Here is a 56,243-nt window from a genome sequence, read left to right on the forward strand (position 1 = left end):
GCGTCCCCCGGCCACGTTGAAGGAGAACCGGCCGACACCGAAACCGCGTGACCGGGCCTGGTCCGTGGCCGCGAACTCCTTGCGTACGACGTCGAAGAGGCCGGTGTAGGTGGCCAGGTTGGAGCGCGGGGTGCGGCCGATCGGCCGCTGGTCGACGCGGACGAGCCGTCCCACGCCCGCGGACTCCTCGGTGATCTCCCCGATGAGCGTGGACTTCCCGGACCCGGAGACGCCCGTCACCGCCGTGAAGGCGCCCAGCGGGAACTCCGCCGTCACCCCGCGCAGGTTGTGCCGGGTGACCGGGCCGACCTTCAACTGCCCGCTCGGAGAGCGCACTTGACGTACGGGCGCGGGGGAGCGGCCGAAGAGGAACCGCGCCGTCTCCGACCCGTCGACCGCGGCCAGTTCCGCCACGGGACCGCTGTGCAGCACCTCGCCGCCGTGCTCACCGGCGCCCGGACCCACGTCCACCAGCCAGTCCGCACCGCGCACCACGTCGAGGTGGTGCTCCACCACGAACACCGAGTTGCCGGCCGCCTTCAGCCGCGCCAGCACCGTCAGCAGTGCCTCGGTGTCCGCCGGGTGCAGTCCGGCGGAGGGCTCGTCGAGGACGTACACCACTCCGAACAGGCCGGAGCGCAGCTGGGTCGCCAGCCGTAGTCGTTGCAGCTCACCGGCGGAGAGGGTGGGGGTGGAGCGGTCGAGGGCGAGGTAGCCGAGACCGAGTTCGAGGACGGGTGCGATACGGGAGGCGAGGTCGTCGGTGAGGACGCGCGTGGTCTCGTCGACGGCGCGCAGATGCCCCATGAGCTCCGTCAGCGGCAGCGCCGCGAGCTCGGCGATCGTCCGTCCCGCGAAGGTCACCGCGAGCGCCTCCGGCCGTAGCCGGCTGCCGCCGCACGCGGGGCAGGGCGCGCTGCTGAGGAAGCGCTCCGCCTTTGTCCGCAGTGTCGGGCTCTTGGAGTCCGAGAAGGTCTTCATCACATAGCGCCGGGCGCTCATGTACGTGCCCTGGTACGGCCGTTGGATGCGGTCCGCGTCCCGCACCGGGTGCACCGTGACGACCGGCTGCTCGTCGGTGAACAGGATCCACTCCCGTGCCTCGGCGGGCAGCTCGCGCCACGCCCGGTCCACGTCGTATCCGAGCGCGTCCAGGATGTCCCGCAGGTTCTTCCCCTGCCAGGCGCCCGGCCACGCCGCGATCGCACCCTCCCGGATCGACAGCGACGGATCGGGGACCAGCAACTCCTCGGTCGTACGGTGCACTTGGCCCAGCCCATGGCACTCCGGGCACGCCCCCGCCGCCGTGTTGGGCGAGAAGGCGTCCGAGTCGAGCCGCTCGGCGCCCGGCGGGTGGTCACCGGCCCGGGAGAACAGCATCCGCAAGGAGTTCGAGAGGTTGGTGACCGTCCCGACGGACGAACGGGACGTCGGCGCCGCACGCCGCTGCTGCAGCGACACCGCGGGCGGCAGCCCGGTGATCTCCCCGACCTTCGGCGCCCCCACCTGATGGATCAGCCTGCGGGCGTACGGCGCGACCGACTCGAAGTACCGCCGCTGCGCCTCGGCATAGATCGTCCCGAACGCCAGCGACGACTTCCCGGACCCGGAGACCCCGGTGAACACGGCCAGCACGTCCCGCGGGATGTCGACGTCCACACCCTTGAGGTTGTGCTCTCGGGCGCCGCGGACTCGGACATACGGGTCGTGGGGGTGGTGCATGAGGGGGAACTCTAGTCGGAGACGATCGAGGCGAGCCGTCGGTAGGAGTCCAGCAGCGCGTCGCGGTCGTGGCTGCTGGTGGTGACGAGTACCTCCTGTGCGCCCGTCTCCTTCAGTACCGTCTCCAGTTCGTGCGCCACCTGGTCCTCGGTGCCGGCGATGTGGCCGGTGAGGCCGGACTCGTAGAGGTCGCGTTCCTTGGCGGTCATGGTGAGGGCCTCGACGCGCTCGGCGGCCGGCAGGGGCGGGAAGGTGCCGTGGGTGCGGGAGTGGGCCATGGACCAGGCCTCCGGGACCAGGAGGCGGCGGGCGTCGGCGGGGGTGGCGGCGACCGCGATCGTGCCGGAGATCACGACGTACGGTTCCGGTGCCCAGGGGGAGGGGCGGAAGTGGGCGCGGTAGTGGTCGATGCCGTGCTGCATCCGGTCGCGGCCGCGGAGGTCGCCGATGACCATGGGCAGGCCGGCGCGGGCCGCGATCGCGGCGCCCTCGCCCATCGCGAGGACGAAGGGCGGCACCGTCAGACCCTCCGCGGGGCGCGCGTGCACACCGGTCGGGGAGGTGCCGCGGAACCAGCCGAGCAGTTCGTCGAGCTGGCCGGCGAAGTCGTCGGCGTCGTCCTTGCCGCGGCCCAGTGCCTTGCGTACGCCGTCGGTGAAGCCGACCGAACGGCCCAGCCCCATGTCGATGCGGCCGGGGAAGAGGGACTCCAGGACGCCGAACTGTTCGGCCACGACCAGCGGCCGGTGGTTGGGCAGCATCACACCGCCCGTCCCCACCCGGATCGTCCGCGTCGCCGCGGCCACGGCGGCGGCCAGCACGGTCGGGGCGGAACCGGCGACGCCGGGTACCCCGTGGTGCTCCGAGACCCAGAACCGGTGGTATCCGAGCCCCTCCAGCTCCTGCGCGAACCGCACGGTGTCGCGCAGCGCCTCGGCGTTCGAGTGGCCCTCACGGGTGCGGGAACGGTCGAGGACGGAGAAGCGGGTGGCGGCGATCAGGGAGGTCACAAGGAGTTCAACGCCAAGGACGCCGTGACATTCCCGGCGTCGCCCGGTGTCAGGAGGCGGACACGGCGTGTTCCTGGGCGGATACGGCGTGCTCGTGCTCGCAGGTGTCGTCGATGCCGTATGTGTCCCAGGCCGGGAAGGGGTCGGTGTCGGGGACGCTCTCTCCCGGGGCCATGAGGCAGGCCGCGAGGGCGCTGTGGAGCTGCGCTGCCTGCAACTGCGTGCCGATGAGGACCAGCTCCTGTGCGTACGGCGCCTCGTCGTCGCGCGCCGCCGACGGCTCGAAGCGGGCCACCGACCCGGCCTGGGACCACAGGCCCGTGACGTGCGGGCGGGTGGACAGAGAAAAGAAGCCCTTCGAGCGGAGGACGCGGCCGTATGTCCCGCTGTCCAGGTCCTCCGTCACGAACGTCCACAACCGGGCGGGGTGGAAGGGGAGTTCGGAGCGGAAGACCGTGGAGGAGACGCCGTACTCCTCGGTCTCGGGGACGTGGTCGCCGTTGAGTTCCCGGACCCAGCCCGGCGCCTGCTGTGCGCGCTCCAGGTCGAACAGGCCGGTGCCCAGGACCTGTTGGAGGTCCACGCGGGCGTGGCGTGCGTCGACGATACGGGCGACGGGGTTCAGCCGGCGCAACGCCGCCCGCAGCCGGTCCGCGGCGTCCGTGTCCACCAGGTCGAGCTTGTTGAGGACGATGACGTCCGCGAACTCGATCTGGTCGACCAGCAGATCGCTGACCGTGCGCTCGTCGTCCTCGAAGGGGGCCAGCCCGCGCTCGGCCAGTTCGTCGCCGCTGTCCAGCTCGGGCAGGAAGTTGGCCGCGTCCACGACCGTGACCATGGTGTCCAGGCGGGCGACGTCCCCGAGCGTGGCCCCGTCGTCGCGGGCGAACGCGAAGGTGGCCGCGACAGGCATCGGTTCCGAGATGCCCGACGACTCGATGAGCAGGTGGTCGAAGCGGCCCTCGCGGGCCAGCCGGTCCACCTCCTCCAGCAGGTCGTCGCGGAGGGTGCAGCAGATGCAGCCGTTGGTCATCTCGACCAGGCGTTCCTCGGTCCGTGACAGCGCGGCCTCGCCGCCCCGCACCAGCGCGGCGTCGATGTTGACCTCGCTCATGTCGTTGACGATCACGGCGACGCGCAGGCCCTCGCGGTTGGCCAGGACATGGTTGAGCAGCGTGGTCTTGCCCGCCCCGAGGAACCCGGACAGGACGGTGACCGGCAGGCGGTCGTACGGCATCGGGGCTCAGCCCTCGGGACGCAGCAGGCCGCGTTCGTAGGCCTTCACGAGGTTCTGCGGTACGAGGTACCGCACGCCGTCGATGGTGACGGGCACCAGGGAGGGGGTGGCCGCCTTCCACTGTGCGCGGCGGTGGCGGGTGTTGCTGCGGGACATCTTCCGCTTGGGGACAGCCATGACAGGGACCTCCTCGGTGGGACAGCGAGCACCGAGGACGCTACATGAAAATGGATCCCATTAACAATTGGTCGTGTGAGGGCCTCCCGCCTCCGCCCGCGGGTTCTAGGGTGGGGCGCGTGACCGACAGCAGCAGACCGCCCCTCGCCGTGTTCGACCTGGACAACACCCTCGCGGACACCGCCCACCGGCAGCGCTTCCTGGAGCGCACGCCCCGCGACTGGGACGGCTTCTTCGCCGCCGCGCCCCAGGACCCGCCCCTGGCGGAGGGCATCGCCCTGGTCCTGGAGAGCGCCGAGGAGTGCGAGGTCGTCTATCTCACCGGCCGGCCCGAGCGCTGCCGACAGGACACGCTCGACTGGCTCGCCGCCCAGGGGCTGCCCGAGGGCCGTGTCCACATGCGGCGCGACAACGACCGCAGGCCCGCCCGGCGCACCAAGCTGGAGACCCTCCGCCGGCTCGCCCGCACCCGTGAGATCCGGGTGCTGGTGGACGACGACGAACTGGTCTGCGAGGACGCCGAACGGGCCGGGTTCACCGTCGTACGGGCGCGCTGGACCGCCCCCTCCGCCGCGCTGAGGACCGCGCAGGAGCGGGAGGGGCGGACCTGAGCCGGTGCCGCTACTCCGAGTCCGACTCGTCCAGGCGGAAGCCCACCTTCAGGCCCACCTGCCAGTGCGCGACCTGTCCTTCCTCGATCTGGCCACGCACCTGCGTCACCTCGAACCAGTCGAGGTTGCGGAGGGTCTGGGAGGCACGGCCGATGCCGTTGCGGATGGCCTGGTCGACGCCGTCGGGCGAGGTGCCGACGATCTCGGTCACCCGATAGGTGTGATTCGTCATGGCTCCACCGTGCCCCAAGTGGCGGCGGAGCGCGAGCCGTCCGTCACCGCACCGTGCTCAGCGACAGCGCGAACCGGCCCTGTTCGTCCGTCCACCAGTGGGCCAGTTCCAGGCCGGCGGCGGACAGTTCGGCCCGCACGCCCTCCTTCCGGAACTTCGCCGACACCTCGGTGTGCAGCTCCTCGCCCGCCGCGAAGTCGATGGCGAGATCCAGCGCCGGGATCTTCACCGTCTGCGCGGTGCGGGAGCGCAGCCGCATCTCGATCCACTCGTTCTCCGCGTCCCAGAGCGCCACATGGTCGAAGGCGCCGGGATCGAAGTCGGCACCCAGTTCGCGGTCGACGACGGTCAGGACGTTCTTGTTGAACGCCGCCGTCACCCCGGCCGCGTCGTCGTACGCCCTGACCAGCACGTTCTCGTCCTTGACGAGGTCCGTGCCGAGCAGCAGGGCGTCACCGGGGGAGAGCAGGGCACGGACCGAGGCGAAGAACTCCGCCCGCTCGGCCGGCAGCAGATTGCCGATCGTGCCGCCCAGGAACGCCACCAGCCGGGGGCCCGGCGTCCCGGGCAGGGCGAGCTCGGCCGTGAAGTCGGCGATCAGGGCGTGCACGTTCAGCCCCGGCCGCTCCGCGATCAGCGCGTGCCCGGCCTGTGTGAGGGCGCTCTCGCTGACGTCGACGGGCACGTACGTGTGCAGGTCGTTCAGCGCGTCGATGACGTACCGCGTCTTCTCCGAGGAGCCGGAGCCCAGCTCGACGAGGGTGCGGGCACCGGAGGCCGCCGCGATCTCGGCGGCCCGGGCGACGAGGATCTCCCGCTCGGCGCGGGTCGGGTAGTACTCGGGCAACTCCGTGATCCGGTCGAAGAGTTCGCTGCCGTGGGCGTCGTAGAACCACTTCGGCGGCAGGGTCTTCGGCGTGCGGGTCAGGCCGCGCAGGACGTCGGCGCGCAGTGCGGCCTCGGTGGCGTCCTCGGGCAGGGTGCGGGTGAGAAGGAACGGGCTCACGTACGGGGCTCCTTCGACGGTGCGATGGCCGAGGCGGCGTCACTCGGCTCCTTCAGTGGGGTGAGCAGCACGTCCGTGCGGCTCGCCGCGAGCAGGGTGTGGTCGGGGACCTCCTGCCAGCGCGGATCGTCGTCGTAGGGCTCGGAGGCGACGACCGTGCCGCGGGAGGACGTCAGGTACCACAGGGTGTCGCCCCAGGTGGTCGCGGCGATGGTCTCGCCGTTGGTGAGGAGGAGGTTGAGGCGCGAGCCGGGGGCGGCCTCGGCGACCTCCAGGACCGTGTCGGCCAGCGCCTGGCTCTCGTCGTCGCCGGCGCGGAGGCGGGCGAGGACCAGGGCCCAGACGAACGCCGAGTCGTTGCGGGCCTCCATCGCCAGCAGGTCGGCGGCGGGCAGGGTCGGGGTCAGCGGTGCCAGGGAGCGCGGCCAGCCCTTGACCGCGCCGTTGTGGCTGAACAGCCACGACCCGCTCGCGTACGGCGCCGCCGCGGCCTCGGCGTCCGCGCCCGCCAGCGTGGCGTCACGGACCGCGGCGAGCAGAGCCGAGGACCGCACGACCCGGGCCAGGTCCGCGAAGGACTGGTCCGCCCAGATGGGGCCGGCCCGGCGGTAGCGGGCCGGCACCGGGTCGTCCCCGGCGTACCAGCCGACCCCGAAACCATCGGCGTTGACGGTGCCGTGGCGCTGGTGCCGGGGTGCCCAGGACTGGCGGTACAGACTGTGCGAGGGCTCCGTGAGGAGCCGCCCGAGCGGCTCCTCGTGGCCCAGATACGCCAGGTGACGGCACATCAGACGCCCTCCGCGGAACGGGCGGTGCGGAAGCCGGAGAAGATCTGCCGCCGGATCGGGTAGTCCCAGTTGCGGAACGTGCCCCGGCAGGCCACCGCGTCGACGGCGAATGAACCGCCGCGCAGCACCTTGTGCTCGGGGCCGAAGAACACCTCCGAGTACTCCTTGTACGGGAACGCCTCGAAGCCCGGGTACGCCTGGAAGTCGCTCGCCGTCCACTCCCACACGTCGCCGATCAACTGCCGTACACCGAGCGGGGATTCGCCCTCCGGATAGCTGCCCGCCGGGGCCGGGCGCAGATGCCGCTGGCCGAGGTTGGCGTGCTCGGGCGCCGGGTCGGCGTCACCCCACGGGTAGCGCATCGAGCGGCCCGTGGTGGGGTCGTGGCGGGCGGCCTTCTCCCACTCGGCCTCGGTGGGCAGCCGCCGCCTGGCCCAGCGGGCGTACGCGTCGGCCTCGTACCAGCTCACGTGCACCACGGGCTCGTCGGGCGGCACGACCTCGGTGACGCCGAAGCGGCGGCGCAGCCACTGGTCGCCGTCCCGCCTCCAGAACAGCGGGGCGTCGATGTCGTGCTGCCGGATGTGGTCCCAGCCGGCCGGCGCCCACCATCGGTCGAGCCGGTAGCCGCCGTCCTCGATGAACTCCTGGTACGCCTCGTTGGTGACCGGCGCCGTGTCGATGTAGAACGGCGCCACCTCCCGCCGGTGCGCCGGGCGTTCGTTGTCCAGCGCCCACGGCTCGTCGGAGGTACCCATCATGAACGGGCCACCGGGCACCAGGACTTCGGCCGGACCGGTGTAGAGAGGCGCCGGTGCCGGGTCGGGGGCGGTCAGGGCCTGGGGGCCGGTGCGGAGCTGATGGGTGATCAGCATCGTCTCGTCGTGCTGCTGTTCGTGCTGCGCGATCATCCCGAAGGCGAACCCCGCCTCGGTGAGCCGCGTGCCGTGGAACGCGGTGGACTCGAGCAGGTCCAGGACCCGGCCACGCACCTCCCCGGCGTACCGGCGGGCCTCGTCGGGCGGGAGCAGCGGCAGCTTCGGCCGTTCCGCGCGCGGGTGCTCGAAGGCGTCGTACAGGCCGTCGATCTCGGGCCGCATCGCCTCCCGCCCCGCGACATTGCGCAGCAGCCAGAGTTCCTCCTGGTTGCCGATGTGCGCGAGGTCCCACACCAGCGGGGACATCAGCGGTGAGTGCTGGGCGGTGAGGTCGGGGTCCTCGACGCAGCTGGTCAGCAGCGTCGTGCGGTCGCGCGCCGTGGTGAGGGTGTGCAGCGCCCGGACGCGGAGCGTCTCGGCGTCGTCGGTCATGAGCGGAGGTCCTTCCCGTGCAACCGGTCCAGCAGATCGTCGGCGGGGCAGCGGCCCTGGCGTACGTACCGCTCCAGGTACGCCGCTACGGCGCCCGTCACCTCGGCGGTCGCGCCGAGCCGGGGCAGGGCGTCGAGGGCGGCCGTGAAGCACTGGACGGCCACGTCGTGCAGTTCCGGGTCGCCGAGGCCGGTGCGGGCCGCGTCGAGCCACAGCGGGTTGTGCGGGGCGGGCGGCCCCATTGCCCGCTCGGCCAGCGGCTTCACCGCGCGGTAGGCGGTCTCGGCGGCCTCGGGGTCGTCGAAGAGCGCCGTCGTCACGGCGAGCGGCACGATCCAGCCGTCGTCGCCGGGCTGGGCGTCGATCATGCGCAGCTCCAGGTGGCCGCGCGGTCTGATCGGCGGGAACAGCGTGGTGAGGTGGTAGTCGAGGTCCTCGCGGGTCGGCGGCCTCGGCGTCGCGGAGCGGGTCCAGTCGCGGAAGGTCATGGCGTCCGGAACGTCCCAGGCGCGGCCGTCCTGCCGGATGCACATCACCGGGGCGTCGAGCACGTGCCGCGCCCACGCCTCGCGCGGATCTCCGTCCAGCGGGGGAGCGCCCGCGCGGCCCGCGCCGATCTCCATCCACAGCAGCTGGCGGGTGGAGACCCAGCCGGTGGGCTCGCGGCCGGCCAGCGGGGAGTTGGCGAAGGCGGCGACCAGGACCGGGCCCAGCTGGTGGGCCAGCCACCAGCGCCGCCCGTGCCCGAGTGGCCCAGGCTCCTCGTAACCGGCGTCCAGGCACACCTGCACGGAGGCGGAGGTGCACATCATGGCGCGACCGGCCGGGCCGGTGCGGTCCAGGCACGCCTCCATGGCGTCGTAGCGGGGTTCGTGCAGATACCGGCGGGGTGAGTGCCAGGGATCGTGGCCGACGCCGACGAGGCCGAGACCGTGCCCGGCGAGCGTCGCGCGGACGGCGTCGAGATCGGCGGAGACGGTGTCGATGCACTCCGTCAGGGAGGCGGCGGGCAGGGAGCTCAGCTCCAGCTGGCCGCCGGGCTCGACGGTGAGTGCCGAGTTCAGCGGAACGGCCCGCAGTGCGGCGTAGGCCGCTTCGAGCCGTTCGGGTGTGACGGGGAGCTGCGGCAGGCGCAGCTCGTGGACGAGCCATTCCACCTCGACCCCGACGGTGCGGGGTGGTCCGGTCTTGAAGCAGATGCCCCGGACAAGGGCCTCCACCTCGGCGGCGGACAGAGCGGTGCGGGGCTCCGTACAGTCGCTACAGTCGGTAACCGAATCGGACATGTCGGGATCCTCCTGAGATTCCACCATGTCGCCGGCCCGGATGATGTTGGCCGGACCGGCATAACTCGTCCCACCCAAAACCCTCGAGGCGAATCGCACAAGAGTGCATATCGTCGTAATCAGGGCTGACGATCTCCGTTTTCTCTGCGTTCGCTGGGGGTTTCCAGGCCGGGAAACTCCGTTGCACCGGATGACCAGCATCGCCCACGATGCCTGCATGAGCACGACGGGGGAGCGCGCACGGCGCGCGTTCGCGGCGCCCACGGGGGTGGCGCCATGAGCGCGCGCCTGCGTGGCATCGCACAGCAGACGGAGCAGATCGTCGAGGCGGGCTTCTATCGCGCCTCCGACGGACGCGAGGTGTCCATCGCGGCGCCGACCGAGGCCGCACGGGCCGGTACGCGGATGTACGGGCCGGACCCCGTGCCCGTGCCGGAGCTCCCGCCCGGCGACACGTTCGTCGAGGTCACGGGCGAGAGCAGCCTGGAGGCCGCCCGTCGGCTCGGCGGTGTGCCGGCCGTCCTGAACTTCGCCTCGGCCCGCAACCCGGGCGGTGGCTATCTCAACGGCGCCCAGGCCCAGGAAGAGGCCCTGTGCCGCGCCAGCGCGCTGTACGTCTGCGTACGGGAGGCCAGGGACTTCTACGACCACCACCGCGCCCACCGCGACGCGTTCTACACGGACCGTGTCATCCACTCACCGGCCGTGCCCGTGTTCCGGGACGACCGCGGCCGTCTGCTGGACGAGCCGTACACCGCGGGCTTCCTGACCGCGGCCGCGCCGAACGCGGGCGTCGTACGGCGTACGGTGCCGCAGCGCACGGCCGAGCTGCCGCGCGCCCTGGCGGTGCGTGCCGAGCGAGTGCTGGAGGTGGCGGCGGCCGAGGGGTACCGGAGGCTGGTGCTGGGCGCGTGGGGTTGCGGGGTCTTCCAGAACGACCCCGCGCAGGTGGCGGGGGCGTTCCACGCACTGCTGGGGCCGGGCGGGCGGTTCGCGTCGGTGTTCGAGCACGTGGTGTTCGGGGTGCTGGACCGCACGCCCGGCCACGTAGTGCGGGGTGCTTTCGAGAAGACCTTTCAGGTCCAGCCGTAGCGCTCGTGCAACCGCTGCCTGACCAGGTTGAACCGCATCCGGTCCAGCGCACAGGCCTCCCGGCGCATACCGTCCTCGTGCAGGCGCAGGATGCGGTCGACGGCCACCCAGGAATCCCGGCCGGTGCGGTCCCAGGGCCCGCTGCCGATCGCCACCCACTCCCGGTCCCCGTCGTGGCGCTTGCTGGACAGCTGCACGGCGAGGAACGTCCCGGCCGCCTCCCGGGCGACCACGAGCACGGGACGGTCCTTGCCGCGTCCGTCGTTCTCCTCGTAAGGCACCCAGGTCCACACGATCTCGCCCGGGTCGGGGTCGCCGTCGTGCGCGGGTGAGTACTCGGTGCGCACCCGGCCCACCTCGCGGGGGTCGGCCTCGGTGGTGGCGGTGGCGCCGGAGCGGCCGGGGACGTTCTCATCGGTAAACGCAGTCACGGGGGCACCTTAGAGGCTGCCCCCGTGATCAGACGTGACGGGTCACTTGTCGTCCATCGGCACCTTCTGCGCCGACGGCGGCGTCGCGATCCCGTTGAGGGACGAAGTGCCCGCCGGTTCCTGGCCGTTCTGGTTCATGGAGGCCAGCAGCTGACGTGCCAGCCCCAGTCCGGTGCCGCCCATGGTGAGGGCCTTGGCGAGCATGTCCGCCATGCCGTCGGCCCCGTTGAGGACCACCATGTTGTCGACGCTGCCGAACGCGGACGCGCCCGCCCTGACGATCTCCGGCCAGTTCTCGGCGAGTTGCTGCGCGACCACCGCCTCCTGGTTCTCGGCGAGAGCGGCGGCCCGTGCCTTGATGGCCTCCGCCTCGGCGAGCCCCTTGGCCTTCGTCGCCTCGGCCTGTGCCAGACCCCTGGCCTGAGCCGCCGCGGCCTCCGCCTCACCGGTGGCCCGGGTCGACGCCGCCATGGCCGTACCCCGGGCCTTGGTCGCCTCGGCCTCGGCACCCGCGGCCGTCTTGACCCGGGTCGCCTCGGCCGCCGCGGCCAGCTCCGTCTCCTTCGCCTTGGCCTCGGCCGCGGAGATCCGCGCGTCACGCTCGGCCTCGGCCAGCGTGCGCTTCTCGTAGGCCTGGGCGTCCGCCGGCTTGCGGACGTCCGCCTGGAGCTGCTGCTCCCGCCGGTTCGCCTCGAGTTCGGCGATCCGGGTCTCCTGGACGACGACCTCCTGCCGGGCCGCGGCGTCCGCGAGCGGACCGGCCTGGCGCGCCTTAGCGCCCGCCTTGTCCCGCTCGGCCTGGTATCCGGCCTGGAGGATCTCGCTGTCCCGGGTGGCCTCCGCCATCCGCGCGAACGACTTCTGCTCGGCCTCCGTGGCCAGCCGGTTCGCCTCCGCCTGCGCGATGCGCGCGTCCCGCTGGACGGCCGCCGCGTGCGGCATCGCCAGGTTCTGGATGTACCCGGTCGGGTCCTCGATCTCATGGATCTGCAGGGAGTCGACGATGAGCCCCAGCTTCTCCATCTCCGTGCCGCAGGCGGCCCGGGTCTGCCCGGTGAGCTTCTCCCGGTCGCGGATCATCTCCTCGACGGTCAACCCGCCGACGATGGACCGCAGATGACCGGCGAACACGTTGTGCACCCGCTCCGACATCAGCTTCTGCTGGTCGAGGAAACGGCGCCCCGCGTTGGCGATCGACACGAAGTCGTCGCCCACCTTGAAGATGACCACGCCCCGTACCTTGAGCGGAATGCCCTGGTGGGTCACGCAGTCCACGTGCAGCTCGGTCTCGTTGAGGTCGAGCGACAGCTTGCGCACCGCCTGCACGCCGGGCAGCACCAGCGTGCCGCGCCCCGTGACGATGCGGAACCCCATACCTTCCTCGAGGCCCTCGGTCCTGTGCTTGGAGCCGGAGATGATGAGCGCCTCATTGGGCTCGGCCACGCGCCACATCATCTTGAACACACCGATCAACGCGAGGACGGCCACGACCGCGACCCCCGCAACGACGCCGATGACCATCGGCATTCGCCCCCTTTGGATGGTGCCCTTTCGGCACCGAACGAAGGGAGTGTGCGCCTCGGCGAGGCCGGAATACAGACCCTTGCCGATCCTTGTCACAACCTTGACGCACAACGCTCTCACCTGCGGTGGAGCATGCTCAACTGTCGTACGCCGCCTGGACGTAGACGGTCCTCGGCGCCTGGTACTCCACCACCATCACCACGGTGCCCCGCTCGATACGGTCCGTGCCGGTGGCCGCGTAGGCGAGAAAGTGCTCGGCACCGCCCCGCACGCGGACGATCACCTCGCCGACGAGCCCGGGACCCACCGTTCCGGTGACCCGACCCATGAGCCCGACCATCGACGCATCGTCCATGGTCACAGGGTAAGGGCCGAACGCCGTCACGCGGCCGGGGAATCCGTCGCGATCTCCCGCGCCGGCGGCCACGCCTCGTGCCAGCGCAGCTCCGCCTCCAGCTGCGCGGCCAGCGAGACCAGCAGCGGCTCGCTGTGCGCCGGACCGAGCAACTGCGCCCCGACGGGCAGCCCTTGGCCGACGAACCCGGCGGGGACGTTGACCCCGGGCCAGCCCAGCACGTTCCACGGCCAGGCGAAGGGACAGGCGGCGATCATGGCGCGGTCGGTGGCCAGTCCGCCCAGCTTCAGCATCGAGCCGATGCGCGGCGGGGGAGCGGCCGTGGTCGGCGCGAGGATCACGTCGTACGACGTGAGGAATCCGCCGATACGACGGTGCAGGACCGCCTCGGACCGCCGCGCCGCCCGCAGCGGTGCCCCGCCCAGCAGTCGGCCGAGGCGGGCGGCGTCCCGGGTGCGCCGGTCGAGGAGCGCGGGGAAGGGGGCCTCGCCGACCCGCTCGGCGAGACCGACCGTGGCGCGCGGGATGAAGGTGAGCCCGATCTGCCCGTACGGGGGGTCGGCCTCCTCGACGGTGTGCCCCAACGCGGCGAGTTTCTCGGCGAGTTCGACGACCTTGGCCCGTACCTCGGGCTGGAGCCGCGCCGGCAGCGCGGTGAACGGCGGCTTCAGGGCGAGCGCGATGCGCAGCCTGCCGGGGTCGCGTCCGACGGCGCCCGAGGCGTCGACGGCGGGCGGCCGGTGCGGGTCGAGGTCGTGGTTGCCGCTCGCCGCGTCCAGCAGAAGGGCGGCGTCGGCGACCGTGCGGGCCAGGGTGCCGTTGACGGTGATGCCCTGGAAGGACTCGCCGCGCGGCCAGGTGGAGATGCGGCCGCGCTGCGGCTTGATGCCGATGAGATGGGTCCAGGAGGCCGGGATGCGCACCGACCCGGCGCCGTCCGAACCGAGCGCGGCCGGTACGAGGCCGGCCGCGACGGCGGCGGCCGATCCGCCCGAGGAGCCGCCCGGGGTGTGCTCGGTGCTCCACGGATTGCGGGTGGCGCCGAAGGCGGGCCCCTCCGTGAAGGGCCACTGCCCGAACTCGCAGGTGTTGGTCTTGCCGACGACGACGGCTCCGGCCGCGCGCAACCGCCGTACGGCTTCGCCGTCCTGAGCCACGGCCGGGAACTCTCCCTGGCAGCCGAACGCGGTGGGCTCGCCCGCCACGTCCATGTCGTCCTTGACGGCGACGGGTACACCGAGCAGCGGCCCGCGCACTCCGGCGGCGAGTTCCCTGTCCGCCGCGTCCGCCTCGGCGAGCGCGGCCTCGGCCCGGACGACCCGGAAGGCGTTGAGGGACCCCTGGCTGGCGGCGATCCGCTCCAGGCTCTGCTCCACGAGGGCCCGGGAGGTCACCTCCCCGGCGGCCAGCGCGCGGGCCGACTCCGCCAGGCCTGTGGCACGGTCGAGCGCCATGTGAACCCCTCCACCTTCGGAGCGCGTTGTCTACCGAACGGTAACCTGTGGAAGCGCTGTCCCGGAACGCTCGTGATGGGGGCGGAAGTTCAGTGCACGGCACAGCCTTCCCGCAGGGCTCACCAGGTCGTGCGCAAACCATTGACGCGATTCAGCCTCGCCCCTACCTTCTGATCGACTTTCCGAACCTCGTTCGGCATGTCGGACACCAGAGCCGCGTTGTTTGTTTGTCCGAGGGAGAGCCGCCCGTGACCACACGACCCCCCGCCCCGTCCCGTCGCGCCCTGCTGCGTGCGATGGCGGCCCTGCCCGCCTCGGCCGTGCTGATGGGCGGCCTGCCCGGCGCGGCCTCCGCCGCCGCCCCGCCGAACGGCTCCGCGACCCGCTACACCATCGTGCCGTTCCTCAACAGCAACGACGGCACGGTCAACGTCTACCAGTCGGACGACGCGCTCGACTTCCGGCTGCTGCAGTCCTCGGCCTACACCCCGCCGAGCAACAGAATCCGCGACGCCAGCATCTTCAAGCACACCAACGGCTACTACTACATCACCTACACCACCCACACCTGGCAGGACGCCAGCACCACGATCGGCTTCGCCCGCAGCTCCGACCGGGTCAACTGGACCTTCCTGTACGACTACACGGTCCCGATCGCCAACCTGTCCCGGGCGTGGGCGCCGGAGTGGTTCGTCGACAGCGACGGCAGTGTGAACGTCATCGTGTCCTGCTCGGTCACCAGCGACGAGTGGATCTTCACGCCGTATCTGCTGAAGGCGACGAACTCCGCTCTCACCGCGTGGAGTTCACCGGTGGCCCTCTCCGGCATCGGCGCGAACCACATCGACACCTTCCTCGTGAAGATCGGCTCGACGTACCACGCGTTCACCAAGAACGAGACGACCAAGTACATCGAGTACGCGACGGCCTCCTCGCTGACCGGCCCCTACACGATCTCCAGGACCGGCGACTGGGCCGGCTGGGGCAGCTACCGCGAGGGCCCGGCGCTCGTCCAGCTCGACAACGGCGCCTGGCGGCTCTTCTTCGACGGCTACGGCGACGGCAACTACTACTACAGCGACAGCTACGACACGTTCGCGACCTGGTCCGCCCCGGCGGCCCTGCCCGTGGTCTCCGGTACGGCCCGGCACTTCACGGTGATCAAGGAGACGGTGACGGGCGGCCCGAGCCTGGCGAAGAACGTCACGCGCTCCTTCCGGTCGGCCAACTACTCCACCCGCTACTGGCAGACGCAGTCCTCCCTGCTCAACCTCCCGGTGGTGACCAGCTCCAGCACCACCGCCGAGAAGACGGCGTCGACCTTCACCGTCGTGGCGGGCCTCGCGGACTCCAGCGGCTACTCGTTCCGCGACTCCGCCGGCAACTACCTGCGCCACTGGGACTTCCGCGCCCGCTTCGACGCGAACGACGGCACGTCGACGTTCGCCAAGGACGCGACGTTCATCGCCCGCACGGGAAGCACGAGCGGCTCGATCCGCTTCGAGTCGTACAACTACCCCGGGTACTACCTGCGCCACTACAACTACCAGCTGCGGGTGGAGCGTTCGAACGGCACCGATCTCTTCCGGACGGACAGCTCCTTCCTGCCGGTGACCGCCTGGGTCTGAGCCGCGGAGGCTAGAGCGGCGCCGGGGAGGAAGCACCGGCGATCAGCAGACGGGGCGTGCCCTTGCCGTTCGCGGGCACGCTCCACAGGTCGCTGGCGCCGACCTTGCCCTCGGCGGGCAGCGCGTAGGCGACCGTCTCGTCGTCCAGCCAGGTGGCTTGGTCGTCGACGCTGTGGCGTTCGGCCAGGGGCGTCTCCTTCAGGGTGCGCAGATCGAGGACGTATTCGCGCCAGAGATCCGTACGCGACAGCACCCGCTTCTTGAAGGCCACCCGGGTGCCGTCGGGGGACAGGGACGGGCACTCCACGTTCTCGATCAGAGTGGTCACCGTCTGCCGGGAGATCGAACCGCGGACCAGGTAGGTCTTGTTGTCCGTGTTCAGGGTGGCGTAGAAGGTGTCGTCGTCGGCGGCGAAGGTGACACCCCAGAAGTTGACGTCCGCCGCCTTGTAGGACCTGCCGTCCAGATCGATGGAGAAGGTCTCCAGGCTGGGGGTCAGCCTCATGGTGCGGGTGTCGAGGATCGAGGTCCTGGTGGAGAAGAACGCGGACGCGTAGGACTCGCCCGAGACGAAGACGGTCCAGGCGACGAAGCGGCCGCTGGGGGAGACCCGGGCCCGGCTGGGGGTGCCCGCGAGCGAGTAGGTGTGCCGGGTGCGCAGGTCGGAGTCCAGGAGCAGGGCCCGGTTGTTCTGCTTGAGGACACCGGTGTCGGACTGGAGGCACACGCCCGTGCCGGCGGCCGCGTAGAAGCGCGCGCACTTCAGGTCCGAGGCGGTCCGCCCGCTCCCGGGCTCGGTGGACGGGACCGAGGCGACCGCGGTGCGGTGCGGGCCGGCGGCCGCGTTGACGAACATCAGCCGGTCCTTCTGGCCGAGCGTCACCTTGCCCCCGCTGACGGCGGGGCCGCCCGCCTGCGGCCGGTTCGCCCGGTCCGCGCGGTCGGCGGCGCGCAGGACCATGCCGGTCCCCAGTCCCGCGAGCAGCAGCACCGCCGTGACGAGGACGATCAGGCGGCGGCGCAGCGGTGTCATCTGGTTCCTCTTCGGTTCAGTCGTCATCGGGTCCCGCCTCGCCGTGGTGGTCATCGGGTGCCGCCCCCCGGTCTCAGCACCAGGCCCGCGACGACCGCGCAGCACAGCAGTCCGACCGCGGAGCCGGCCAGCGCGGGGCCGTAGCCCCACACCGTCCAGGCGGCGCCGAACCCCAGCGAGCAGCAGAACCGGGCCAGCGCCTGACTGGTGCCGACGATCGCGAGACCGCTGGCGCGCAGATGCTCGGGCACCGTGGCGGCCAGGGCGGCGGGCAGTACCCCGTCGGTGGCGGCGTAGAACACGCCGTGCAGGGCGAGGACGAGGAAGGGCAGGGCGGGTGTGTTCGGGGCCCACAGCAGCAGCGCGTAGGCCGTGAGCAGGGCCATGTGCCCGGCGAGGAACACGGTGTGCCGTCCGACCCGGTCGGCCAGCGCGCCGAGGGGTACGGCCAGCAGCAGGAAGACGACGGCGGTGCCCAGCGGCAGCAGCGGGAACCACTCCTCGGCCAGGCCCGCGCGCCGTTGCAGGAGTAGGTAGACGAAGGCGTCGCTGACGGTGGTCAGACCGAGCAGCGCGGCACAGCCGGCGAGCGCCCGCAGCCGGGGCAGGCGGAGCAGGGCGAGCGCCTCGCGCACCCGCACGGGCGGCCTGCCCTGCGGCGCGAAGTCCTGCGGCGTGGCTGCGCCGTCGCGCGGGGCGTCCGGCCGTGCGCCTGCCGTGTCGGGCACGGTGTCCGGCTCTGAGCCTGCCCCCTCGTGCCGGGTCTCCTGCCGTCTTCCCGGCACGAACAGCACCAGGACGACCACGCCGAGCACGGCCACGCACGCGCTCACCCCGAACACGGCGTCGTAGCCGTCGGCCGCCGCGTTCAGGATGAGGAACGCCGCCAGCGGGCCGAGCATCGCGCCGGTGGTGTCCATCGCCCGGTGGATGCCGAAGGCCCGGCCCTGGCGGTCGGACGGGGTGGACAGGGAGATCATCGCGTCGCGCGGGGCGGTGCGCAGGCCCTTGCCGGTGCGGTCCAGGGCGAGGACCGTGCCCAGCGCGCCGATGCTGCTCGTGAGCAGGAGCAGCGGCTTGCACAGCGCGGACAGGCCGTATCCGAGCCCGGCGATCAGCTTGTGGTTGCGGACGCGGTCGGCGAGGTGACCGCCGGTGAGCTGGACCAGCGCGCTGACACCGTTGTAGACACCGTCGAGGGCGCCGAATCCCAGTGGACTGAAGCCGAGCGTGGTGACGAGGTAGAGCGGCAGGACGGCGGTGACCATCTCCGAGGAGATGTCGGTGATCAGGCTGACCGTGCCCAGCACGAGCACGACCGGGGCCACCTTGGGCCGCAGACCGCGTCTTCGGCCCCGCTCGGTGTCCGCCCCGGCGGGTGCGGAGCGGTCGGTGAGGTACATGTCCAGGACTCCAGGTGCGCTGCGTTCAGTTCTGCCGGCTGCTCTCGTCCCGCAGCCAGGTGCCGAAGTCCTGGGCCCTGACGGCCTTCCTGGCCTTGCGCCGGGCGACGACCGCCGCGGCGACGAAGACCAGGACCGCGGGGAGGAGCTTCGGCTGCCCGCGGAGCAGGGTGGTGAGGTCCGCCCTGCTCGTGCGGGCGGTGGCCTCCTCCGGTCCCCGGTGCTGCTCGACCTGGGTGGTGGAGACCGCGGCGCGGATCCGCCGATTGATCAGATCCGGCCACGTACGCGGCGGATGGACGACGACCTCGGCCGCGCCGACCACGAGCCGCTCCGCGGGGGCGAACGCCAGGGACGCGGCCAGGTCGTCGGCCATCAGCGGCGGCAGCGCGGCGATCCGGGCATGTCCGGCCTTGGAGACCGCGATGACGCCACGGCCGAACAACCCCTCCCGCACGACCGGCAGTTGCTGCCACACCCGGTAGTAGGCGCGCACCCGCCAGGCACAGCCGTCCAGGGGGATCCGCCGTTCGGGCGCGGTGGCGAGGATGCCCGGGACGCCGTCGTCCAGGGGGTCGGTCAGTGCCCGTACGTCGGCTCCCGTGATCACGACGTCGGCGTCCACGTAGACGCGGGGGAAGCCCCGCGCGTGATCGTCACCGGCCCGCAGGGCGGCGTGCTTGGACGGGGTGGGGATCTCGACCACCCGCACGCGTGGGCCGCGGGCGGCGGCGATCCGCGCCGTGTCGTCCGTGCAGCCATTGCATACGACCACGATGTCGTTTTCGCCCTCGCGGGATTCGGAATCGGCCAGAAGTGAATCCAGTAGCCGGGCGATGACTTGCGCTTCGTTGTGGGCCGGGATCACGATGCTCGTCACCTGGGCAGTATGCAGTCGATGTCACTAATGCGATGTGTGTTTCGTCCAACTGTTCCCGTGACTGTGTCCGGTGGTCTAGATTGAGGGCCGCCGAGCCGGTTTGGGTGGGGAATATGAGGCCGCGAGGCACAGGCCAACATGTAGGGGACATGCGGCGGTTGGGGAACCGCTGAGGCTTCTTTCTTTCATCTGCCGTTGTGCCGGGGGCACATCGGTGTTCGGTCAGGGGTAACCGCGCACGTGGTGGGGGGCGCATGACCATTGAGGTCACGCATGAGCAACTGGATGTGGAACGCAGGAATCCACAAGACCGCCGAAGACCTTGGGAAAAGAAGTACCGGATAGTCCTGCTGGTCGCCGACGGACTCGCGGCCGTGGTCGCGGCCCTGGTGATCCACGCGGTGTACGGCCGCTGGGCGGTGGCCCTGGTGCTGCCCCCGGTGTGGCTCGCGGCCATGGCGGCCCACCGGTCCTACGACCGCAGGGCCTTGGGACTGGGAACCGAGGAGTACCGGCGCGTGCTCCGGGGCGCTGTCGCCCTGCCGGCGCTGGCCGCCGTCGCGCACTGGACGTTCACGCGGGACCCGGGCCTCTTCCATGACATGACCATGGCCGCAATGCCGGCCGCCGCCCTCGCCCTCCTGGTCCGGTACGCGCTGCGCCGCCGCCTGCACCGGCGGTGGGCCCGGGAACGGGGCGGGAGCGCGACCCTCCTGGTCGGTCCGTCGCGCGGCATCGTGGAACTGGTCGCCGTGCTGCGGCGCGGCGGGGTCCAGGAGCTCCAGGCCGCCGGGGTGTGTCTGAGCGACCCGCAGAACGCGGCGGAGATCCGCAGGCTCGGGCTCCCGGTCCTCGGCGGGGTCGACACCATGGACGACGTCATCCGGGCCCTGGGCATCGGCACCGTCGTGGTGCTGCCCGCGCCCGAGTACGACGCCTCCGTACTGCGCCGCATCTCCTGGACGGCCGCCGTGCAGGGCGTCGACTTCCTGCTCGCCCCCGTGCTCGCCGACGTCTCCGCCGCCCGGCTGACCGTACGGCCCACCAACGGGGTGCCGCTGATGCGGATCCAGGCGCCGAACCTCTCCCGGCTCTCCCGGCTGCCCAAGGAACTCCTGGACCGCGCGCTCGCCGCGGTGCTCCTGTTCCTCCTCGCCCTGCCCATGCTGGCGATCGCCCTGATCGTCCGGCTGGACAGCTCCGGCCCCGCACTCTTCAGACAACAGCGGGTGGGCCGGTTCGGCGATCACTTCACCATGTTCAAGTTCCGCACGATGCGACCCGACTCGGAGGCCCTGCGAGCCGAGTTGGAACACCTCAACCAGAACAGCGACGGCCTGCTGTTCAAGGTGAAGGAGGACCCGCGGATCACCCGGGTCGGTTCCTTCCTGCGCCGCACCTCGCTCGACGAACTGCCGCAGCTGCTCAATGTGATCGGCGGCCACATGTCGCTCGTCGGCCCCCGCCCGTCCCTGCCCGAGGAGGTGGAGGAGTACCCGTCGGAGGTCAAGCGGCGGCTGCTCGTGAAACCCGGCCTCACCGGGCTGTGGCAGGTCAGCGGCCGCTCCGACCTGCCCTGGGACGAGGCGGTCCGGCTCGATCTCGGATACGTGGACAACTGGTCGATGGGCCTTGACCTGTCGATCCTGGCGCGCACCGGCTCCGCGGTGGTGCGCGGAACGGGGGCCTACTGATGGACCGGAAGAAGAGGGATCAAGTGACTGAGACCGCGGAGCCGTTGGGAGTCGCAGTCGTCGGGGCCGGCTACTGGGGTCCCAATCTCGTCCGCAACTTCCAGGCCAGCGAGCGCTTCCGGCTGCGCTGGCTGTGCGACCTCGACGTGGGACGGGCCCAGCGGGTCCTGGGCGGCTACTCGACCGTGCGTCCCACCGCGGACTACGCGGCCGTCCTCGCCGACCCCTCCGTCGACGCCGTCGCCGTGGCCACGCCCGCCGGCACCCACCTCGACATCGCCCTGGCCGCCCTGCGCGCCGGGAAGCACGTCCTCGTGGAGAAGCCCCTCGCGGCGACCTACGCCGACGGGCTGCGCCTGGTGACCGAGGCGGAGGAGCGCGGGCTCACCCTGATGTGCGACCACACCTACTGCTACACGCCCGCGGTGGGCCGCATCCGGGAGCTGGTCCGCTCCGGCGAACTCGGCGAGATCCACTTCGTCGACTCGGTCCGGATCAACCTGGGGCTCGTCCAGAAGGACATCGACGTCCTGTGGGACCTGGCCCCGCACGACCTGTCGATCCTGGACTTCATCCTCCCCGACACCGTCGTGCCGGTCGCCGTCGCCGCCCACGGGGCCGACCCGATCGGCGCCGGACAGGCCTGCGTGGCCTATCTGACGCTCACGCTCAGCACGGGCGCCATCGCGCACGTGCACGTCAACTGGCTGTCGCCGACCAAGGTGCGGACCACCATGGTGGGCGGCTCCAAGCGCACCCTCGTCTGGGACGACCTCAACCCCGCCCAGCGCGTGGCGATCTTCGACCGGGGCGTGGACCTGGCCTCGCCCCAGGAGATCGGCGCGGACGAACGCCGGGACATGCTCATCTCGTACCGCTCCGGCGACATGGTCGCCCCCGCCATCGGCGAGAAGGAGGCGCTGCGCAGCATGGTCGACGAGTTCGGCGACGCCATCCGCCGGCGCCGGGCGCCGCTGACCGACGGCCGGGCCGGCCTCAGGGTGCTGGACATCCTCGAAGCGGCCTCCCGCAGCCTGGAGTTCCGCGGTGCGGTCGTCGGCCTGCGCACCGGCCACTGACCGTTCGCACGCATGGAGACATTCCTTGAGAAGTCCGGTGAGAGGGAAGTGCAGTTGAGCAGCGTACGAGGCAAGAAGATCCTGGTCACCGGGGGAGCGGGCACCATCGGCTCCAACCTCGTCGACCTCCTGGCCGAAGGCGGCGCCCGCGAGATCGTGGTGCTGGACAACTTCGTGCGCGGACGGCGGGCCAACCTCGCCCGGGCGCTGCCCAGCGGTGTCGTGGAGGTCGTCGAGGGCGACGTCCGGGACATCGACACCGTGAAGAAGGTCACCGAGGGCGCCGACCTGGTGTTCCACCTCGCCGCGATCCGCATCACCCAGTGCGCGGAGGAGCCCCGGCTCGCCAACGAGGTGCTGGTCGACGGCACGTTCAACGTCCTGGAGGCGGCGGCCGCGGCCGGTGTCACCAAGGTCGTCGCCTCGTCGTCGGCGTCCGTCTACGGCATGGCCGAGGTCTTCCCGACGACCGAGCGCCACCACGCGTACAACAACGACACGTTCTACGGCGCGGCCAAGGCCTTCAACGAGGGCATGCTGCGCAGCTTCCACGCCATGTACGGCCTGGACTACGTGGCGCTGCGCTACTTCAACGTCTACGGCCCGCGGATGGACATCCACGGCCTCTACACCGAGGTGCTCATCCGCTGGATGGAGCGCATCGAGTCGGGCGAGCCGCCGCTGATCCTCGGCGACGGCACCCAGACCATGGACTTCGTCGACGTCCGCGACATCGCCAGAGCCAATGTGCTGGCCGCCGAGTCGGATCTCACCGACGAGGTGTTCAACGTCGCGTCCGGTACGGAGACCTCGCTGCGCGAACTCGCCGACGGTCTGCTGGAGGCGATGGGCGCGTCCGGTCTGGAGCCGGTGCACGGGCCCGCCCGCGCCGTCAACGGGGTGAGCCGGAGGCTCGCGGACACCTCGCGGGCCGCCGAGCGGCTCGGGTTCACGGCGCAGATCGATCTGCGTACGGGTCTCAAGGACCTGGTGGAGTGGTGGCGCGCGGAGCGGGAGGCGGCCAAGTGAGCACCGACCGCATCCCCGTGATGATCCCCTGGCTCGGCGAGGAGGAGGCCAAGGCCGCCTCCGACGCGGTGCTGTCCGGATGGGTCGCCCAGGGCCCCCGGGTCGCCGCGTTCGAGCGGGCCTTCGCGGAGCGGGTGGGCGCCGAGCACGCCGTCGCGGTCAGTTCGTGCACCACCGCCCTGCACCTGGCGCTCGTCGCGCTCGGCCTGGGCCCGGGCGACGAGGTCGTGGTGCCCTCGCTGTCGTTCATCGCCACCGCCAACGCCGTACGGTACGTCGGCGCCGAGCCGGTGTTCGCGGACGTCGACCTGGCCACCGGCAACCTCACCCCGGCCACCGTCGACGCGGTCCGCACCCCTCGTACCCAGGCCGTCCTCGCCGTCCACCAGGGCGGCGTACCGGCCGACGTGCACGCCCTGCGCGCCGCCTGCGCCGACTGGGACCTGCCTCTCGTGGAGGACGCGGCCTGCGCCATCGGCTCCACCGTCGGCGGCAAGCCCGTCGGACACGGCGCGCTGATCGCCGCGTGGTCCTTCCATCCCCGCAAGCTCGTCACCACCGGCGAGGGCGGCATGGTCACCACCGACGACGCCGAGTGGGCGGCACGACTGCGTCGGCTGCGCGAGCACGGCATGAACGCCTCCGCGGCGGACCGCCATGCGAGCGACAAGCCGGTCCTGGAGAGCTACCTCGAGGTCGGCTACAACTACCGGATGACGGACGTCCAGGCCGCGATCGGTCTGGTCCAGCTCGGCAAGCTCGACGCGATGATCGCGCGCCGCCGCGAACTGGCGTCCCGCTACCACGAGTTGCTGCGGGGCGTCACCGGCCTCACCCCCGTGCGCGACCCCGCGCACGGACAGAGCAACTTCCAGTCCTACTGGGTGCTGCTGGACGGGGACTTCCCCGTCGGCCGGGACGACCTGCTCGCCGCGCTCTCCGAGGCCGGCGTCTCCGCCCGGCGCGGAATCATGGCCTCGCATCTCGAACCCGCCTACGCGGGCCACCCGGGCGTACCGCTGCCGGTCACCGAGCGGATCACCCGGGACTCGCTGATCCTGCCGCTGTTCCACACGATGACCGAGGCCCAGCAGGACCGCGTCGTGGCGGCCCTGCGAGAGCAGGCCCGTAGATGAACGAACTGGTGATCATCGGCGCGGGCGGCTTCGCCCGGGAGACCGCGCAGGCCGTACTCGCCGCGGGTGAACTCAAGCTGCTCGGACACCTCGACGACAACCCCGCCCTGCACGGCACGGACGTCGACGGTGTCCCCGTCCTCGGCGACTGCGACCTGGTCCACGGTCTGCCCGGGGCCCGCGTGGTGATCTGTGCGGGCAACCCCCGGGACTACGCGGCCCGCGCCCGGCTGGTCCGCCGACTCGGCCTGCCCGCGGACCGCTACGCCACCGTGGTCCATCCGACGGCGGTGGTGTCGGCGACCTCCGCGGTCGGCCCCGGCTCGGTCCTGCTCGCGCACTGCGTCCTGACCGCCGCCGTCAGGGTGGGCGCGCAGGTCGCGGTGATGCCGCACGTGGTCCTCACCCATGACGACGTGGTCGACGACTACGTCACGCTCACCTCGGGCGTCCGCCTCGGCGGCGGCGTACGGCTGGAGCGCGGGGCCTACGTGGGTTCCGGAGCCCTTGTCAGGGAGGGCGCGACGGTCGGCGCCTGGTCCCAGATCGGGATGGGGAGCAGCGTGCTCGGCGACGTTCCGCCGGGCGAGGTCTGGGTGGGGAGCCCGGCCCGACGACTTCGCGCGGCCGAGGCGCCCGCGCTCGACGAACTGCGACGCGGGCAGGGCTCGCGCCACGAACAGTGGGGGGACCACTGACATGAACCAGATTCCGCTGGTCGACCTCAAGGCGGCCCACGAGGACGTCGCCGACGAGGTACGGGCCGGATTCGAACGGGTCCTGGCCGACACCGCGTTCATCGGCGGCGACGAGGTCCGCCGCTTCGAGCGCGAGTACGCCGACTTCGGTTCGGTCGCGCACTGCGTGGGTGTCGCCAACGGCACCGACGCCCTCGAACTCGCCCTGCGCGTCAGCGGGGTCGGGCCCGGCGACGAGGTCGTCGTCCCCGCCAACACCTTCATCGCCACCGCCGGCGCGGTGGCCAGGACCGGTGCGACACCGGTCCTCGCGGACTGCCTGCCCGACACCTATCTGCTCGACCCCCAGGCGGCACTGGACGCGGTCGGGCCGGCCACCCGTGCCGTGGTGCCCGTGCACCTGTACGGGCAGATGGCCGACGTGTCGGCCCTGTCCGGCCGCCTCCCCGGCCACGTACGGATCGTCGAGGACGCCGCCCAGTGCCAGGGCGCCACCCGCGACGGCCGGTCACCGGGCAGCGGCCTGATCGCGTCCACCAGCTTCTACCCGGGCAAGAACCTCGGTGCCTACGGCGACGCGGGCGCGGTGCTGACCGACGACGCGGAACAGGCCGACCTGGTGCGCGCGATCGCCAACCACGGCGGCGTCGCCAAGTACCGCCACGACGTCCCGGGGTTCAACAGCCGACTGGACGGGCTCCAGGCCGTCGTCCTGCGGGCGAAGCTCGCCCGGCTGGCGGACGGCAACGCCGCCCGACGCGCGGCCGCCGCCCGCTACGACACGCTCCTCGCCGACCTGGCGGCCGGCGGCCAGGTGGTGCTCCCGACGACGGACACGGGCAACGTCCACGTCTGGCACCTCTACGTCGTCCAGGTCGCCGACGCCGACCGCGACGACATCGTCGGCAAGCTCAACGCCGAGGGCATCGGTGCCGGAGTGCACTATCCCGCCCCGGTCCACCTCACGCCGGCGTACCGCCATCTCGGCCACGCCCGGGGCGACTTCCCCCACGCCGAACAGACGGCGGACCGGATCCTGTCGCTTCCGCTCCACCCGCACCTCACCGCCGACCAGCAGCAACGAGTCGTGGACACCCTCGCCCACGCCCTCCGCGGCTGACCGGCCCCTCAACACGCTCCACCCCCACGTCACGGGGCGCTCCTGCACAGCACCGCTGAGAGGTACACATGAACAGATGGGGCAGACGGCTCCGGGGCGGGCGCCTCGCCGTCGCAGCAGCATTGATATGGGCGGTGCTCCCGCAGGCCGTATCCGCCCAGGCGGCGGCGTCCGATCCCTGCGGAACGGGCTCGAACGCTGTCGTCTGCGAGAACTCCAAGACGGGCAGCCCGATGTCCGACTGGTACTCGCCCAACTCCTACGGTGACATCAAGGGGTTCACCACCAAGGAGAGCGTCCAGGCGGGTGACACCGTCCAGTTCAAGATCCAGTCACCGGTCACCTACCGCGTGGAGATCTACCGACTGGGCTGGTACGGCGGTGACGGGGCGCGCCTGATGTCGACCACCGCGCAGGCGGCCGTGACCTACCCGGCCAACTACACGAACCAGCCCGCCAGTTGCACCACCAAGGCGAGTACCGGCCTGGTCGACTGCGGCAACTGGCCCGTGACCGTGAACTGGACCGTGCCCAGCGACGCCGTGTCCGGCCTGTACATCGCGAACCTGACGCAGACGGACGGCGACGGCCTGATGCCGTACCCGTTCGTCGTCCGCAAGGACTCCAGCACCTCCGACATCGTCGTGCAGACCAGCGACCAGACCTGGCAGGCGTACAACGACTACGGCGGGCAGGACCTCTACGGAGGCACCGGACCGGCGCCGGACGGCCGTGCCTACGAGGTCAGTTACAACCGGCCGCTGGACATCGGCGGGGACAACGGCATCTACGGCTCCGAGTTCATGATGCTGTCGTGGCTGGAGCGCAACGGCTACGACGTCAGCTATCTGTCCGGCGTGGACGTGTCGACCCGTGGCGACACCCTGCTCAGGAACCACGACGTGTATCTGTCCTCGGGGCATGACGAGTACTGGACGCAGAGCCAGTACAACAACGTCCTGGCGGCCCGGAAGGCCGGCGTGCGGCAGGGCTACTTCAGCGGCAACGAGGTCTTCTGGAAGACGCGGCTCACCCCGAGCATCGACGGCACCAGCACCTCGAACCGCACCCTGACCTGCTACAAGATGACCAAGATGGTGCAGGGCAACGGCATCGCCGATCCCAGCGGTGAATGGACCGGCACCTGGATGGACCCGACCAGCACCCAGTACGGCATGGCCTACCAGCCGCCGAACATCCTCACCGGCTCCATGTTCACCGTGAACGGCTACCGCGCCGACGCGATCACGGTCCCCGGCTCGTACGGCAAGAACCGACTGTGGCGCAACACCTCCATCGCGAACCTCACGTCCAGCCAGACCGCCACGTTCCCGGCGGGCACCCTCGGCTACGAGTGGGACAGCGACATCGTCAACAGCACCAGGCCCGCCGGCGCCATCCATCTGTCGTCCACGACCGTGGACATCGACGACGGCAAGTACCGCCTCGACTGGGGCAACATGTACGGCAACGGGACGGCGACGCACAATCTCGTCGAGTTCCGCGACCAGGACTCCGGGGCCCTGGTGTTCGGGGCGGGGACCGTGCAGTGGTCGTGGGGCCTGACCAACCTGCCGACGTACGATCCCGACGACGTCGTGGTCACCGAGGACGTCCGCATGCAGCAGGCGACCGTGAACGTCTTCGCCGACATGGGCGTTCAGCCGAAGAGCCTGCAGAGCAACCTCACCGCCACCACGGCCTCCACCGACACCACCGGCCCGGCCATCACGGTCACCGCCCCGGCCTCCGGGGCCACCGTCCCGGCGCTGAAGCCGGTCACCGTCAAGGGCACCGCCACCGACTCCGGCGGGGGCGTGGTGGCCCGCGTCGAGGTGTCCACAGACGGCGGAACCACGTGGAACGCCGCCACCGGTCTCGCGTCCTGGACCTACAGCTGGACGCCGACGACCCCGGGCAGCGCCTCGGTCAAGGTGCGCGCGGTGGACGACAGCGTCAACATCGGCGCCGTCACCACCATCCCGCTGACCGTCGGCCCCCAGGCCTGCCCCTGCACCATCTGGCCGGCGACGGCCGTCCCCGGCACCCTCAACGCGGGTGACGCCGGTCCGCTCGAGCTCGGCGTCAAGATCCGTACCACGGTGGCCGGTTCGATCACCGGTGTCCGCTTCTACAAGTCGCCCGCCAACACCGGCACCCACACCGGCAGCCTGTGGAGCGCCTCCGGCACCCGCCTGGCCACCGGCACCTTCACCAACGAGACGGCCTCCGGCTGGCAGCAGCTGAACTTCTCCACCCCGGTGACCGTCAAGGCCAACACCACCTACATCGCCTCGTACTTCGCCCCCAACGGCGGCTACTCCTACGACGGCGGCTACTTCTCGAACAACTCCGCGGGCCTGGCCCCGCTGACGGCCCTGAAGTCCGGCACCGACGGCGGCAACGGCGTCTACCGCTACAGCTCCACCAGCGCCTTCCCGTCCTCGGCGTCCTCGGGCAGCAACTACTGGGTGGACGTGGTGCTGGACACCGCGACGGCCAGCACGACCCCGCCCGTCGTCACCTCGACGTCCCCGACCTCCGGGGCCACCGGCGCGGCGATCACGACACCGGTGTCGGCCGTCTTCGACCACGCCATCGACGGCGACACGCTGACGTTCACGGTGAAGGACCCGAACGGCAACACCGTGCCGGGCGCCAAGACGCTGCCCGCGTCGAACAAGGCGACCTTCACCCCGTCGACGGAGCTGGAGCTGCACACCACGTACACCGCCTCCGTCCAGGCCGAGGACCTGTGGGGCAACGCCATGGCTGCCCCGGTGACATGGACGTTCACCACCAGTTCCTCCCCGCCCGCGGTCACCTGCCCCTGCACGCTGTGGAACTCCGCCACGGTGCCGGCCAGGACCGCCGTCACCGACGACCCCAACTCCCTCGAACTGGGCACCCGGTTCCAGTCCTCGGCGAGCGGCTGGGTCACCGGCGTCACCTTCTACAAGGGAGCGACCAACACCGGCACCCACACGGGCAGCCTCTGGTCCGCCGGCGGCACGCTCCTCGCCTCCGGGACCTTCACCAGCGAGTCCGCCTCCGGCTGGCAGACGATGACCTTCACCACCCCGGTGGCGATCAGCGCGGACACCGCGTACGTCGTCTCCTACCACGCACCGAACGGCAACTACGCGGTGGACGGCGGCTACTTCGCGTCGGCCCACAAGTCGTATCCGCTGACCGCCCCCGCCGACATCAGCACGGCCCGCAACGGGCTCTACCGGTACGGCAGTGACGTGGCCTTCCCCAACGGTTCCTACGGATCCGCGAACTACTGGGTCGGGCCGCTCTTCACCGCCGAGGACCCGTCCGCCTCGCTGACGTCGGGCACCACGTCGGAGGAGACCGCCTCCTCGCTGGCGCGCACCGCCGACGCGGCGCATCCGCTCGTCACGACGCTGCCCAGCGCGACGAAGCTGGGATCGGTGAAGGCGACGGTGACCATCCTGCCGGGCGCCAAGGCCGCCGTCGCCAGGAAGCTCCACGTCAAGGCCGTCCTCGACTACGACCGGGCCACCCACAAGGTGTCCGTCCATCTGTCCGCCCCGCTGCCGGACGGCACGCGGTTCAAGATCACCGTCACGGCCAGGGACAAGAAGCACCACATGGTGAAGTCCCGTGACTGGACCCTGACCAGCAAGACCGTCCGTAAGAAGCACTAGTGCGCACCGGGGTCGGCCTCCGCGGAGGCCGACCCCGGGGATTGGCCTCATCACCGATGTCCACCGTCAGTGTCGTGATCCCCTGCTACAAGTACGGCGACTTCCTCGCCGACTGCGTCAGCAGCGTCCTGGACGAGCAGGAGGGCGTCGACGTCCGGGTCCTCATCATCGATGACGCCTCGCCCGACGACTCGGCGGAGACCGCGCGCAAGCTGGCGGCCTCCGACCCGCGGATCGAGGTCCGCGTCCACGAGACCAACAAGGGCCACATCGCCACCTACAACGAAGGCCTCCTCGAGTGGGCCGACGGCGACTACGTCGCGCTGCTCTCCGCCGACGACCGCCTGGTCCCCGGCGCACTGGTACGCGCCGCCGCGCTCCTCGACGCCCATCCGGAGGCGGGGTTCGCCTACGGCCGCCCCCTGCGCTTCCAGCACGGCGGCCCGCTGCCCAAGGCCCGCACCGGCGGCACCGGTTCGGCCGTCTACCCCGGGCACTGGTGGCTGGAGCGCCGCTTCCGCGAAGGCACCGGCTGCATCACCTCGCCCGAGGTCGTCGTCCGCACCAGCCTCCAGCGCGAGGTGGGCGGTTACGACCCGGCGCTGCCGCACGCCGGCGACATCGAGATGTGGATGCGGCTCGCGGCCCGCGCCGACGTCGGCTACGTACGCGGCGCCGACCAGGCCTACTACCGCGTCCACGGCAACAACATGTCCACCACCGACTTCGGCGGTCAGCTCGACGACCTGCGCCAGCGACTGGTGGCGTACGACTCCGTGCTCGACAAATGCTCCGACCTGCTGCCGCAGGCCGACCGGCTGGCCGGCGCGGTGCACACCCGCCTCGCCCGCTTCGCACTGCGCCGCGCCTACCGCGCCTACGACCGCGGGCGCACCGACGTCGTCCCCGTCGACGAACTCGTGGCCTTCGCGCGGGAATGCCTGCCGGGCTACGCGCGACTGCCCGAGTACCGCGCGCTGCGCCTCCGACAGCGGATCGGAGCGAAGACGATGCCGTATCTGCAACCGCTGGTGTGGTCGGCCGTGGCCGAGCGGGGGCGGGAGTGGCTGTGGTGGGAGTCCTGGAAGCGCCGCGGTATCTGATGACCATGCCCGACCCGAGGGCCGCGACCGGCCGCCCCGGCCCACCGCTCGGTGGCTCAGCCCGCCACCGGAACCCCGCCGACGTGCGGGAGCGGTTCCGGGGAGGCCTCCTGCCTGCTCCTGCGACGCAGCGCGTACCGGTCGAACCACAGCGCGCCGAGGATCGCGGCGAGCCCGCCCAGCAGCGCCGTACCGGCCAGCGCACGGCTCTTGGTGCCCTGGATCGGGGCGGCGCTCGGGGTGACCAGGACGGACGCGTTGATCCGTGCCTCCGGCGCGATCCCCTGCGCCTCCTGGACGTCCGCCACATGCCCGGCGTAGACGTCGATGATCCGGCGGACCGCGGTGTCGGCCGCGGCGGGATCGCCCCCGCGCGCCTGCACCTGGACCGAGGGGATCAGATAGCGGGGCGTCGCGCTGGTGCCGCTGTTGCGCGGGATCAGCTGATAGGTGCCGTGCACGCCCGCGGACGCCAACTCCTCGCGTCCGCCGGGCGATTCGAGCTGCTGGATGACGCCGTACGAGAGCGTGGCCAGCGGCGGTTGCAGGTTCGTCAGCTGGTTCGGCTGGTTGCCCGTCGCCGGCGGCTTGAGGACGACCACCGCCGAACTCAGGTACTCCGGTGTCGGGCGGAGCACGGGATAGGCTCCGGCGGCCGTCAGCAGGAGCGCGAGCAGCAGCACGTACCAGCGGCGGAGCAGCGCTTCGGCGACGTCACGAGGCGACACAGGGTTTCCTTCCGTCGGCCTCGATCCTCGCAGGCGCCGGGGCGGGCCGCCACCGAATCACACCGGGGAGAGTTCTCATGAGCCTGGGCGACATCTGGGCGATCATGTGCAGGCGCTGGTACTTCATGGTGCCCCTCACCCTGCTCAGCCTGTTCGCGGGTGGCTATCTGTACCGGACCGTGCCGGTCTCCTACCAGTCGCAGAGCTCTGTCACCCTGCTGGACTCCACGGCGGTCGCCGAGTTGGCGCCGACCTTCGGCAACCCCATCTCGAACGCGGGCGGTTCACTGGTCGTCACGGCCGACGTCCTGATCAGGACGCTCCAGTCGAGCGACTCGGCCAAGGAACTGCACTCCCGGGGCGTCACGGACCGGTACACGGTCGGATTCGCGCCCGCCGCCGACAGCCCGCTGCTCACCCTGAGCGTCACCGGAACCGACCGGGAGAAGGTGCTCCAGGAGACCACCACCCTCACCAAGTTCACCGGGGAGCAGCTGAAGGCCCTCCAGGCCGCGTCCAAGGTGCCCACGGGGTACCTCGTGCAGGCCGCGCCGGTCGTGCTGCCGCAGACCCCGGTCTCGCAGCCGAAAGCCCGGTACCAGAACATCGCGTCGGTCGTCATCGTCGGCGTCGTCAGCGCGTTCCTGCTGTCCATCCTGGCCGAAGGCGTCGCGGTGGTCCGCCGCCGGGGACGGGCCCGCGAGGGATACGTCCCCCGGCGCCATCGCGCCAAGCCCCCGGAGCGGGCGCCCAAGGGCCTGCTGACCCGGAGGCTGGACGCCACGACGATCCTCACCGGCTATCTGGCGCTCGCCTTCTTCGTCCCGTCGAACCTCACCCTGCCCGCGCTCGGCGGCGTCGGCACCCCGGCCAACGTCTTCGCCCTGCTGGGACTCCTCTGGTACCTGGCGACCTGGCTCGGCGGCCGTATCCGCCCGGCCGAGGGCACCAGGCTGCCGCGCGTGGCGATGTGCCTGCTCGCCGCGGCGGTGCTGCTGTCCTACATCGCCGACGCGACCCGCAACAGCACGCACGAGGAGGTCCTCGGAGCCGACCGCGGACTCATCGGACTCGGGGTCTGGGTGGCGCTGGTGGTGCTGGCATCGGCCGGCATCCAGGAGCGCAGCCGGCTGGAGACCCTGATGCGCCGGCTCGTCGTCCTGGGCACGGTGGTCGCCCTCATCGGCTACTACGACTTCTTCGCCGCGACCAACATCGCCGACTCCATCCACATCCCCGGCCTCCAGTCGAGCACCGCGGGGATCAGCGCCATGGACCGCGGCTCCTTCACCCGGCCGCGCTCGACCACGGCCCATCCGCTGGAGTTCGGCGGGATGCTGGCCATCCTCGTTCCCTTCGCCGTCCACCAGGCGTTCGACCCGGTCCGCCGGCACGCCGGCGCGCTGCGCCGCTGGGCCCCGGTGGCGATCATGGCGGGCGCGCTGCCGCTGACGGTGTCCCGGACGTCCATCATCGGCGCACTCATCGTGATCCTGGTGATGGTGCCCCGCTGGAAGCCGCAGCGGCGCTGGGCCGCCATCGCCATCATCATGGGGTCGGTGGCAGGGTTCAAGGTGATCATTCCGGGGCTGATCGGTACCATCACCAACCTGTTCGCGAGCTTCCTGTCCGGCTCCGACAGCAGCACCCAGGCACGCACCGTGAAGTACAGCGCGATCGTCCCCTACCTCGACGAACACCCCTGGTTCGGACGGGGATTCGGGACCTTCACGCCCGACCTGTACTTCTTCACGGACAACCAGTACATGCTGACCCTGGCCGAGATGGGCATCGTCGGGCTGGTCGCGCTGCTCGCCCTGTTCCTCACCGGCATACACACCGGCGGCACCATCCGCCGCCTCGCCCGCACCGACTCCGACCGCGAACTCGGGCAGGCGTTCCTCGCCTCGGCGCTGGTCGCGCTCGTCATCAGCGCCACCTTCGACGCGCTCAGCTTCCCCATGTACGCCGGGATGTTCTTCCTGACCCTGGGGGCCGGCGGCAGTTACCTCGGCTTCGTCCGCCGCGAGGCCGCCGCGGCGGCGGCCGAGGCCCCCGCACCCCGTAAGCCGTCCGAAGCCCAGCTCCCTGAACTCGTGGAGTCCCGATGAGCCCCGTCGCCGTCATCGTCGTCACCTGGAACAGCGCCTCGGTGCTCCCCGGGTTCCTCGCCGCACTTCCCGAGGGCATGGCGGGCCTCGACTGGCGGCTGGTCGTCGCCGACAACGACTCCGCCGACGACACCGTCGACGTGCTGCGGAAGCTGGCGCCGGACACCACGATCGTCCAGACCGGCCGCAACGCCGGGTACGCGGCCGGGATCAACGCGGCGCTGGGCGCGGCCGGCGAGTACGGGGCCGTGCTGATCTGCAATCCCGACATCCGGATGCGGCAGGGCTGCGCCAAGCGTCTCGTCGACAACCTCGGCGACGGGGTGGGGATCGCCGTACCCCTCCTGTACGAAGAGGGCAGCGACACGCCCCACCGCTCACTGCGCCGCGAGTCGACCGTGCTCAGGGCCCTGGGCGAGGCCGTGATCGGCAACACCCGGGCCGGACGCTTCCCCGCCCTGAGCGAACTCGTCACCGACCCGGCCGCGTACCGGCACCCCACCCGCGCGGACTGGGCGACCGGCGCACTCATGGCGATATCGGCGGACTGCCTGACCGCGTGCGGCCCGTGGGACGAGTCCTTCTTCCTCTACTCGGAGGAGACCGAGTACTGCTTGCGGGCGCGGGACCGGGGATACGCCACCCAGCTGGACCCGACGGCCGAGGCCGTACACCTGGGAGGCGACTCCCAGGTGTCCCCCCGCCTGTGGACCCTCCTCACCGTCAACCGGGTCCGCCTGTACCGGAAGCGGCACGGCCCCCTGGCCACGGCCGCCTTCCGTACGGCGGTCCTGCTCCGCGAGACGTCCCGCGCAGCCCTGGGCCGCAGGGCGAGCCGCGAGGCTGCCGCGGCCCTCGCCCGCCCGGGCACGCTGAGCAAGACGCCGGGCCCATAGTGACGAACCTCGCCCAGTCTCCCTAGGGGCGCGGGGAACTGCGCGACCAGCCACGACAGTGCCGCAGCCGACAGTCGACATGGCCCGGCGCCCCCTTAGTCCACGCGACGTGGCCGACACACCATGGCAACGAAATCGTGCCCCACATCAGCAAGCGCCGCGTCCTCCGCGGCAAAGCACCGCTCCAGCAACGCCAGCGTCTCCGGCTCCTGATCCCGGAAGTTGTGCGCGATCCCCGAGAACGCGATATGCAGCACCGTGCCCCCGTACGGCCGCTCCTCGACCACGTCGAAATGGCGCCGCAGCCCCGGCAGCAGCGCCGCCGCGTCCACCGCCTCGGAAGGGTCGTCCAGCACCATCGACAGCTTGCTGGGCCGCACCACCCGCCGCTTGATCCGCCCGTCGGCCAGCCGCCGCCGCTCCTCGGGGAGCTGTGCCAACAGAGCGTTCGCCGCCTCCAGTTGGCCGTCGGTCCACTGGAACCGGGTGGGGCCGACGAACTCGTCGACCACGAACGTCCCCTCGGGCTCGATCAGCCGGGACAGCCGCGGCAGCGTCTCGTCGAGGTTGTCGAAGTGGTGCAGCGACTGGAGTCCCAGCAGCACGTCGAAGCGTTCCCCGTCGGCGGCCATCTGGTTGACGTCGGTGACCCGGAAACGCAGGACGTCGGAGAGGTTCTCCTCGGCGGCGGCCCGAGTGGCGAAGTCGATCCGCTGCTGCGCCACGTCCACGCCCTCCAGGAGGGAGAACGCGCCGGTCCTCGCCCAGAGCAGCTCGTTGCCGCCGGTGCCGCACCCGAGGGAGAGGCCGCGCAGATCGGTACGCGGCGCGAAGTGCTTGGCGGCCACGTACTGGGGGAAGGACGTCTCCGCGTCGCCGGTCATCAGCAGGTTCCACCGCTTGATGACCGCCGGTATCGCCCACCACTCGGTGAGCGACGGATCGACCTGGGACCAGTGCTGGACCACGCGCGCGCCGCCGCGCACCCGGAGTTTGGCCAGCACCGGGTCCAGGTCCAGCTTGCGCACCTTGCGCAGCAACCGGTCCGCGTCATGTCTGTTGATGAGGTTGTTCAGCATCAGCGCTCCGTCCGTACGGCGATGAGCGACTTCGGGGCACCGAGCACCCGCTCGCTGAGGAGCACCGAGTCGGGGAAGAGGTAGCGCATCTCGGTGCGGGTCAGCAGCTCGATGTTGATCACCGCGTTCATCGCCGACTCCGGGCTGTCGGGGCGGCTGTGCACCAGCGGCCAGCGGCGTACGAGACGGGCCCTGGCGGCCAGCGGCAGGAACTGGAAGCCGGGTGCCACGAAGTGCGGCTCGACGGGGAAGTAGCGGTAGGGGGTCTGGATCCAGTGCAGCGGGGCCAGTTGCCCGACGGCGGCGACGAACTTCTGCCGCTGGCTGTGGCCGCCCACGTGCTCGATGGTCGAGTTGGAGAACACCAGGTCGTAGCCGCCCTTGGCGCTCAGTTCGGCGGCGACCCGCGGGTCGGTGACGTCGGCGACCTCGGTGGTGATCCAGTCGGGCACCTCGGAGGGATGTTCCTCCAGGTTGATCAGGTGGACGTGCTTGGCGCGCACCGGTGCGCGCAGCCACATGTCGGCCGTGCCGCCCAGGTCCACGACGCTCATGTTCTCGATGCCGGGGAAGCAGCGCCGGAACCGCTCCCAGCGGGCGACGCGCATGCGTTCGCCCAGGGAGCCGGGCGCGTCGACGAACTTGTTTCTGAGGGCCCGGGATCGGGGCATCGGATCAACCACCTGTGGTCGGAGCGGAGTGGGAGAGGAGAAGGGCGCGCGCTTCAACTGGGCTGTCGCCACTGCGTGTAGAAGCTGGCCGGGTTCATCAGGTATCGGACGGTGGGGTGCGGCACATGGCGCACCCGGTGCCGGCGGCCGTACCGGCGGATCAGCTCCCAGTCCTCGCGGGGCAGCACCTCCGGTGTGCGGCGCAGCCGGCTGAAGTGCAGGGAGCGATTGCGGCGGGCGACGAAGGCGTTGGTGTCCAGGAACGCCTCACGGGCGGCGTGGCGCCGGTCGTAGGGCACCGACAGGACGTCGTTCTCGGTGCCGTCGGGCAGGACGCGGCGCAGTGCCGTGTAGACGCCGTCGGGTCCGGCGGGGGAGTCCAGGACCGCCAACGCCTTTTCCAGGTGGTCGGGTTCCCACAGGTTGTCGTCGTCCAGGAATGCCACGTACCGGGAGCGGGTGAGGCGGATGCCCACGTTGCGCACGACGCCGGCGACCGCGGTGTTGTGCGCCAGCGAGACGGCGAACAGCCGCGGGTCGTCGGGGAGTTCGGGCAGTCCCGCGCCGTCGTCGACCACGATGACGACCTGGTCGCGAACGGTCTGGTCCAGGGCCGAGCGCACCGCGGCACGCAGCGCCTCGGGGCGTCGGTGGGTGGCGATGACGGTGGCGACCAGAGCCGAGGGCGGTGCCGGCAGCGTGGCGGCCAGCCGTCGGGTCTCGGCGTCCTCGATCCGGCGCAGCCGCACCGCGGAGGGCGCCAGCAGGACCTTGTTCCTGGCCTCGAAGAGCACCAGCCAGCCGAACACCGTCTTCAGCAGCGTCCAGGGCGCCCGCGCGACGCGGCGCGCGAGGGCGCTCACGCGGCGGGCTCCGGCTTGACCAGGCGGCCGTCGGACAGCCGGTTGTTGCGCCACACGTTTCCGGCACCGCTGTGGTTCCAGTGCGCGACCACGCCGTATCCGCCGGACGCGGGGTGGTACTCGGTCGAGAAGATGTTGTCGGTGACCTTGATCCCGGTGGCGCCCGTGGAACCGCCGTACAGGGCGTACGCGCCGCCGGCGATCCAGTTGTCGTCGACGGTGACGTTGCGGACCACCCCGGTGTCCGCGAACAGGCCGATGCTTCCCGAGGCGCCCTGCTTGAGGCTGGTCGCGTTGAGCAGGGTGTTGTGGCGGATGGTCAGATGGCCGGTGTTGCCGCCGCCGCTGATCACCGCGTTGGTGTGCTGCCACTCGCCGCCCAGATTGACGAACGGCTCGATGTCGTGCACGTAGTTGTCGTGCAGGTTGCCCTGTCCCATGGAGAGGGCGTCGCCGAACACCGAGACATCGCACCAGCCGACCTCGATGGAGCTGCCCCCCATGTTGGACACCGCGTAGTCCACGCCGCCGTTGTCCGGCCCCTTGCCGGGGACGGCCGTGATCTCCGAGTGCAGGACCTTCAGGCCGCTGAAGCCGGGGCGCAGGTTGATCCCCCACCAGCTGTCCGAGGTGATCCTGGAGTCGATGACGGTGACGTTGTTCGCGTAGATGTCGAGGGAGCCGGTGATGTCCTGGCCCCGGATGACGAGCCCGTCGGTACGGATCGCCCAGTACCCGGTCTTCTTGGGCTTGAGGGCGATCCGCGGACCGGTGGTGTCGGCGTCGGGGAACCCGCAGGCGCCGGGTGAGGCGCAGTCGACCCTGGACGCGGGGCCGCCGGACGCGCCGCCGGGGCTCCCGGTCGCGGTGGGCTTCTTCGTCGGGGACGGCGAGGGGGAGGGCGAGGCGGCGGGGCGGTCCGTCGCCTTGCCGACCGCGGTCGGCGAGGCTGTGCCCGGCGACGCCGGGGACCCGCTCGTACGGCAGGTCGGCCCGTCCCCCGGGCACTTGGACGAGGCGGCCCGGTCCGAGCCCGAGCCCGAGCAGGCCGCGCACAAGACGGCCACCAAGGCCGCGAACAGCAGTCCTGTGATCGAGTTACGGCTGATGCGCCGTGACATCGGGTTCACCTCAAGTCCTGTTGGGTGGGCCGACCGGTGCGGTGGACCGGTGGCGGCCGCGCTGGGGCCGGTCGCCGCCGCCGACGCCGCGCAGGAAGTCGCGGCTGGGCAGGACGCACAGGGTGTAGCCGGCCAGGGCGATCGTGCTGAGGGCGAGCAGCGCGAGCGGACCGTCGCCGAACGGGCGCTCCAGGCCGAGGATGATCGCGGCCATCACGGCTCCGCCGAGGAAGGGCCAGGCGCAGGCCCTGGCGATCAGGCCGACACCGACGCCACCGCGGTTCAGGGCGAACAGGAAGACGGGTACCACCACGCCGCCGCCGACCAGGACATGGGCCTGGGAGGCGCCGACGATGCCGTTCGTGCGGGCGCCGACGAGGAGTACCGGGATCAGGGCCACCAGCCACAGGCCCTGCACCACGAAGAGCGAGCGGCGCTGTCCGATCGCGACCAGACAGTCGTAGGCGAGTTCGCTGCCGATGCGGATCAGGCCGAGGGCCATCAGCCAGGGCAGTGCCGCGGCGGCGGGGGCCCAGTGGTCGCCGTAGATCAGCTCGATGGCCGGCCCCGCGAGACCGGCCAGCAGGACACAGAGCGGGACGGTGGCGGTGACCACCACACCCAGGGCCCGGCTGAAGCCCCGGGCGAGCGCCTGGGGCGACTCGGCCAGGCGCGAGAACCCGGCGAAGGAGACCCGCCGGACGGCCTCGGAGATGATCCGTACGGGCCAGCCGGAGATGTTGAAGGCGAGCACGTAGAAGCCCAGCGCCACATTGCCGAGCGTCGCGCCCACCACCATGGTGTCGACGTTGACCACCGCGAGGGCCAGCATGCTCGCCCCCGCCAGCGGCAGCCCGAACCTGAGCAGCGCCCGGGCCTGCTCGGGGTCCCAGCCGAACTTCAGGGTGCCCGGCGCGGCCAGCGCGCAGCCGACCAGCGTCACGACGTTGCCCGCCACGGCTCCCACGGCGAAGCTCATCGCGCCCCAGCCCGCGAAGGCCAGCAGCAGTGTCACCGAGGTGCTGATCAGGAAGTTGAGCGCGTCGATGATCATCCGCTTGCCCTGGGCGAACTCCCGGGTGAGGAAGTTGGCGGGTACCTGCGCGATCCCGTCGATCACCACGCACAGGCACATCACCCGCAGGACGCCCGCGGCGTCCGGCGAGCCGAGCAGGCCCGCCACCGTCGGTGCCGCCGCGAACAGCGCCACGTACAGCAGGCCGCTGGACAGGACGCTGAGGGTCAGTACGGTCGGCGCGAACCGCCGCGCGTCCCCCTCCCAGCGCACGATGGCCAGACCAACGCCCAGTTCGTTGGCGGAGAGCAGGACCAGGAGCACGGTCTGGGCGATGCCGTAGACGCCCCACTCCGCGGGGCCCAGGGCGAAGCGCGCCAGCACGATGCCGGTCGCGAAGGTGCCCAGCCGCATGACAACGGTGTTGATCAGACTCCAACGGGCCGCCGAACGGACCTTCTTGCCGAGGGAGGCGGCGGCCGCGGGAGCGGGGGTGTCGCCCGGGTCAGCGGTCTCGCTGTCCGGTGTGCGAACGCTGTCCACTGGTCGACTCCTCGTCGAGCGGCTCGGCGGCGGGTGCCATGACGACGGCGGACCGTCCCGCCTTCGTCTCCGCGGCAGGTCTGTTCCCGGCGGACCGTGCCCAGGCGGGCGGTGTGCGCAGCGCGATGGTCTGTTCCGTGGCCGACTCCTCGGAAGCCGGAGCGGGGGAAGGAGCGCGGGACGCGGTCGTCGGCTCCGGCGCTTCGACCGGTGCCGCGTCTTCCCGCGGACGCGACCGGCGCCGTGCCTCCACGTAGAAGACGGCGACCAGGGTCAGTACCAGGCCCAGACCCCCGGCCATGATCATGTACTCGAGCCGGGTCTTGGTCTGCGCGATCGGTGGCTGCGGGGCCACGATCGTCGTCAGCCGGATCATGGCCTTGGGGGCGACCGACTGGTCCTCCTGGAACTGCTCCAGCCGCTCGTTCGCATACGCGGTCAGGATCTTGTCCGAGGCCAGCACGGCACGCTTGTCCGTGCCCGTGACGGTGAGCCACATCAGCGGCCCCTGGGCGTTGTCGGCGAGCTTGGCCTCGAACGTGCCGGTCGCGCCGCGGGACTTGAGCTCCCGGACGGAGTCGTCGGAGTTGAGGTTGCGGGCCAGGCTGTCGGCCATGCCGGTGAGCGAGGTCTGGGTGCTCAGGAACGGATTGCCGTCGTAGGCGACGGTGGCCTTCTGCGAGTTGAGCAGGATCACCGTGCTCTGCGACTGGTAGGTGACGGGAACCACCAGCGTCACGGCGAACGTCAGGCCCGCGGTCAGCAGCAGCCCGGGCAGCAGGATGTACCAACGCCTGCGCATGACCCGGAAGATCTCAGCGAGATCCATGATGGTCCCCCCTAGCGACCAGATGTTCGACGAGCATATGTTTCAGGCGGATCATATGGGGAGCGATGGGTCACCGGGTCTCGGCTGATCAGTGGGTCTGGGGCGGGTGTTCGCGGTGCCTCCGGCCAGCAGCACGTCGGCGATGCGGTCGCTCGCGCGGCCGTCCCACAGTTCGGGCCGGCGGGGCGCGGGAGGCGCGTCCAGTACGCGGTTCACCGTGGCCACGATGCGAGCCGGGTCCCGGCCGGCCAGCGCGTTGGTGCCCTGCTCGACGGTGATGGGCCGCTCGGTGTTGTCGCGCAGGGTCACACAGGGCACGCCCAGCGCGGTGGTCTCCTCCTGCACCCCGCCCGAGTCGGTCAGCACGACACGCGCGGAGTCCTGCAGGGCGATGAAGTCCAGGTATCCGGCGGGCGGTACGAGCCTGATGCCCCCGGGGACACCGATCTCGGCCAGCCGCTGAGCGGCCCGCGGGTGCACGGGCAGCAGGAGCGGACAGCGGCCGGCGATCTCGCCGAGCGCTTTGAGGAGCCCGGCGAGGATCTCGGGATCGTCGACGTTGGCGGGTCGGTGCAGGGTGACCAGGCCGAACTCGCCTTTGGTCAGACCGTATTGATCAAGGATGTCCGAGGCTCGGGCGCGTTCCAGGTTGGTCAGCAGCGTGTCGATCATGACGTTGCCGACGAGGTGGATCTGGTCCTCCCGGTACCCCTCCGCGCGCAGGTTCTCGACCGCGTCCGGCGAGGGGGCCAGCAGGTAGTCGCTGACGCGGTCGGTGGCCACGCGGTTGACCTCCTCCGGCATGCCCCAGTCGCGGCTGCGCAGACCGGCCTCGACATGGGCGAGGAGCGGCCCGGCCTTGGCGGTGACCAGAGCGCAGGCCAGCGTGGAGTTGATGTCGCCGACCACCACGACGATGTCCGGGTCCACCTCGTCCAGGAGCGGCTCGAAGGCGGTCATCACCCGGCCGGTCTGCTCGGCGTGACTGCCCGAACCGACCCCGAGGAAGCGGTCGGGCGGCCGGATGCCGAGGTCGGCGAAGAACACGTCGTTCATCGCCGGGTCGTAGTGCTGGCCGGTGTGGACGAGGACCACCTCGGCGCCCCGGCGTTCCAGGGCGTCCATCACCGGTTTGATCTTCATGTAGTTGGGGCGGGCCCCGGCGACGCAGACGATGCGCGGCATGGTTCAGAGCACCTCGATCGTGGGTCCCGACGGCAGCCGGCGGCGGCAGTCCAGGACCAGGGGAGCGTGTTCGGCGACGAGTTCGTAGTCGAAGCCGTCATGGTCGGTGAGCAGGACCACCACATCGGCGGCCGACAGCTCCTGCGGAGTGGGCTCGACCCGCACCAGGCGGGTGTCCACCGGCAGACTCTCGACCACATGCGGGTCCGCCGCCCTGACCTGGGCCCCCATGTCGAGCAGCAGTTGGGAGATGCGCAGGGCGGGCGACTCCCGGGCGTCGCCGGTGTTCTTCTTGTACGCCAGCCCCAGCAGCAGGATGCGCGAGCCGTTCACCGCACGGCGCCTGGCGTTGAACAGGTCGCCGATGCGGCGCGCCACGTACTCGGGCATGTGGTTGTTGATGTCGTTGGCCAGCTCCACGAACCGGAAGCTCTGGCCGAGTTCGCGCTGCACCCGCCAGGACAGGTACGAGGGGTCGATGGGCAGGCAGTGACCGCCGACGCCCGGTCCGGGCGTGAACTTCATGAAGCCGAAGGGCTTGCTGGAGGCGGCTTCGATGGCCTGCCAGACGTCGATGTCCAGGTGGTGGGCGAACATCGCGATCTCGTTGACCAGCGCGATGTTCACATGACGGAAGGTGTTCTCCAGGAGCTTGGCGAGTTCGGCCTCCTTGGGCGAGCTCACCGGCACGGTGGTGTCGACGAGTTCGGCGTAGAAGTCCTGAACGGCCCTCAGGGAGGCGGCGTCGACGCCGGAGACGACCTTCGGGGTCTCCTGGAAGCCCCAGACGGCGTTTCCGGGGTCGATGCGCTCGGGGCTGTAGCCGAGGTGGAAGTCGGCGCCGGCGGCCAGGCCCGAACCGTCCTCCAGGAGCGGGCCGAACAGCTCCTGGGTGGTGCCGGGATAGGTGGTCGACTCCAGGACGACGGTGGCCCCGGGCCGCAGATAGCGGCCGAGGGTGACCGCCGACTCCTTGATGTACCGCAGGTCGGGAGTGCCCTCGTGCAGCGGGGTCGGCACGGTCACCACCGCGACGTCGAACCCGCCGCAGTCGCGGGCCGATTCGCTCGGTCTGTAGGTGCCGTTGTCCAGCGCCGCGCGGATCCGCTCGGAGGAGACGTCCTCGACGAAGGACTCACCGGCGGCCAGGCTCTTGATCCGCCGGGAGTCGACGTCGTAGCCGATCACCTCGTGGCCGACCTCGGCGGCCCGGATGGCCAGCGGCAGGCCGACGTATCCCTGTCCCACCACGACGACACGCATCAGTGACTCCTGTTCGCGGAAGCGGCCTGCGGGGAGAGCCGGATGAACTCGCGCGCCGTCATGAGGACGAAGGCAGCATTGGTGGTGAGATAGCGCCGGCCCAGGCGGCGCGGCTCCTGGAACGTGCGGTAGAGCCACTCGAGCCCCACCCGCTGCCAGGCGGCGGGGGCGCGCTTGGTGATCCCGGCCAGGATGTCGAAGGAGCCACCGACCCCGTGCACGACCCGGGCGCCGGTGCGGGCGCCGTAGGCGGCGGTGAAGATCTCCTTCTTCGGCGAGGTCATGCCAAGGAAGAGCATCTGGGCGCCGCTGTGCGCGATGCTGTCCGCGATGGCTTCCTGCTGGGAGTCGTCGAAGTAGCCGTTGCGGCTGCCCGCGACCTTCAGACCGGGGAAGAGGTCGGCCACCCGGCGCAGCATCTCCTCCAGCACCTCCTGCTTGGCACCGAGGAAGTACACCGAGATGCCCGCCGACTCCGCCTCGCCCAGCAGTCGCAGGAACAGGTCGATCCCGGCCACCCGTTCCGGCAGCGGGGCGCGCAGCACCCGGCCGGCCCAGACCACGGCCTGTCCGTCGGCGACGACGACATCGCACCCCGACACGGCCTCGGCGAGCCTGGGGTCGCGCCGCATGTTCACCAGCTTCGCGGCGTTGACCACCCCGATCTCCAACTGGCGGCCGTCCCGGACCGCGTCCAGGCAGCGCGCCACGGTCTCGTCCATGGTCAGCGGGTCCAGCTCGACCCCGAACAGGGTCCGGCGCTCGCTCATATCCGGCCCCCCTGCCAGGCGTGGAGCATCCAGCCGAACTCGTACGGCCGGCACTCGCGGTCCACGGACAGGGGGCGGTACACCCGGTCCAGGGACTTCAGCCGCAGGCCCGGTACGACCCGGGTGCCGAGGCCCCGGGCGGCGCGTACGGCCTTCTTCGGGTCGCCCCGGTAGACCTTGCGCCAGGTGGCGCCGAGCTCGTCGAGGATCAACGGCTCATGGCCGGCGCCCAGTTCGGGTACGTCCGACATCCAGCGCAGGCCCTTGCGGATCGCCGCGCCGAAGTCGCCGCCGCCGGCGTCGGTGAGGTCGAACAGGGCGGTCGGTGCCATCGCGTGCTGGTGGACGCTGTAGACCGGGTAGCCCTCCACGACACCGCCGGTGCGCGCGTCGTAGTGCCACCACCACTGCCCGCCCTCGCCCTGGAGCTCGCAGATGCGCCGCGCGCACGCCTCGGACGCGGCCAGGGCCTCCGGGTCGCCGCCCTGGTCGTCGCTCGCGTGGGCGCGGGCCAGGGCCTGCAGCGGGTAGGTCTGGTCGGCGAAGCAGGCGACATGGGCCCGGTACCAGGGCACCAGGCCGGGGCCGGTGGCGTGCGGGAAGAGCGGGCTGTCGCCGATGCGGGCCCGCAGCAGACGGTCGCGGGCCGCGGTGAAACGTCTCTCCACGTCGACCGTGCCGCGAGCGGCCGCGAGCGCGGACAGCACCCATGCCGCCTCGACGGTGTACTGGGGCCGGCCCTCCTCGTCCAGGGCCTCGACCCGTGCGAGGGCGTCGGACAGTTTGGGGTGTCCGGTCTCGGCGGCGGCCCAGGCGATGAGCGCGGCGTCACCGAGGTTGGTCACCGCGGGCAGCGACTCGATCAGCAGACCCGTGAACTCCTGGGCGGTACGCCCCGCGAGCACCGCGCGCTGGCGGTCCTCGGGGAGGAACTCGACGCCCAGCGCGGTGATGGCCGCGTACCGGGTGCTGGTCCCGCGCCGGTCCAGGGTCCAGGAACCGTCGGAGGCTTTGCGCCCGGACATGGTGAAGGAGAAGGCTTCACCACCCGGGAGCAGCATCTCCGGGAGCCCCAACTCGGCTACGGACAGTAGCCGTTGGGCGAGCGAGAGCAGTGGCGGTTCCTCATGACCGAGTGCCGCCAGACGTGTGGTGGTCATCTTTTGGGCACACCAACCCCCCTGTGGGTCCTGTTTTGCGCAGACTGGGATCGCCGCTGGCACGGATGGCCATACGGCGGAAGAAGGTGGACGTCAGGTGCCGGAGTGGTCGGCGCTCCTGGCAGCAGGCATAGGTGTCCCCACCCCGTAACCCCCCCTTGGGCACTACTGGTTCGTGTGGCCATTGTGCTTGGTCTGCACAGATCGCACACACGTTATGACTGTAGATGTTCGATGATTTGCCTTTTTAGGGAACAACGGAAACGACGGTCATGAGCGTTCGACGAGCTCGCCGTCCTTCTCGTCGTAGAGCTCGCCCGTCTCGGGGCACTCCCACACGCCCGACTCGCCGTCCCGCGCGGCCAGTCGTACGCCGGCCCGGCCGACCCAGCCGATCCGGCGGGCGGGAACGCCGACCACGAGCGCGAAGTCGGGCACGTCCCGGGTCACCACGGCGCCCGCCGCGACGAGCGCCCAGCGACCGATGTGCACCGGTGCCACGCACACCGAACGGGCCCCGATCGACGCCCCCTCGGCCACCACCACCGCCACGGCCTCCCAGTCGCCGCCGCGCTTCAGCCGCCCCTCCGGGTCCACCGAGCGCGGGAAGTGGTCGTTGGTGAAGACCGCCGCCGGGCCGACGAACACTCCGTCGGCCAGCACCGCGGGTTCGTAGACCAGCGCGTAGTTCTGGAGCTTGACGTTGTCGCCGATCCGCACGCCCGGGCCGACATACGCTCCCCGGCCCACGATGCACCCGGTGCCCAGCCGGGCGTCCTCCCGGATCTGGGCCAGGTCCCAGACCGTCGTCCCGTCGCCGATCGTGGCCGTCTCGTCGACCTGGGCGGTCGGCTGGATCCTGGAGCTCATCGGGAGGGACCTCTCTTCTCGAACGGAGCGGGAAGCGCCGCCCGTCGGGGCGGGCGTGGGAGGAAGGGCTCGTCAGGACGAGGTCCGGCCCGCGACCGGTTCGAGCTGCCCGGCCGGCGTGCGGGTGGCGGGGCGCGTGCGGGTACCTGGGACACCGGACGACAGGAGTGCCTTCACGAGATCACCATACGTACGCCACACTCGCCGAAGAAAGGATTCCGCGCAGGTCGGCCGGTTCCGTGCACCCCGGGCATTCCGCGCGTCCCGGCGAGGTCATCCTCGAGGCTGACCCGCCGTTGGTACCGCGGTACCAGTGCCGGCACGAAGTGACCTCCACGGGCCCAGGGACGGCGACGACGACGTCCCTAGCGTGAGCGAGGACAGACGTCACGGGCCCGCCGTGGCGGTGCGACGCGAAAGACGGCGCCCGATGATCGAAGTACGCGACCTGACCAAGCGGTACGGGGACAAGACAGCGGTCGACGGACTGAGCTTCACCGTCAAACCCGGCGAGGTCACCGGATTCCTCGGCCCCAACGGCGCCGGGAAATCCACGACCATGCGCATGATCATCGGCCTGGACGCGCCGACCACCGGGACGGCCACCGTCAACGGCCGCCGCTACGCGGAACACTCCGCACCGCTCCAGGAGATCGGCGCCCTGCTGGAGGCCAAGTCGGTCCACCCGGGCCGCTCGGCCGTCGGCCACCTCATGGCCCTGGCCCACACCCACGGCATCCCGCGCCGCCGGGTCGACGAGGTCATCGAGCTGGCCGGGCTGAGCAGCGTGGCCGGAAAACGCGTCGGCGCCTTCTCCCTCGGCATGGGCCAGCGGCTCGGCATCGCCGCCGCCCTGCTCGGCGATCCGGCCGTCGTCATGCTCGACGAACCCGTCAACGGCCTCGACCCGGAAGGCGTGTTGTGGGTACGCAACCTGCTGCGCGATCTGGCCGGCGAGGGCCGGGCCGTGATGCTCTCCTCGCACCTGATGAGCGAGACCGCGCTGATCGCCGACCACCTGGTGATCATCGGCCGGGGCCGGCTGCTCGCGGACACCACGGTCGACGACTTCACACGCGAGGCCGGGGGCGGCGGAGTGAAGGTCGCCACCGCCGACCCGGTGAAGCTGCGAGCGCTGCTGGCCGGGCCGGACGTCCTCATCTCCTCCGGCGCCACGGAGGAACTGCTGGTCACCGGGCGCGGCTCCCGCGAGATCGGCGTCATCGCCGCACGGCACGGTGTGCCGCTGTACGAACTCACCCCCCAGTCCGTCTCCTTGGAGGAGGCGTTCATGGAGCTCACCCGTGACGAGGTCGAGTACCAGAGCGCCCCGGCCGGGACCGTCAGGAAGGCCGGCTGATGACCGCCCCGACCCTCTCCGTCGTACGCCCTCGCTACAAGGTCACCGGACCGCGCGTCCTGCGCGCCGAGTGGGCCAAGTTCTGGTCGCTGCGCTCCAGTTGGATCACCCTGGGCGTCGCCCTGCTCCTCCTCGTCGCCATCGGCGCGATCGCTTCCGCCACCTACAGCCCCGACGCGGTCGCGGACGACGGCCCGCCCGGACCGGGCGGCGGCGGTGCCAGTGACGCCGTCGGCCTGGCCCTGACCGGACTGACCTTCGCCTCGCTGGCGATCGGGGTGCTCGGCGTGCTGGTCTCCGCGGGCGAGTACAGCACCGGCATGATCCGCTCCACCCTCGCCGCGGTACCCAGGCGACTGCCGGTGCTGTGGTCGAAGAGCGCCGTCTTCGGGGGCGTCGCCCTCGTCGTCACGACCGTGGCCGCCCTGGCCGCCTTCACACTGGGCGGCCTCGGCCTGGACGGCGAGAAGATCGCACTGTCCCTCGGTGACGACGGTGTGCTGCGCAGCCTCGTGGGCGCCGGACTCTACCTCGGTCTGGTGGCCGTGTGGGGCGTGGCCCTGGGCGCGCTGGTGCGGTCCACCGCCGGAGGCATCGCCATCCTCGTCGGCGTACTGCTCGTCCTGGGCGGCCTGGCCACGCTGCTGCCCGACTCCTGGGAGGACACCGTCACGCCGTACCTGCCGGGCAACGCCGGCAGTGCCGTCTACGCCCTGCACGAGGCCTCGGACTCCCTCAGCCCGGGGGCGGGCCTCGCGGTCTTCGTCGGATGGGTGGCGCTGACCCTCGCCGGCGCGGCGTACCGGCTGGCGCGGACCGACGCCTGATCGACGCAGACCCGACAATGGGACGCATGAGAGCCCGGCAGACGGACCAGGGCCCGAAGACGGCGGTGTCACCGTCCTCCGGGCTGGACGCCGCATGGGCGCACCCGGTCCTGGGCCGGCTGCTGCGCGGGCAGCGGCGCCAGCAGGGTCTGGACCGGCGTCATCCCTGGCTGTCCGACACGCTCGTGGTCCTGGCCGTGGCCGCCGTCAGCCTGCCCGATGTGTTCACCGGCGGCGACGAGGGCCCGTTCGGCGGAGCCCGGCAGGAGTCCGACGTGCCGACCTGGGTGATGGCCGTCGGCGCGACCGCGCTCGTCCTGCCGCTGTGGTGGCGGCGCAGGGCGCCCGCGGCCGCCTTCTTCGCGATCTCGCTGATCGCACTGGTCCAGTGGTCGCTGGGGATCTGGCAGCAGGCCGGCGTCAGCCTGCTCGTCGCCCTGTACAGCCTGGCGCTGCGCGGCTCGCTGCGCACGCTCGCCTGGGCGGCCGGACTGATCGTCCTGGAGACCACCCTGGCCGTCTGTGTCCTGCTGCCGATGGAACGGCCGCTGGTCGGCCTGTTCTTCCTGCTGGGCACCACGACGGCCGCGGTGGCCCTGGGCCTGACCTTCCGTACGCGCCGGCTGTACATGGCGGCGCTGGAGGACCGGGCCGAGCGGCTGGAGATCGAGCGCGAGCAGCGCGAGCGCCTCATGGCCGCCACCGAACGCTCGCGCGTGGCCCGCGAGATGCACGACATCGTGGGCCACAACCTCTCCGTCATGGTCGGCCTCGCCGACGGCGCCGCCACCCTCGCCGCACACGGTGGCCGGGAACCCGTGGAAGCGCTGCGCCTCATCGGCGACACCGGACGGCAGGCCATGGGCGAGCTCCGGCGCACCCTCGGCGTTCTGCGGGACCAGCCGGAGGACGCCTCGCGCAGCCCGCTGCCCGGCATCCAAGACCTGGACGCGCTGCTCACCCGCGTCCGCGCGGCGGGACTGAAGGTCACGTACCGCACGGGCGGCGATCCGGCCGCGCTCGGCGACGGCGTCCAGCTGACCGTGTACCGCATCGTCCAGGAAGCCCTCACCAACACGCTCAAGCACGCCGGCGCGGAAGCCGCGGCGGAGGTGACCGTCGCCGTGGAGAGCGGCGGAGTCCATGTCCGGGTGACCGACAGCGGACCACGGCACGGAGAGGGCCCGCGGCCGGCGACCGAGTCCGGGCACGGTGTCGTCGGCATCCGGCAGCGGGCCGCGATGTACGGCGGGGTCGTCACCATCGGGCCGCGCGACGGCACCGGTGGCTGGGTCGTGGACGTCCTGCTCGACGCCCCGGCCGGGCCGGTGTCCGGGGAGCGCGTCTCATGACCACCGTCCTCATCGCCGACGACCAGCCTTTGCAGCGCCTCGGCTTCCGCATGCTGCTGACCGGCACCCCCGGCATGACCCCCCTCGGCGAGGCCGAACACGGCGCCGAGGCGGTGCGCATGGCCGCCGAACTGCGCCCCGACGTCGTCCTGATGGACGTCCGCATGCCCGGCATGGACGGCATCGAGGCCACCCGCCGCATCGTCGCCGCAGGCGGCCGCACCCGCGTTCTCATCGTCACCACCTTCGACCTCGACGAGTACGCCTACGCCGGCCTGCGCGCGGGAGCCAGCGGCTTCCTGCTCAAGGACGCCCGCCCCGAGGAACTCATCGCCGGTATCCACGCCGTCGCGACGGGCGACGCGGTCGTCGCCCCCAGCCTGACCAGACGTCTGTTGGACACCTACGTCCATCAGGTCGCCGCGCCGCCCACCGCCGCCCCGGACCCGCGCGTCGCCTCGCTCAGCGCACGCGAACACGAGGTGCTGGTCGCCATCGGCCGGGGCTGGACCAACGCGGAGATCGCCGAGCGGCTGATGCTCACCGAGTCCACGGTGAAGAAGCACGTCAGCCGCGTGCTCGCCAAGGTCGGGGCGCGCGACCGCATCCAGGCGGTGATCGTGGCGTACGACGCGGGCCTGGTCACACCACGATCCTGAACGCCCCTGACAGGGAAGGGCCTTTCGCGGCCGATGGGCTAGGACGCCAAGGCCGTCCCGCGCGCTCCCCACCGGCGTACGCGCCGCTTGCCCGCCAGGCGGCAGACGACGTAGATCGTGAAGGACACGGTGGTGACGTAGGGGCTGATCGGGATGGAGCTGCCGAGCGCGAGCAGGATGCCGCCCTCGATCGAGAGGACCGCGAACAGCACGCTCAGCGCGGGCAGCAGCACCGGCGACGCCGTGACTCGGGCGGCGGCAGCGGCCGGTGTGACGACGAGGCTCAGGACCAGCAGCGCGCCGACGACCTGTACCGACAGGGCCACCGCGAGCCCCAGCACGAGCATGAACGCGAAGGACAGCGCGCGCACCGGCACCCCGCGTGCCTCGGCGACGTCCGGGTCGGCGCTGGCGAAGGACAGCGGCCGCCACATGACCGCCAGCGCGACCACGACCAGCGCCGAAGTGCCCAGCAGCCACGCCATCTGCGGGGTGTCGACCGCGACGATCTGCCCGGTCAGCAGGCCGAACTTGTTGGCCGCCCGCCCTTTGTAGAGGGCGAGGAGGAGCACGCCCAACCCGAGCCCGAACGGCATGATGATGCCGATCACCGAGTTGCGGTCCCGCGCCCGCGCCCCCAGGACCCCGATCGTGCCGGCCGCGAGCAGCGATCCGAGGATCGAGCCCACCACGATGTTCGCGTCCAGCAGCAGCGCCGCCGACGCCCCCGCGAAGGACAACTCGCTGATGCCGTGCACCGCGAACGGCAGATCACGCATCATCACGAAGACCCCGGCGAGACCGCCGACCAGCCCGAGGGCGGCCCCGGCGACGAGCGAGTTGCGCACCAGTGCGAGGAGTTCGCCGTAGTGGTCGAAGCTGAAGATCTGCTGCCAGACGCCGTCGGCGACCGTCATGAGCGCACCTCCTCGATCTCGGGGGCGTGATGGGGCGGGGCGGCCGTCTCGTCGGGGGCGCCGACGACCACGATCCGCCCCTGGACACGGACGACGTCGACCCGCGTGCCGTACAGCTCCGACAGCGACGCGGAGGTCAGGACCTCCTCCGGCGCACCGACCCGGTGACCGGCCCGGGCCAGGTACAGCACCCGGTCCACCAGGCCGAGCACCGGATTGATCTCGTGCGTCACGAAGACCACGGCCGTGCCGTCAGAACGGCGGCGGGCGTCGACCAGTTCGGTGACGGCCCGCTGGTGGTGCAGGTCGAGCGAGAGCAGTGGTTCGTCGCACAGCAGGATCCGCAGATCGGTCGCCAACGCCTGCCCGATGCGCACGCGTTGGCGCTCACCGCCGGACAGCATGCCGAGCGGTACATCCGCGTACGCCGACGCCCCGACCGACTCGAGGATCTCGTCCACCCTGCGGCGGACGGCGGTGGTACGCAGCCGTGGTCCGAAGCGGTGCCCGTCGATGCCGAAGCGCACGAGGTCGCGGGCGCGCAGCATGGTCTGCGCCGACAACTCCGCCTGCTGGGGTACGTATCCGATCCGCCGTGCCGCCTCGCGGGGAGACCGGTCCAGGACGGTCAGTGTCCCGGCGGACAGGGGCTGACGACCCAGCAGAGCCTTGACGAAGCTGGTCTTGCCGGCCCCGTTCGGCCCGAGCACGGCGACGAACTCGCCGGGCCGTACGTCGAGTTCGAGGCCGCTCCAGACGACCCGCTCGCCGTACGACAGGGCGGCCCCGCGCAGGCTGATGACCGCGCCGGTTCCGCCCTGTGCGGGGATCCGGCCCGGGCCCCTCACTTGTCCAGCGCGCCCGCGAGCGCGTCGACGTTGGAGGTCATCCAGCCGAGGTAGTCCTTGCCGCTGGGCAGGGTCTCGGTCACCGGGACGACGGGGATGCCGGCCGCCTTGGCCGCGGCCTCGGCCTTCTCGGTCTGCGGGCCGGAGGTCTGGGCGTTGTAGACCAGCGCCTCGACCTTCTTGCCGGAGAACAGTGCCAGCGTGGCCTGAAGGACCTTGGGGGAGACGTCGCTGCCCTCCTCGATGGCCTCGCTGAACTCCGAGGGCGTCGCGTTCTTCAGCCCGCTCGCCTCGATCATGTACAGCGGCACGGGCTCGGTGATGGCCACGGCCTCACCGCCGTGGTCCTTCTTGATCTGCGCCTCCTTCGCCTCCAGCGGCTGGAGCTTCGCCTTGAAGGCCTCGGCGTTCCTGGTGAAGCCGGCCGCGTCGTCCGGGTCGGCCTTGCCGAGGGCGGCGGCGATGCTGTCGGCGATCTTGGAGATGGTGGGGAAGTCGTACCAGACGTGCTCGTTGAGCTCGCCGCCCTTCGGCGCGGTTTTGCCGGAGATCCTGACGGCGTTGACGACCTCGGCGGAGGAGTTGCCGCTCTTCAGCATCCGGTCCACGAAGTCGTCGTAGCCGCCGCCGTTCTCGACGACGACCTTCGCCTTCGACAGGGCCAGCTGGTTCTGGGTGTTGGCCTCGTAGGAGTGCGGGTCCTGGTCCGGGTCGCTGATGATCGAGGTGACGTCGACCTTCGTGCCGCCTATCTGCCCGACGATGTCGCCGTAGACGTTCGTCGAGGTCACGACCGGTATCGCGGAGGCGGCGGCCGGGCTCTGCGAGGGGCTCCCGCCGCTGTCGGAGTCCGACGAGCCGCCGCAGCCTGCCAGGACGACCAGCGAGGCGCCGGTGATCAGGGCGGCCAGGCGCCGGGACGGGAACGTGGGCATGGATCCTCCGCGAGGGGGTGGAACAAGGGGGCGCACGCCACGCTAGATGAAAATGAATGTCAGAAGTATGACCGAACCCGATCCATGTGAAAACCATTGCCAATACTTGACGTGCCGGCCGAAATCTGACGCGGGCTTTGCCGCTGTCAGGTTGTACCTGCGAATAGTTCGCAGAAGCCTGGAGGGCGCGGCTGAAGACGGCCGTTCGCCGACGAGTAAGGCCCGCGCCCCCATGACCACCGCTCACCGCATCCGCACCTCGATGACCCGGAAGGAGTGGGCGAGTCTCGGCGGGATGGCCGCGTTCATCCTGGCGCTGCACGTCATCGGCTGGTTCACGCTGGTGGTGATCGTCGCGCCGGAGCACTACAGCCTGGGGGAGCGGAGCTTCGGGATCGGCATCGGCGTCACCGCCTACACCCTCGGCATGCGGCACGCCTTCGACGCCGACCACATCGCCGCGATCGACAACACCACCCGGAAGCTGATGAGCGAGGGGAAGCGGCCGCTCTCGGTGGGCTTCTGGTTCTCGCTCGGCCACTCCAGCATCGTGTTCGCGCTCGCCTTCCTGCTCTCGCTCGGGGTGAAGGCGCTGGCCGGACCCGTCGCGGACGACGGCTCCACGCTGCACAGCGTCACCGGCTGGATCGGCACCACCGTCTCCGGAACCTTCCTGTACCTCATCGCGATCATCAACATGGTGATCATGGCCGGAATCTGGAAGGTCTTCCGGCAGATGCGCACCGGCCACTTCGACGAGGCCGCCCTGGAGGAGCAGCTCGACAACCGGGGCTTCATGAACCGCCTGTTGGGCCGTCTGATGAAGTCGATCACCGAGCCGTGGCAGATGTACCCGCTGGGCCTTCTCTTCGGCCTCGGCTTCGACACGGCGACCGAGATCGCGCTGCTCGTGCTGGCCGGCTCGGGCGCCGCCTCCGGGCTGCCCTGGTACGCGATCCTGTGTCTGCCGGTCCTGTTCGCGGCCGGAATGTCCCTGCTGGACACGATCGACGGCTCGTTCATGAACTTCGCCTACGGCTGGGCGTTCTCCAAGCCGGTCCGCAAGGTCTACTACAACCTCACCGTCACGGGACTGTCCGTCGCCGTCGCGCTCCTCATCGGCACGGTCGAACTGCTCGGCCTCCTCGCCGAACAGGCCGGCCTGCACGGCCCGTTCTGGGACCGGGTCTCCGGCCTCGACCTCAACATCATCGGCTACATCGTCGTGGCACTGTTCTTCGCCACGTGGGCGGTGGCCTGGCTGGTGTGGAAGGTCGGCCGGATCGAGGAGAAGTGGACGGCGGGCCTGGCTCGGCCGACCGCGGTCTCGTCGGCCGAGGAGGGCTGACCGGGTCGGCTCATGTCCGCTGCCGCGGCGCCGGCCGGCGGGAGTGATCGTGTGGCAGCGCGGGAGCGTTCGCTGACGGCTGTCAGATGGCGGCGCCCGGCAGCGGCCGGCGGCCACGTCACCCAGCGGCGGGGCCGAGCAGGTAGGCCGCGCCCGCGCCGACCCGCTGCCTGCGCGAACGGCGGCCGTGGCGTGTGCCGGGTGCCTCGCGTGAGGGCTTCGCGTACGTGCGGCTGTCTGCGGGCGGGTCTCGGGGACATGTCGGGCGCGGAGGCCCGGTTGATCGTCTGCGGGCTTGTTCTGGCGCGGTGGCGACGTCACCGGCGGTGGGGCTGGGTCGCGTCGAGCTGTTGCCTGCGCAGACGGCGGCCGTGGCGTGTGCCGGGTGCCTCGCGCGGGGGCTTGGCGTACGTGCGGCTGTCTGCGGGCCGGCCCCGGCGGCATGCCCGGTGCGGAGGCCGTGCCCTGGCGCATGTCGGCCTGGTCTCGGCCCGCTTGGTCCCGCCCACCGGGGCGTCCGGAGCCGGGCTCATCAGGACGTGTTCAGGGGTGGCAAGCCCGCGCTGCCGGTCAGTCCTTCTTGCCGCGTCCGGTCAGGGTGTCGCGCAGCCGGTCGACCATCCCGACGCCCGGTGCCAGCAGCTTGTTGGCCGGAGGCGTGCTCGGGGTGGACGGGTGCGGGCGGGTGGGGGCGACCTTCTTCGCCTGGCGCACCTTGTCGCCCAGGGCGTCGAGGGCGTCGGGAGGACAGGACGCGCGAAGCCTGGGGAAGAGGTTCTGCTCCTCGTCGGCCACATGCGAACGGATCTCGGTCATCAGCGCCGTCATGAGCCGGTCGAACTCGGGATCCCCGGCGTCGCAGCCCTCCAGGTCCTTCATCAGCTGCTCGGCCCGCGCATGGTCCTCGATCTCCCGGTCGGCCAGGGCGTCGCCGCCCGCCACATGCTCGCGCACGGCCGGATAGAGATAGGCCTCCTCGGCCACGGAGTGCCGCACCAGTTCCATCGTGACCTGGTCGGCGTACACCTTGCGGTCCTTGTCACCGGGCGCGAGACCGTCGATCCGGCCGAAGAGCTCCTCGACCTCCCGATGATCGGTCATCAGCTCGTCGATGACGTTCCCACCATGGCCCATGTCCTCCACCTCCCTGGCAACGGCGGCCCGGACGGCCGCCCGCGACCCCGAGTGCCCCGTCGGAGGCGGGCCCACACGACGGCGGGCGAGCCGGACACAGGGGGTACTCACAGGAGCGGCCCGCTCGTACGTGGAGGTGACACGGTGACCGAAGGCAGTGACCGCACCAAGGACATAGGGGGAGCGCGCACCCCCTATGACCCCGGCACCCCCTGACCCTCCCGCGCCGACGCACACCTGGCCCCCGGTGTCGCCGAGGACGACGTGGAGAGGTGGGTGCCGTCCGCCTCGCTGCTGCACTCCAACAGCGACGCCATGGCCATCGCCGTGTGCGACGGACGGATCGTGGGCGTGCGGGGCCGGACCGACGACCGTGGCCGCCTGGGCCCCAAGGACCTCTACGGATGGGAGGCGAACGGCTCCCTGGACCGGCTGACCCGTCCACTTGTACGCCGGGCCGGGCGCCTGAAGGAGTGCGACTGGGACACGGCGATGGACCAGGTCGCGGGCCGCTCACGGGAACTGCCGGAGCAGCGGGGCCCCGGAGCCATCGGCTGCACCACCGGTCAGCTCTTCCTCGAGGAGTACTACACGCCGGCCGTGCTCGCCCGCGCCGGCATCGGCACCAACCATCTCGAGGAGGCGCAGCGCGGCGGGCGCGTAGGACGCGCTGCCCCGTACATCGGCGGTCGGGGGGCGAGGTCAGATGTCCCGCTTCTTCAGCGGCCGTACGGCGGGACCCTGCACGATGTCTCCGTCGGGGGTGAAACGGGACCCGTGGCACGGGCACTCCCAGGCGCGTTCCGCCGAGTTGAAGGCGACCAGGCAGCCCAGGTGCGTACAGCGGGCGGAGACGGCGTGCAGCTCTCCGTTCTCGTCGCGGTGGACGGCACAGCGGTGTCCGCCGACGCGGACGACGGCGCCGTCCCCGGGGGCGATGTCGTCCACCGAGCCTCCCGCGGCCGACGCCAGACGGTCCCCGACGAAGTGCCGTGCGACCTTGGCCTGGTTCTTGAGGAAGGCGGGCGCCTCACCGACGACGGTGCG

51 protein-coding genes and 1 pseudogene (2 of these 52 only partly in view) are annotated in these 56,243 nt (G+C 71.3%); 19 read left to right on the plus strand and 33 right to left on the minus strand.

All coding sequences use genetic code 11. The features are described 5' to 3' along the window. The 4 genes in view from ACIOHP_RS26190 to rpmF are tightly spaced (at most 49 nt apart) and all read right to left on the minus strand, a layout consistent with a single transcriptional unit that may run on beyond the window. Positions 1 to 1,722, minus strand: partial view of an ATP-binding cassette domain-containing protein gene (locus ACIOHP_RS26190; RefSeq protein ID WP_401891397.1) — the 5' portion only. 642 nt of this gene lie to the left of the window's left edge; the window shows 1,722 of its 2,364 coding nt (coding positions 1-1,722); the start codon lies at positions 1,720 to 1,722; the stop codon falls past the left edge of the window. A gap of 11 nt (positions 1,723 to 1,733) precedes the next feature. Beyond that, entirely contained in the window at positions 1,734 to 2,732 is a 999-nt protein-coding gene (locus tag ACIOHP_RS26195) for an LLM class flavin-dependent oxidoreductase (protein WP_401891399.1), read from the minus strand. Between the two features lie 49 nt (positions 2,733 to 2,781). Further along, positions 2,782 to 3,969: a GTP-binding protein gene (locus ACIOHP_RS26200; RefSeq protein ID WP_401891400.1), complete on the minus strand. Its 1,188-nt coding sequence runs from the start codon at positions 3,967 to 3,969 to the stop codon at positions 2,782 to 2,784. A 6-nt stretch (positions 3,970 to 3,975) separates the two neighbouring features. Continuing rightward, positions 3,976 to 4,146: a 50S ribosomal protein L32 gene (gene rpmF / locus ACIOHP_RS26205; protein ID WP_401891402.1), complete on the minus strand. Its 171-nt coding sequence runs from the start codon at positions 4,144 to 4,146 to the stop codon at positions 3,976 to 3,978. 119 nt (positions 4,147 to 4,265) lie between these two features. On the opposite strand from rpmF, the gene ACIOHP_RS26210 reads away from it, so the two are divergent. Continuing rightward, positions 4,266 to 4,757 carry a hypothetical protein gene (locus ACIOHP_RS26210; RefSeq protein WP_361491091.1) on the plus strand — a complete coding sequence of 164 codons (492 nt, stop codon included), beginning with the start codon at positions 4,266 to 4,268 and terminating at the stop codon, positions 4,755 to 4,757. 10 nt (positions 4,758 to 4,767) lie between these two features. On the opposite strand, the gene ACIOHP_RS26215 is transcribed toward ACIOHP_RS26210, so the two are convergent. From ACIOHP_RS26215 to egtA, 5 genes are read right to left on the minus strand one after another with little or no spacing between them, the layout of a single operon-like run. Then, positions 4,768 to 4,989 carry a dodecin gene (locus tag ACIOHP_RS26215; protein WP_327720951.1) on the minus strand — a complete coding sequence of 74 codons (222 nt, stop codon included), beginning with the start codon at positions 4,987 to 4,989 and terminating at the stop codon, positions 4,768 to 4,770. Between the two features lie 43 nt (positions 4,990 to 5,032). Continuing rightward, positions 5,033 to 5,995 carry an L-histidine N(alpha)-methyltransferase gene (gene egtD / locus ACIOHP_RS26220; protein ID WP_401891404.1) on the minus strand — a complete coding sequence of 321 codons (963 nt, stop codon included), beginning with the start codon at positions 5,993 to 5,995 and terminating at the stop codon, positions 5,033 to 5,035. After that, entirely contained in the window at positions 5,992 to 6,783 is a 792-nt protein-coding gene (gene egtC / locus ACIOHP_RS26225; RefSeq protein ID WP_401891405.1) for an ergothioneine biosynthesis protein EgtC, read from the minus strand. Before egtC ends, egtD begins: the two co-directional genes overlap by 4 nt. Next, positions 6,783 to 8,093: an ergothioneine biosynthesis protein EgtB gene (egtB, locus tag ACIOHP_RS26230; RefSeq protein WP_401891406.1), complete on the minus strand. Its 1,311-nt coding sequence runs from the start codon at positions 8,091 to 8,093 to the stop codon at positions 6,783 to 6,785. The genes egtC and egtB overlap by 1 nt, the downstream gene beginning before the upstream one ends. Then, positions 8,090 to 9,379: an ergothioneine biosynthesis glutamate--cysteine ligase EgtA gene (gene egtA, locus ACIOHP_RS26235; RefSeq protein ID WP_401891408.1), complete on the minus strand. Its 1,290-nt coding sequence runs from the start codon at positions 9,377 to 9,379 to the stop codon at positions 8,090 to 8,092. The genes egtB and egtA overlap by 4 nt, the downstream gene beginning before the upstream one ends. Before the next feature lie 276 nt (positions 9,380 to 9,655). Here egtA and ACIOHP_RS26240 point away from each other — a divergent pair, with 276 nt between their 5' ends. Continuing rightward, positions 9,656 to 10,471, plus strand: a complete 816-nt coding sequence (locus ACIOHP_RS26240) for a TIGR02452 family protein (protein WP_401891409.1) — start codon at positions 9,656 to 9,658, stop codon at positions 10,469 to 10,471. Here ACIOHP_RS26240 and ACIOHP_RS26245 read toward each other — a convergent pair. From ACIOHP_RS26245 to ACIOHP_RS26260, 4 genes are all read right to left on the minus strand, one after another. Continuing rightward, positions 10,456 to 10,902 (minus strand): type II toxin-antitoxin system PemK/MazF family toxin, encoded by a 447-nt coding sequence (locus ACIOHP_RS26245; RefSeq protein WP_307023171.1) that lies wholly within the window; start codon positions 10,900 to 10,902, stop codon positions 10,456 to 10,458. The genes ACIOHP_RS26240 and ACIOHP_RS26245 overlap by 16 nt on opposite strands. 42 nt (positions 10,903 to 10,944) lie before the next feature. Continuing rightward, a complete protein-coding gene (locus ACIOHP_RS26250; protein ID WP_361557661.1) occupies positions 10,945 to 12,429 on the minus strand; it encodes an SPFH domain-containing protein in 1,485 nt (494 codons plus the stop codon). 133 nt (positions 12,430 to 12,562) lie between these two features. Continuing rightward, the gene (locus ACIOHP_RS26255) at positions 12,563 to 12,781 is read right to left on the minus strand and encodes a hypothetical protein (protein ID WP_171139045.1); all 219 of its coding nucleotides are present in this window, start codon (positions 12,779 to 12,781) and stop codon (positions 12,563 to 12,565) included. Positions 12,782 to 12,807: 26 nt separating this feature from the next. Beyond that, positions 12,808 to 14,235, minus strand: a complete 1,428-nt coding sequence (locus ACIOHP_RS26260; protein ID WP_401891411.1) for an amidase — start codon at positions 14,233 to 14,235, stop codon at positions 12,808 to 12,810. 248 nt (positions 14,236 to 14,483) lie between these two features. Here ACIOHP_RS26260 and ACIOHP_RS26265 point away from each other — a divergent pair, with 248 nt between their 5' ends. Next, positions 14,484 to 15,863: a glycoside hydrolase family 43 protein gene (locus tag ACIOHP_RS26265; RefSeq protein WP_401891412.1), complete on the plus strand. Its 1,380-nt coding sequence runs from the start codon at positions 14,484 to 14,486 to the stop codon at positions 15,861 to 15,863. A gap of 10 nt (positions 15,864 to 15,873) precedes the next feature. Here the strand turns inward: ACIOHP_RS26265 and ACIOHP_RS26270 are convergent, their stop codons facing one another. Genes ACIOHP_RS26270 through ACIOHP_RS26280 form a run of 3 tightly spaced genes read right to left on the minus strand, consistent with a single transcriptional unit; the run spans position 15,874 to position 19,179 of the window. After that, positions 15,874 to 16,923 (minus strand): TolB-like translocation protein, encoded by a 1,050-nt coding sequence (locus tag ACIOHP_RS26270; protein WP_401891414.1) that lies wholly within the window; start codon positions 16,921 to 16,923, stop codon positions 15,874 to 15,876. 23 nt (positions 16,924 to 16,946) lie between these two features. Next, entirely contained in the window at positions 16,947 to 18,299 is a 1,353-nt protein-coding gene (locus ACIOHP_RS26275; RefSeq protein WP_401891416.1) for an MFS transporter, read from the minus strand. 25 nt (positions 18,300 to 18,324) lie between these two features. Further along, the gene (locus ACIOHP_RS26280) at positions 18,325 to 19,179 is read right to left on the minus strand and encodes a glycosyltransferase (RefSeq protein WP_401891417.1); all 855 of its coding nucleotides are present in this window, start codon (positions 19,177 to 19,179) and stop codon (positions 18,325 to 18,327) included. A gap of 254 nt (positions 19,180 to 19,433) precedes the next feature. Here ACIOHP_RS26280 and ACIOHP_RS26285 point away from each other — a divergent pair, with 254 nt between their 5' ends. The 8 genes from ACIOHP_RS26285 to ACIOHP_RS26320 all read left to right on the plus strand — a co-directional run bounded on the left by ACIOHP_RS26285 (position 19,434) and on the right by ACIOHP_RS26320 (position 30,712). Beyond that, positions 19,434 to 20,873, plus strand: coding sequence for an exopolysaccharide biosynthesis polyprenyl glycosylphosphotransferase (locus tag ACIOHP_RS26285; protein WP_401891419.1), 1,440 nt, complete (start codon positions 19,434 to 19,436; stop codon positions 20,871 to 20,873). A gap of 23 nt (positions 20,874 to 20,896) precedes the next feature. Further along, positions 20,897 to 21,952: a Gfo/Idh/MocA family protein gene (locus ACIOHP_RS26290; protein ID WP_401891421.1), complete on the plus strand. Its 1,056-nt coding sequence runs from the start codon at positions 20,897 to 20,899 to the stop codon at positions 21,950 to 21,952. A gap of 48 nt (positions 21,953 to 22,000) precedes the next feature. Next, positions 22,001 to 22,981 carry an NAD-dependent epimerase/dehydratase family protein gene (locus ACIOHP_RS26295; RefSeq protein WP_401891496.1) on the plus strand — a complete coding sequence of 327 codons (981 nt, stop codon included), beginning with the start codon at positions 22,001 to 22,003 and terminating at the stop codon, positions 22,979 to 22,981. After that, on the plus strand, positions 22,978 to 24,117 hold the full coding sequence (locus ACIOHP_RS26300) for a DegT/DnrJ/EryC1/StrS family aminotransferase (RefSeq protein WP_401891422.1): 1,140 nt from the start codon (positions 22,978 to 22,980) through the stop codon (positions 24,115 to 24,117). The genes ACIOHP_RS26295 and ACIOHP_RS26300 overlap by 4 nt, the downstream gene beginning before the upstream one ends. After that, positions 24,114 to 24,815, plus strand: a complete 702-nt coding sequence (locus ACIOHP_RS26305) for an acetyltransferase (protein WP_401891424.1) — start codon at positions 24,114 to 24,116, stop codon at positions 24,813 to 24,815. Before ACIOHP_RS26300 ends, ACIOHP_RS26305 begins: the two co-directional genes overlap by 4 nt. Position 24,816: 1 nt before the next feature. Further along, positions 24,817 to 25,935, plus strand: coding sequence for a DegT/DnrJ/EryC1/StrS family aminotransferase (locus ACIOHP_RS26310; protein ID WP_401891425.1), 1,119 nt, complete (start codon positions 24,817 to 24,819; stop codon positions 25,933 to 25,935). 68 nt (positions 25,936 to 26,003) lie between these two features. After that, on the plus strand, positions 26,004 to 29,609 hold the full coding sequence (locus tag ACIOHP_RS26315; RefSeq protein WP_401891427.1) for a DUF4082 domain-containing protein: 3,606 nt from the start codon (positions 26,004 to 26,006) through the stop codon (positions 29,607 to 29,609). 56 nt (positions 29,610 to 29,665) lie between these two features. Next, positions 29,666 to 30,712, plus strand: a complete 1,047-nt coding sequence (locus tag ACIOHP_RS26320; protein ID WP_401891429.1) for a glycosyltransferase family 2 protein — start codon at positions 29,666 to 29,668, stop codon at positions 30,710 to 30,712. Positions 30,713 to 30,768: 56 nt separating this feature from the next. Here ACIOHP_RS26320 and ACIOHP_RS26325 read toward each other — a convergent pair whose 3' ends face one another. Beyond that, complete coding sequence (locus tag ACIOHP_RS26325; RefSeq protein WP_401891431.1) at positions 30,769 to 31,440, minus strand: hypothetical protein; 672 nt, start codon at positions 31,438 to 31,440, stop codon at positions 30,769 to 30,771. Between the two features lie 77 nt (positions 31,441 to 31,517). On the opposite strand from ACIOHP_RS26325, the gene ACIOHP_RS26330 reads away from it, so the two are divergent. Next, complete coding sequence (locus tag ACIOHP_RS26330; RefSeq protein WP_401891432.1) at positions 31,518 to 33,551, plus strand: O-antigen ligase family protein; 2,034 nt, start codon at positions 31,518 to 31,520, stop codon at positions 33,549 to 33,551. Then, positions 33,548 to 34,447, plus strand: coding sequence for a glycosyltransferase family 2 protein (locus ACIOHP_RS26335; protein ID WP_401891434.1), 900 nt, complete (start codon positions 33,548 to 33,550; stop codon positions 34,445 to 34,447). The genes ACIOHP_RS26330 and ACIOHP_RS26335 overlap by 4 nt, the downstream gene beginning before the upstream one ends. 95 nt (positions 34,448 to 34,542) lie before the next feature. Here ACIOHP_RS26335 and ACIOHP_RS26340 read toward each other — a convergent pair whose 3' ends face one another. The 11 genes from ACIOHP_RS26340 to ACIOHP_RS26390 all read right to left on the minus strand — a co-directional run bounded on the left by ACIOHP_RS26340 (position 34,543) and on the right by ACIOHP_RS26390 (position 45,816). After that, positions 34,543 to 35,526, minus strand: coding sequence for a class I SAM-dependent methyltransferase (locus ACIOHP_RS26340; RefSeq protein WP_401891436.1), 984 nt, complete (start codon positions 35,524 to 35,526; stop codon positions 34,543 to 34,545). Next, positions 35,526 to 36,197, minus strand: a complete 672-nt coding sequence (locus ACIOHP_RS26345) for a class I SAM-dependent methyltransferase (RefSeq protein WP_361557709.1) — start codon at positions 36,195 to 36,197, stop codon at positions 35,526 to 35,528. Before ACIOHP_RS26345 ends, ACIOHP_RS26340 begins: the two co-directional genes overlap by 1 nt. A 53-nt stretch (positions 36,198 to 36,250) precedes the next feature. Continuing rightward, positions 36,251 to 37,060: a glycosyltransferase family 2 protein gene (locus ACIOHP_RS26350; protein WP_401891438.1), complete on the minus strand. Its 810-nt coding sequence runs from the start codon at positions 37,058 to 37,060 to the stop codon at positions 36,251 to 36,253. After that, positions 37,057 to 38,181, minus strand: a complete 1,125-nt coding sequence (locus ACIOHP_RS26355; protein ID WP_401891439.1) for a hypothetical protein — start codon at positions 38,179 to 38,181, stop codon at positions 37,057 to 37,059. Before ACIOHP_RS26355 ends, ACIOHP_RS26350 begins: the two co-directional genes overlap by 4 nt. 10 nt (positions 38,182 to 38,191) lie before the next feature. Beyond that, the gene (locus ACIOHP_RS26360) at positions 38,192 to 39,739 is read right to left on the minus strand and encodes an oligosaccharide flippase family protein (protein WP_401891440.1); all 1,548 of its coding nucleotides are present in this window, start codon (positions 39,737 to 39,739) and stop codon (positions 38,192 to 38,194) included. Then, the gene (locus ACIOHP_RS26365) at positions 39,702 to 40,568 is read right to left on the minus strand and encodes a Wzz/FepE/Etk N-terminal domain-containing protein (RefSeq protein WP_401891442.1); all 867 of its coding nucleotides are present in this window, start codon (positions 40,566 to 40,568) and stop codon (positions 39,702 to 39,704) included. The genes ACIOHP_RS26360 and ACIOHP_RS26365 overlap by 38 nt, the downstream gene beginning before the upstream one ends. A gap of 51 nt (positions 40,569 to 40,619) precedes the next feature. Beyond that, positions 40,620 to 41,753 (minus strand): non-hydrolyzing UDP-N-acetylglucosamine 2-epimerase, encoded by a 1,134-nt coding sequence (wecB, locus tag ACIOHP_RS26370; RefSeq protein ID WP_401891444.1) that lies wholly within the window; start codon positions 41,751 to 41,753, stop codon positions 40,620 to 40,622. 3 nt (positions 41,754 to 41,756) lie between these two features. Beyond that, positions 41,757 to 43,016, minus strand: coding sequence for a nucleotide sugar dehydrogenase (locus tag ACIOHP_RS26375; protein ID WP_401891445.1), 1,260 nt, complete (start codon positions 43,014 to 43,016; stop codon positions 41,757 to 41,759). Then, positions 43,016 to 43,786 carry a WecB/TagA/CpsF family glycosyltransferase gene (locus ACIOHP_RS26380; RefSeq protein ID WP_401891447.1) on the minus strand — a complete coding sequence of 257 codons (771 nt, stop codon included), beginning with the start codon at positions 43,784 to 43,786 and terminating at the stop codon, positions 43,016 to 43,018. Before ACIOHP_RS26380 ends, ACIOHP_RS26375 begins: the two co-directional genes overlap by 1 nt. Then, on the minus strand, positions 43,783 to 44,946 hold the full coding sequence (locus ACIOHP_RS26385) for a hypothetical protein (RefSeq protein WP_401891448.1): 1,164 nt from the start codon (positions 44,944 to 44,946) through the stop codon (positions 43,783 to 43,785). The genes ACIOHP_RS26380 and ACIOHP_RS26385 overlap by 4 nt, the downstream gene beginning before the upstream one ends. Positions 44,947 to 45,216: 270 nt before the next feature. After that, complete coding sequence (locus ACIOHP_RS26390; protein WP_401891450.1) at positions 45,217 to 45,816, minus strand: acyltransferase; 600 nt, start codon at positions 45,814 to 45,816, stop codon at positions 45,217 to 45,219. 430 nt (positions 45,817 to 46,246) lie between these two features. On the opposite strand from ACIOHP_RS26390, the gene ACIOHP_RS26395 reads away from it, so the two are divergent. From ACIOHP_RS26395 to ACIOHP_RS26410, 4 genes are read left to right on the plus strand one after another with little or no spacing between them, the layout of a single operon-like run. Then, the gene (locus ACIOHP_RS26395; protein WP_401891451.1) at positions 46,247 to 47,176 is read left to right on the plus strand and encodes an ABC transporter ATP-binding protein; all 930 of its coding nucleotides are present in this window, start codon (positions 46,247 to 46,249) and stop codon (positions 47,174 to 47,176) included. Then, complete coding sequence (locus ACIOHP_RS26400; RefSeq protein WP_401891453.1) at positions 47,176 to 48,003, plus strand: ABC transporter permease; 828 nt, start codon at positions 47,176 to 47,178, stop codon at positions 48,001 to 48,003. Before ACIOHP_RS26395 ends, ACIOHP_RS26400 begins: the two co-directional genes overlap by 1 nt. Before the next feature lie 26 nt (positions 48,004 to 48,029). Next, on the plus strand, positions 48,030 to 49,355 hold the full coding sequence (locus ACIOHP_RS26405) for a sensor histidine kinase (protein WP_401891454.1): 1,326 nt from the start codon (positions 48,030 to 48,032) through the stop codon (positions 49,353 to 49,355). Further along, entirely contained in the window at positions 49,352 to 50,014 is a 663-nt protein-coding gene (locus ACIOHP_RS26410) for a response regulator transcription factor (protein WP_361491028.1), read from the plus strand. Before ACIOHP_RS26405 ends, ACIOHP_RS26410 begins: the two co-directional genes overlap by 4 nt. 38 nt (positions 50,015 to 50,052) lie before the next feature. Here ACIOHP_RS26410 and ACIOHP_RS26415 read toward each other — a convergent pair whose 3' ends face one another. Genes ACIOHP_RS26415 through ACIOHP_RS26425 form a run of 3 tightly spaced genes read right to left on the minus strand, consistent with a single transcriptional unit; the run spans position 50,053 to position 52,714 of the window. After that, the gene (locus ACIOHP_RS26415; protein WP_401891456.1) at positions 50,053 to 50,931 is read right to left on the minus strand and encodes a metal ABC transporter permease; all 879 of its coding nucleotides are present in this window, start codon (positions 50,929 to 50,931) and stop codon (positions 50,053 to 50,055) included. Further along, positions 50,928 to 51,779 carry a metal ABC transporter ATP-binding protein gene (locus ACIOHP_RS26420; RefSeq protein WP_401891458.1) on the minus strand — a complete coding sequence of 284 codons (852 nt, stop codon included), beginning with the start codon at positions 51,777 to 51,779 and terminating at the stop codon, positions 50,928 to 50,930. Before ACIOHP_RS26420 ends, ACIOHP_RS26415 begins: the two co-directional genes overlap by 4 nt. Further along, complete coding sequence (locus ACIOHP_RS26425; RefSeq protein WP_401891460.1) at positions 51,776 to 52,714, minus strand: metal ABC transporter solute-binding protein, Zn/Mn family; 939 nt, start codon at positions 52,712 to 52,714, stop codon at positions 51,776 to 51,778. Before ACIOHP_RS26425 ends, ACIOHP_RS26420 begins: the two co-directional genes overlap by 4 nt. A gap of 232 nt (positions 52,715 to 52,946) precedes the next feature. Between ACIOHP_RS26425 and ACIOHP_RS26430 the strand changes: the two genes are divergently transcribed. Then, on the plus strand, positions 52,947 to 54,062 hold the full coding sequence (locus tag ACIOHP_RS26430; RefSeq protein ID WP_401891461.1) for a HoxN/HupN/NixA family nickel/cobalt transporter: 1,116 nt from the start codon (positions 52,947 to 52,949) through the stop codon (positions 54,060 to 54,062). 570 nt (positions 54,063 to 54,632) lie between these two features. Here ACIOHP_RS26430 and ACIOHP_RS26435 read toward each other — a convergent pair. Then, positions 54,633 to 55,196, minus strand: coding sequence for a hemerythrin domain-containing protein (locus ACIOHP_RS26435; protein WP_401891463.1), 564 nt, complete (start codon positions 55,194 to 55,196; stop codon positions 54,633 to 54,635). A gap of 144 nt (positions 55,197 to 55,340) precedes the next feature. On the opposite strand from ACIOHP_RS26435, the pseudogene ACIOHP_RS26440 reads away from it, so the two are divergent. After that, a pseudogene (locus ACIOHP_RS26440) lies at positions 55,341 to 55,835 on the plus strand (molybdopterin-dependent oxidoreductase); the annotation flags it as partial. Positions 55,836 to 55,898: 63 nt separating this feature from the next. Here ACIOHP_RS26440 and ACIOHP_RS26445 read toward each other — a convergent pair. Beyond that, positions 55,899 to 56,243, minus strand: the final stretch of a protein-coding gene (locus tag ACIOHP_RS26445) for an FAD-dependent oxidoreductase (RefSeq protein ID WP_401891465.1). The gene runs 1,182 nt beyond the window's last position; the window shows 345 of its 1,527 coding nt (coding positions 1,183-1,527); its start codon lies off the right edge, out of view; its stop codon occupies positions 55,899 to 55,901.

It is taken from the genome of Streptomyces sp. NPDC087859, from assembly GCF_044742595.1.
Lineage (GTDB): Bacteria > Actinomycetota > Actinomycetes > Streptomycetales > Streptomycetaceae > Streptomyces > Streptomyces canus_F.

Bases quoted from the DNA above. Each gene is read 5' to 3' on its own strand.
- ACIOHP_RS26260 (WP_401891411.1), bottom strand. From the start codon at position 14,235: ATGGCGCTCGACCGTGCCACAGGCCTGGCGGAGTCGGCCCGCGCGCTG.
- ACIOHP_RS26335 (WP_401891434.1), top strand. From the start codon at position 33,548: ATGAGCCCCGTCGCCGTCATCGTCGTCACCTGGAACAGCGCCTCGGTG.
- ACIOHP_RS26270 (WP_401891414.1), bottom strand. From the start codon at position 16,923: ATGACGACTGAACCGAAGAGGAACCAGATGACACCGCTGCGCCGCCGC.
- rpmF (WP_401891402.1), bottom strand. From the start codon at position 4,146: ATGGCTGTCCCCAAGCGGAAGATGTCCCGCAGCAACACCCGCCACCGC.
- ACIOHP_RS26390 (WP_401891450.1), bottom strand. From the start codon at position 45,816: ATGAGCTCCAGGATCCAGCCGACCGCCCAGGTCGACGAGACGGCCACG.
- ACIOHP_RS26320 (WP_401891429.1), top strand. From the start codon at position 29,666: ATGTCCACCGTCAGTGTCGTGATCCCCTGCTACAAGTACGGCGACTTC.
- egtB (WP_401891406.1), bottom strand. From the start codon at position 8,093: ATGACCGACGACGCCGAGACGCTCCGCGTCCGGGCGCTGCACACCCTC.
- ACIOHP_RS26330 (WP_401891432.1), top strand. From the start codon at position 31,518: ATGAGCCTGGGCGACATCTGGGCGATCATGTGCAGGCGCTGGTACTTC.
- ACIOHP_RS26375 (WP_401891445.1), bottom strand. From the start codon at position 43,016: ATGCGTGTCGTCGTGGTGGGACAGGGATACGTCGGCCTGCCGCTGGCC.
- ACIOHP_RS26380 (WP_401891447.1), bottom strand. From the start codon at position 43,786: ATGAGCGAGCGCCGGACCCTGTTCGGGGTCGAGCTGGACCCGCTGACC.
- ACIOHP_RS26200 (WP_401891400.1), bottom strand. From the start codon at position 3,969: ATGCCGTACGACCGCCTGCCGGTCACCGTCCTGTCCGGGTTCCTCGGG.
- ACIOHP_RS26410 (WP_361491028.1), top strand. From the start codon at position 49,352: ATGACCACCGTCCTCATCGCCGACGACCAGCCTTTGCAGCGCCTCGGC.
- ACIOHP_RS26275 (WP_401891416.1), bottom strand. From the start codon at position 18,299: ATGTACCTCACCGACCGCTCCGCACCCGCCGGGGCGGACACCGAGCGG.
- ACIOHP_RS26385 (WP_401891448.1), bottom strand. From the start codon at position 44,946: ATGACCACCACACGTCTGGCGGCACTCGGTCATGAGGAACCGCCACTG.
- ACIOHP_RS26395 (WP_401891451.1), top strand. From the start codon at position 46,247: ATGATCGAAGTACGCGACCTGACCAAGCGGTACGGGGACAAGACAGCG.
- ACIOHP_RS26340 (WP_401891436.1), bottom strand. From the start codon at position 35,526: ATGCTGAACAACCTCATCAACAGACATGACGCGGACCGGTTGCTGCGC.
- ACIOHP_RS26415 (WP_401891456.1), bottom strand. From the start codon at position 50,931: ATGACGGTCGCCGACGGCGTCTGGCAGCAGATCTTCAGCTTCGACCAC.
- ACIOHP_RS26310 (WP_401891425.1), top strand. From the start codon at position 24,817: ATGAACCAGATTCCGCTGGTCGACCTCAAGGCGGCCCACGAGGACGTC.
- ACIOHP_RS26240 (WP_401891409.1), top strand. From the start codon at position 9,656: ATGAGCGCGCGCCTGCGTGGCATCGCACAGCAGACGGAGCAGATCGTC.
- ACIOHP_RS26405 (WP_401891454.1), top strand. From the start codon at position 48,030: ATGAGAGCCCGGCAGACGGACCAGGGCCCGAAGACGGCGGTGTCACCG.
- ACIOHP_RS26315 (WP_401891427.1), top strand. From the start codon at position 26,004: ATGAACAGATGGGGCAGACGGCTCCGGGGCGGGCGCCTCGCCGTCGCA.
- ACIOHP_RS26215 (WP_327720951.1), bottom strand. From the start codon at position 4,989: ATGACGAATCACACCTATCGGGTGACCGAGATCGTCGGCACCTCGCCC.
- ACIOHP_RS26250 (WP_361557661.1), bottom strand. From the start codon at position 12,429: ATGCCGATGGTCATCGGCGTCGTTGCGGGGGTCGCGGTCGTGGCCGTC.
- ACIOHP_RS26425 (WP_401891460.1), bottom strand. From the start codon at position 52,714: ATGCCCACGTTCCCGTCCCGGCGCCTGGCCGCCCTGATCACCGGCGCC.
- egtC (WP_401891405.1), bottom strand. From the start codon at position 6,783: ATGTGCCGTCACCTGGCGTATCTGGGCCACGAGGAGCCGCTCGGGCGG.
- ACIOHP_RS26305 (WP_401891424.1), top strand. From the start codon at position 24,114: ATGAACGAACTGGTGATCATCGGCGCGGGCGGCTTCGCCCGGGAGACC.
- egtA (WP_401891408.1), bottom strand. From the start codon at position 9,379: ATGTCCGATTCGGTTACCGACTGTAGCGACTGTACGGAGCCCCGCACC.
- ACIOHP_RS26435 (WP_401891463.1), bottom strand. From the start codon at position 55,196: ATGGGCCATGGTGGGAACGTCATCGACGAGCTGATGACCGATCATCGG.
- ACIOHP_RS26345 (WP_361557709.1), bottom strand. From the start codon at position 36,197: ATGCCCCGATCCCGGGCCCTCAGAAACAAGTTCGTCGACGCGCCCGGC.
- ACIOHP_RS26255 (WP_171139045.1), bottom strand. From the start codon at position 12,781: ATGGACGATGCGTCGATGGTCGGGCTCATGGGTCGGGTCACCGGAACG.
- ACIOHP_RS26285 (WP_401891419.1), top strand. From the start codon at position 19,434: ATGACCATTGAGGTCACGCATGAGCAACTGGATGTGGAACGCAGGAAT.
- ACIOHP_RS26365 (WP_401891442.1), bottom strand. From the start codon at position 40,568: ATGGATCTCGCTGAGATCTTCCGGGTCATGCGCAGGCGTTGGTACATC.
- ACIOHP_RS26400 (WP_401891453.1), top strand. From the start codon at position 47,176: ATGACCGCCCCGACCCTCTCCGTCGTACGCCCTCGCTACAAGGTCACC.
- ACIOHP_RS26355 (WP_401891439.1), bottom strand. From the start codon at position 38,181: ATGTCACGGCGCATCAGCCGTAACTCGATCACAGGACTGCTGTTCGCG.
- wecB (WP_401891444.1), bottom strand. From the start codon at position 41,753: ATGCCGCGCATCGTCTGCGTCGCCGGGGCCCGCCCCAACTACATGAAG.
- ACIOHP_RS26430 (WP_401891461.1), top strand. From the start codon at position 52,947: ATGACCACCGCTCACCGCATCCGCACCTCGATGACCCGGAAGGAGTGG.